Genomic DNA, 51,376 nt, shown 5'->3' with positions numbered 1-51,376 from the left:
CAAAATTCACAAAAACGCAGATCCGCCGAAGAAAATCCCTGCAGCGACACAAAATCAATGACTTAGAAGGCAAGAAGCCCGCCAGGACCTGGCGCAGGATCGCCGATGCCGCCCTCCCCTCCCCGCCCCGCGACCGCGACCGCCACCCAAACGCCCAGTTACCCACAGACTCGCAGGACTTACCCACAGACCGGACCCGGAATCAGCCGACCCCAAGGCCACCTGCCCCGCGACCGACTCGCTCACACGAATAACCGCGCAGAAACGAAAACGGGCGCCCACTGGGGGCGCCCGAAAACTTCGCAGCGCAGCAACCTGCCCCGCTCCAACAGGAGCCCTCACTGTGACAACAGCCAGCCCGCCTCCGCTTCACAAAATTTACGGCTGAGCTGGCGAGGCCCCTCACTGCCCTCGAGGTAGGCCTGATGGACCAGGGTCATGCAATTTCCCTGCCGCGCGCCAAAACGCACCTCCCCATGCGCACCGCTATCAGCATTCTTCCAACTCACCGCCCCAAGGCTGCCCGGTTGCGCCGCCCCCAGGATCCGCTGCTCCGTCTCGCGCATCAGATTTGTATCCTCAGGGGTGAAACCGGATTTGGACAGGATACGGCTGAGCGGGTTGGCCGCGACCGGCGCGCAAGCCAGCGCGGCGACAACGGCAAGAACAACTCCAGAAAGACGCATATCAAATACTCCATGAGGCATGGGACGCTGACCCCATGCTGTTCAACAATACCTTCGAGCAGTAAGACGCAAGCTCACGCCGTTGTCCATGCAGCCAAACCGATGCACGCGGCTCACCGCTCAGGAGAACTTGCGGAACAGCCGCGTCATGTCGAACAGCTCGTCCAGCCTGTCGTATCGCTCCTTGGTCTTGTCCCAACTTTCCTCCTGAGTGGCCGCGATCATCGCCTCGAGCAGCATCATGGTGGAAATGTTGGAGTCCCAAGCCGAGGGGATCTCCACCCAGCAATTGAAGACATGGTCCGCAACAGAGGCGATCGGGCTGGTCCACTGATCGGTGATCAACACCACCTTCACGCCCCGCTCGGCCGCCAGTTCAGCGAGGCGCTGCAGATTTGTCTCGTAGCGACGCACGTCGAACATCAGCAATGTGTCGCCTTCGACCATGTCCAGCACGTAGTGCGGCCAGGTCGCCGAGGAGGATGTCATATGGGTGACCCGCTGGCGGATGGCCTGGAAGTGAGTAAAGGCGTAATCGGCCAGCGCCCGCGTGATCCGGCCGCCAACGACATAAAGACGCCCCTCCGTATTGGCGAGCTGCCGGGCCGCCGCATCGAATTGCGCGGAGTCGATGTTTGAAAATGTCTGCTGGAGGTTTTCGGTGACGGCAGTGGCAAAGCGGTTCAGCAAGTGCCCCTCAGGCGCTTCGGACGCCCAGTTGTCCCGCCGTTTTGTCGGCCCGGAGACCTTGGCCTCCAACTCCTTGAGAAGCGCCTGATGGAACTGCGGATACCCTTTGAACCCCAGCTTCTGCACCATCCGCGCCACCGTCGGCGTGGAGACATCCGCGTTGGCCGCAACGATGGTGATCGAAGCCAAGCCGGCCGCCGGGTAGTTTTCAAGCAGGCGATTGGCAAATTTCCGTTCGGACTGGGTAAGCCCGGCAAAATTCTCGCGGATCAACTCGCGTACGGTAGCTGGCGGCTTGGTCAACGTGGCACTCCCGCTTGTAAACTGGATCCCCCGCCCGGTTCACTCTGAAGAAAATCTTTCAGAGCCGTCCTGTCGGAAAACTTCCATGAAAGTATATTGACACAAAAATCTCTTCATGGAAACATTTTTCCAAGCCTCAGGGGGGACGATAAATGCAAGTGAGTGATTCTCACGCTCAGGACACAGCCGTGGAGGTGGTGAACGCGGACGGTAGCGGCCAGGTCTTGCTGCTGTGTGAACACGCCTCCAATCACATTCCGGACCGTTATCAGGGGCTGGGACTGCAACAGGAACACCGCCTGAGCCATGCTGCCTGGGACCCCGGCGCGCGGGCCGTGGCGCTGCACCTGTCCCGCGCCCTCGATGCGCCGCTGGTGGCGGGTCGCGTCTCGCGGCTGGTATATGATTGCAACCGTCCGCCCGAAGCCCCCTCTGCCATGCCGGAAAAATCCGAGCTGATCGAGGTGCCCGGCAATCGCGACTTGACGGACGCGCAACGACAGGAACGCGTGGCGACGGTGTATGCCCCCTTTTGCGCCGCGACCACCAAGCTGATCGAGGCGCGCAAGGCCGCTAATGTGCCGACGGTACTGGTCACCATGCACAGTTTCACCCGCCACTACTATGGCAAGGAACGGGCCGTAGAGATCGGCATTCTGCACGACAGCGACAGCCGATTGGCGGATGCGATGCTCGCTGCCGCTCCGGCCCTGCCGCACCGCCGGATTGAGCGGAACGAGCCATACGGGCCGCAGGACGGGGTGACCCATTCGCTGCAGATCCACGGGATCGCCCATGGGCTCGACAACGTGATGATCGAGATCCGTAACGACCTGCTGTCGACCCCCGCAGACGAGGAAGCGCTGGCAGAGGAGATGCTCACCCTGCTGCGCCCTGCCCTGGCCGCTCTGACGCCGAAGGGGGACACCAATGCCTAAGGTAATCCGGGCCTACGTCCGCGGCATCGACGCGATGAACCGCTTTATCGGCCGCATTGCGATGTATCTGATCTTTGCCCTGATCGGGGTGCTGTTGTGGTCCTCGGTCTCCAAGACCTTCTTCAACCCGTCCCTGTGGACGCTGGAAACAGCGCAGTTCGTGATGGTCGCCTATTACATTCTGGGCGGCCCCTATTCGATCCAGATGGGCTCCAACGTGCGGATGGATCTGTTCTACGGCAGCTGGTCGGTGCGCACCAAGGCTTTGGTTGATGCCTTCACCGTGCTGTTCCTGATCACCTACCTCGTGATTCTGATGTACGGCGCGCTCAGCTCCACCGCCTATTCGCTGGGGTATTTTGGGATGGAGCCGCTGCAGTTCTTCTGGGAGCTGCTCGTCACGCTGGTGACCGAAGGCTTCAGCGCCGCGGGCGACAAACTGGGCTATCTCGAGCGCAGCTCGACGGCCTGGCGGCCCTTCCTTTGGCCGGTGAAAACCATTCTCTGCTTCGGCGTCTTCCTGATGCTGCTGCAATGCCTTGCTGAACTGTTCCGGGATATCGGACGCCTGCGTGGAGTTGAAATCTGATGTCCTACGAATGGATTGCGATCGTCATGTTTGCCGGCATGATGCTGATGCTGATGACCGGCCAGCGCGTGTTCGGCGCCATCGGCTTTGTCGGCGCGGTTGCGGGCATGCTCCTGTGGGGCACCGGCGGGGTGGAGATTCCCTTCTCGGCCGCGATGAAGCTGATGAAGTGGTATCCGCTGCTGACGCTGCCGATGTTCATCTTCATGGGCTACGTGCTGTCGGAATCGAAGATCGCCGACGACCTCTATCGGATGTTCCACGTCTGGATGGGCCCGGTGAAGGGCGGCCTGGCCATCGGCACCATCGGCCTGATGGTGTTGATCTCGGCAATGAACGGCCTGTCAGTCGCTGGCATGGCCATCGGTGCCACCATTGCGCTGCCGGAACTGCTGCGCCGTGGCTATGACAAGATCCTGGTGACAGGCACCATCCAGGCCGGGTCGTCGCTGGGCATCCTGGTGCCGCCCTCGGTGGTGCTGGTGCTTTACGCGATGATCGCCCGCCAGCCGGTGGGCCAGCTGTGGCTGGCCGGCGTGGTGCCGGGTCTGCTGATGGCCACCATGTTCATCATCTACATCTACCTGCGCGCCCGCATGCAGCCGGATCTTGGCCCTGCCATGGCCTCCGAGGACCTGGCCGAGTACGAGACCATCTCCGACCATCCGCTGCGGCTGAACTACATTGTTCTGGGCGCGCTGGTGCTGGTGCCGCTGTTGATCCAGACCGACCTGCTGGAGGCGAAACCCGCACTCGGCCTGGCCGCGGCACTCGCTGCGCTGTCTTTCGTGACCCGCAAGAACCCGCTGTTCTACAAAGACATCTTCATGAAGGAGAAGTACCGCCTGCTGTTCTCGGGCGTGCTGCCGCTAGCGATCTTTGCCGCCATGATGGTGCCCTTCGTGAACGGCTGGACCTCGCTGGTCGAAAGCTCTGCCATCGGTGCGATGACCGCCTTTATCGCCGCGGTGCTGAAGGGGCGCATGAACAAGGAGGTCTTCGAGATCTCCGTGCGCTCCACCCTGGGGATCTCCTGCATGTTCATGTGGATCATCCTGGCGGCACTGGCCTTTGGCGCCATCTTCGACGGGCTGGGCGCGGTCAAGGCGATCGAGGATCTGTTCACCACCAAACTGGGTCTGTCACCCTGGATGATCCTGATCCTGATGCAGCTCAGCTTCATCGTGATGGGCACCTTCCTCGATGACACCGCAATGCTGGTTATCGTGGCGCCGCTTTACGTGCCGCTGGTGGGCGCGCTCGGGTTCGACCTGATCTGGTACGGTGTGCTTTACACCATCACCACCCAGATCGCCTACATGACCCCCCCCTTCGGCTACAACCTGTTCCTGATGCGCGCCATGGCGCCGCCGGAGATCGGGCTGAAAGACATCTATGTCTCGATCATCCCCTTTGCCGCGGTCATGGTGGTGGCACTGGCGCTGATCATGGTCTTCCCGCAGATCGCCCTGTGGCTGCCGGAATATGTCTACGGAAAATAATCAACGAGAGCCCTGACAAGGGGCCGGATATTTCAACAAGGAGATGAGACGAATGACAACGAGACGCAAGTTTTTGCAAACTGCCGGCGTCGGTGCCATGGCAGCACCCCTCGCCACCCCGGCCCTCGCGCAATCCACCATCAAATGGCGGATGCAGACCTACGCTGGTGCAGCACTGGCCGAACATGTCGTAAAACCAGCCATCGACATGTTCAACAAGGTCGCCGGCGACCGGATGCAGATCGAACTGTATTATGCCGACCAACTGGTCCCGACCGGTGAACTGTTCCGCGCCATGCAGCGCGGCACCATCGACGCGGTGCAATCGGACGACGACTCGATGGCCTCGCCGACCGAAGTCACCGTGTTCGGCGGCTACTTCCCCTTCGCTTCTCGTTACTCGCTGGATGTGCCGGTGCTGTTCAACCAGTACGGCCTGAACGAAATCTGGGACGAGGAATACTCCAAGGTCGGCGTCAAGCACATCTCCGCGGGCGCCTGGGATCCGTGCCACTTTGCCACCAAGGATCCGATCAACTCGCTGGCGGACCTCAAGGGCAAGCGCGTCTTCACCTTCCCGACCGCCGGTCGCTTCCTCAGCCAGTTCGGCGTGGTGCCGGTCACCCTGCCCTGGGAAGACATCGAAGTCGCCATGCAGACCGGCGAACTGGACGGCGTGGCCTGGTCGGGCATCACCGAAGACTACACCGTCGGCTGGGCTGACGTGACCAACTACTTCCTGACCAACAACATCTCCGGCGCCTGGGCCGGGTCGTTCTTTGCCAACCAAGAGCGCTGGAACGAGCTGCCCGAAGACATGCAGACCCTGTTCCGCGTCTGCTGCGACCAGTCGCACTACTACCGTCAATGGTGGTACTGGGGTGGCGAAGCATCCTTGCGCGTGAACGGCGACAAGATGAAGCTGACAACCATTCCCGACAACGAATGGCAGCAGGTCGAAGACGCCGCAGTGAAGTTCTGGGACGAAATCGCCGCCGAAAGCCCGACAAAGGCCAAGGTGGTCGAAATCTTCAAGAAGTACAACTCGGACATGCAAAAGGCAGGCCGCCCCTACCGCTATAGCTAAGGGACCGCTTGAAAAGACGGAGTTTGGCCTGCACCCGCCGGCCAGGCTCCTGGACCAAGTAATTTGCCAAGACTTTCGTGAACAGGTCTTGGCTCCAGCACGCAAAGGGCTGCTCATGCTCTCCTTCGACGATTTGAAAACCCAGGTGTCTTCCGGCCTGGTCGATACGGTTCTGGTCTGCCTGGTGGACATGCAGGGCCGCCTGATGGGCAAACGCTTTCATGCGCAGCACTTCATCAACGGCGCCTGGGAAGAAACCCACTGCTGCAACTACCTCTTGGCCACCGACCTGGAGATGGCGACACCGGACGGCTACGCCTCCACCTCCTGGGAAAGCGGTTACGGCGACTACGTGATGAAGCCGGACCTGGAAACCCTGCGTCCGGTGCCCTGGCTGGACGGCACCGTGATGGTGTTGTGCGATGTCCTCGATCACAACACTCACAAGGAAGTCCCGCATTCCCCGCGCGCGATCCTGAAAAAGCAGGTGAACCGCCTCAAGGCGATGGGCTATGACGCCATGTGCGCCACCGAACTGGAATTCTTCCTGTTCGAGCAGAGCTTTGACGAGATCCGCAAATCGGGCTTCCGCAATCTGGCGCCGATTTCGGGCTACAACGAAGACTACAGCATCCTGCAGACCACCCGCGAAGAGCACGTGATGCGCCCGATCCGCAACCACCTGTGGAACGCGGGCCTGCCGATCGAGAACTCCAAGGGTGAAGCCGAGACCGGCCAGGAAGAGCTGAACATCAAATACGCCGCCGCGATGGACACGGCGGAATACCACACCATCGCCAAGCATGCGGTGAAGGAAATCGCCCAGCAGCAGGGCCATGCAGTGACCTTCCTGCCGAAGTGGAGCCACGAAAAGGTCGGCTCCTCCAGCCATGTGCATCAGTCGCTGTGGCAGGACGGCAAGCCCGCGTTCTATGACGAAAGCGACGACTTGGGCATGTCGGCCCTGATGAAGAGCTACATGGCGGGTCTGCTGAAATACGCGCCCGACTACACCTATTTCATGGCGCCCTATATCAACAGCTACAAACGCTTCATGAAGGGCACCTTTGCCCCCACCCGCATCATCTGGTCCGTGGACAACCGCACCGCGGGCTACCGGCTGTGCGGCGCAGGCACCAAGGCGATCCGGGTGGAATGCCGCATTCCGGGCTCTGACATGAACCCCTACCTGGCGATGGCAGGCATGCTGGCGGCAGGCATCGCGGGCATCGAGGAAGGCCTGGAGCTGCAGGCACCCGCGAAGGGCGACGTCTACCAGGGCGACAGCGGCCTGATCCCCGGCAACCTGCGTGACGCAGGCGCGGCGCTGAAAGCGTCTGAAATGTTGCGCACCGCCCTGGGCGACGACGTGGTGGATCACTATGTCCGCGCCGCCGAGGTGGAAATCGAGGAATTCGAACGCGTGGTCACCGACTACGAGATCGCGCGAGGGTTCGAGCGGGCGTGAACCGCTACCGGGCGGCACCGGCGCAAGGCGCGGGCCACCCGGGTATTTTGACCAGAAAGAAACAGGGGCAACCTGCCCCTTGGAATGGAGTTGTTGGCATGGGCCAGACACTGAAGTGCATATCGCCGATCGACGGATCGGTTTTTGCCGAACGCGAAACCCTGTCGCGCGAAGCGGCGACTGACGCCGTGGCGCGCGCGCGCAGCGCCCAGGCCGCCTGGGCGGCCCGCCCCCTTCAGGAGCGGATCGACCTGGTGATGGCCGGCGTCGCCGCCGTGGGCGCCATGAATGACGAGATCGTGCCCGAACTCGCTCACATGATGGGCCGCCCGGTGCGCTACGGTGGTGAATTTGGCGGCTTCAACGAGCGCGCCAGCCACATGGCGAAAATCGCCGAGGAAGCGCTTGCGGATATCGAGGTCGGAGACGACGCCAGCTTCAAGCGCTACATCAAACGCGTGCCGCATGGGGTTGTGCTTGTCGTTGCCCCCTGGAATTACCCCTACATGACCGCGATCAACACCGTGGCACCTGCGCTGATCGCAGGCAACACGGTGCTGCTGAAACACGCGACGCAAACCCTGCTGGTGGGTGAACGCATGGCGCAGGCCTTTGCCTCAGCCGGTGTGCCCGCGGATGTTTTCCAGAATGTCTTCCTCGATCACGACACCACGTCGGCGCTGATCGCCGAGAAGGCCTTCAACTTCGTCAACTTCACCGGTTCCGTCGGCGGCGGCAAAGCGATGGAACGCGCTGCGGCAGGCACCTTCACCGGCGTCGGCACCGAACTGGGCGGCAAGGATCCGGGCTATGTCATGGATGACGCCGATCTGGACGCCGCGGTCGACACGCTGATTGACGGCGCCATGTTCAACTCCGGCCAGTGCTGCTGCGGCATCGAACGGATCTACGTGCATGAAAGCCTATTCGACGCCTTCCTTGAAAAGGCCATCGCCATCGTCAAAGGCTACAAGCTCGGCAACCCGCTGGACGAGGCGACCACCATCGGCCCGATGGCCAACGTGCGCTTCGCCAAGGAAGTGCGCGAACAGATCGCCGAGGCCGTCGCGGCGGGCGCCACCGCCCATATCGAGACCATGCCCGAAGACGACGGCGGCGCGTACCTCACGCCGCAGATCCTGACCAACGTGACCCACGACATGCGCGTGATGCGCGAGGAAAGCTTTGGCCCGGTTGTTGGCATCATGAAGGTCACCTCCGACGAGGAAGCCATCAAGCTGATGAACGACAGCGACTTTGGCCTGACCGCCTCGCTCTGGACCAGGGATCTGGAGCGGGCACAGCGCGTCGGTGACCAGATCGAAACCGGCACCGTGTTCATGAACCGCGCCGATTACCTGGATCCGGGCCTGTGCTGGACCGGCTGCAAGGACACCGGTCGCGGTGGCGGGCTGTCCGTCATCGGCTATCACAACCTGACCCGTCCGAAGTCCTACCACCTGAAGAAAGTGGCAGGCTGAGGACACCCTGCCCGCTCCGAAGTCTCCTCCCGGAGCGGGCTGTTTGCATCAAAGGAAAACGACATGAGCCTCGTTGGAAACTGGTCCTACCCGACCGCAATCAAATTCGGCGCCGGCCGGATCAAGGAACTGGCCGATGCCTGCGCGGCAGCCGGGATCAAGAAACCGCTGCTGGTCACCGACAAGGGGTTGGCGGATCTGCCGGTCACCCAGTCCACCCTCGACATCATGGAAGCGGCAGGTCTGGGCCGCGGCATGTTCTCGGACGTGGATCCCAACCCGAACGAGAAGAACCTCGAAGCGGGCGTCGAAGCCTACAAGGCCGGCGGCCATGACGGCGTGATCGCCTTCGGAGGCGGCTCCGGCCTGGATCTGGGAAAGATGGTGGCCTTCATGGCCGGTCAGACCCGCCCGGTCTGGGATTTCGAGGACATCGGCGACTGGTGGACCCGCGCGGATGCCAACGCCATCGCCCCGATCATCGCGGTGCCTACCACTGCGGGCACGGGATCCGAGGTCGGCCGCGCCAGCGTCATCACCGACAGCGTCACCCACCAGAAGAAGATCATCTTCCACCCTAAGGTGCTGCCCACCGTGGTGATCTGCGATCCCGAGCTGACCGTGGGCATGCCCAAGTTCATCACCGCGGGCACCGGTCTGGATGCCTTTGCGCATTGTGTCGAGGCGTTCTCCTCGCCGCATTACCATCCGATGTCCCAGGGCATCGCGCTGGAAGGCATGCGTCTGGTCAAGGATTACCTCCCGCGCGCCTATGCTGACGGCACCGACATCGAAGCCCGCGCACAGATGATGTCCGCCGCCGCCATGGGCGCCACCGGCTTCCAGAAGGGGCTCGGCGCGATCCACGCCATGAGCCACCCGATCGGCGCGCATTTCAACACCCACCACGGCACCACCAATGCGGTCTGCATGCCTGCGGTGCTGGAGTTCAACGCGCCGGTAATCGCCGACCGGTTCAATATGGCAGCGGCCTATCTGGGCATCGAGGGCGGCTTTGACGGCTTCCGCGCCTTTGTGCAGGAGTTGAACGACTCCTTGGGCATTCCGCGCAAGCTGTCCGATCTGGGCGTAACCGAGGCCTCGATCCCAGATCTGGTCAAGGGCGCGATCATCGACCCGTCCTGCGGCGGCAACCCCGTCGAGCTGACCGAGGAAAACCTGACCCAACTCTTCAAGGCGGCCCTCTAAGCCAACCACTCACGGAACTCAGAAACGCTCCCCCCCCGCGGGGAGCGTTTTACTTTACGCCAGTCTTCAACGTCTCTTTTCCGCGGGTCAGAGCGTTTCGCCCAGACTGATCGCAGGGTGCAGCCGGTCGAACACCAGCTCTCCTCCCGCGTCACCGCTGCGCGATTGCAGGATGATCTTCGCCGCGCGCTCGCCAATTTCGCGGCGGCAGGCGTCGGTGGTGGCCAGCTGCTTGGGCAGCCCCTGCAACAATTGCAGATTGTTGAACCCGGCCAAGGCGATGTCGTCCGGGACGCTCAACCCGGTCGCGAGACAGTGCATTAGCCCGCCAACGCTCATCACGTCGCTGGAATAATAGATACAGTCCAGGTCCGGACTGCGGGCCAGCATCTGCGCCGTCAGCTGGCGCCCGGTCTGGATCGAGCTTTCGCCGGAGTAATGCTCGCGATCCGCCAGCGTCACCCCTTGCGCCGCCAGCCCGTCGGTAAAACCGTCAAAACGCTTACGGGCCCGGAAGTCCTGCGGCATCTTGGTGCCGATAAAACCAATCCGTCGTTAGCCTCGGGCGAGGATCTGTTCCGCCATGCCGCGCCCCGCTTCCAGGTGTGAAATGCCGACGCAGTGACGCACTGGTTCACCGTCCACATCCATCACCTCGACCACCGGGCAATCCGCCTGCTGCAGCATCCGCCGTGTCGGGTCGGAATGCTCGAGGCCGGCAACGATCAGCCCGGACGGCCGCCAGCTCAGCATTTCGCGGATGACCTCCTCTTCCTCTTCCAGTGCGTAGCCTGAAATGCCCACCACCGGCTTCAGCGGGCTGTCGCGCAGAACCGCGGAAATGCCGGACAGCACCTCGGGAAACACGAAACTGTTGAGCGACGGCACCACCACCGCCACCAGGTTCACCGACTGCGACGACAGGGAGCCCGCGATCCGGTTCGGCACATAGCCATGGATGCGGGCGATTTCCTCGACCTTGGACTTGGTCTTGGCCGAGACATCCGGCGCCCCGCGCAACGCGCGCGAGGCCGTCATCTCGCTGACCCCTGCGAGCCGGGCCACATCTTTCAGCAACAGTTTTTTTGTCATGACCCCATGGTCTTGCAGTTCGCCGCCAGCCGCAAGAGGGGAACGTTGCAACGCAGAGCTTGATTTACGCCCCCGTTATCGCTATCAGTAGCGCAGCCGTTATCGATACCGGATTTCACGCCGGTGCCACAGCCGGAGATCAGGAATGACACTGAAAATCGCAATCAATGGGTTCGGGCGCATTGGCCGCGGCGTGCTGCGCGCGCTGCTGGAAAACAACGTCCAGGATATCGAGGTGGTGGCGATCAACGACCTGTCCCCGCCGGAAACTCTGGTCCATCTTCTGAAATACGACAGCGTCCACGGCCGCCTGAAGACCCCGGTCTTCCTGTCCGGCGACGAAATCCGGGTCGGACATCACACCATCCGCCTGACCGCCATCCGCAACCCCGAGGAACTGCCCTGGCAGGACGTGGACGTGGCCTATGAATGCACCGGCCTGTTCACCACCCGCGATACGGCGGCGCTGCATCTGAAGAACGGCTCCAAGCGGGTGCTGATCTCGGCCCCGGGCAAGGATGCCGACCGCACCGTGGTCTTTGGCGTCAACCACATGGATCTGACCGCCGAGGATGTGATCGTCTCCAATGCCTCCTGCACCACCAACTGCCTGGCACCGCTGGCCAAGGTCATGGACGAGACCTTCGGTATCAAGACCGGCTACATGACCACGATCCACGCCTATACCGGCGACCAGCCGACCCATGACACCAGCCACAAGGATCTCTACCGCGCCCGCGCTGCGGCGCTGTCGATGATCCCCACCTCCACTGGTGCTGCCCGCGCCATCGCCGAGGTGCTGCCGCATCTGAAAGGCCGCCTCGAAGGCTCTGCCATCCGGGTGCCGACCGCCAATGTCTCCGTGGTCGACCTCAGCTTCGTGCCAGAACGCCCCGCCACTGTCGAGGCGGTGAACCGGGCGGTGCAGGCGGCGGCGGAATCCGATCTCGCCGGGATCCTGTCCTATGAGGAAGACCCGCTGGTCTCGGTGGATTTCAACCACGACTCGCATTCCAGCTGCTTTGCCGCGCCGCAAACCGCCGTCACCTCCGAGGGACTGGTGCGGGTGGTCAGCTGGTACGACAACGAATGGGGCTTCTCGAACCGGATGATCGACACCGGCCGCCGGATTGGCGAGGTGATGAAAGCCGTCGGCTAAGGTCGGCAGCCCAGGCGCGCCAGCGGCAGCGGTCCTCTCCCGCCCGTTGTCAGTCACTGGCGTGCCTGCCGCCCGTTGGGCCCGGCGCCGCGCTGACGCGCGGCGCGGGTGCGTTCAGACCGGGCTGTTCGCCATGAAACATGGGTTTAAGTGCCCCTCCGACTGCGGTGCGTGCACGTCCGCCCCCTTCCCCAGCCAGCCAGATTTCGGCCCGGCCCCCGTGCGCCGCGCAGCGGCGCCACGCCCAACTGTGAGGGGCATTTTATTAAATGCGCCGCAACAGGCGGGAGCCGCGCCTGCCGAACAGACCTAGTTCAGGCGTATTTCTCAAGGAACGCCTCTGCCTTCAACGTCCGGAAATCCGGCAGCGCCTCTCGCAGGCGTGCGTGGTCCCAGTCCCACCAGGCCAGCGCCATCATCGCTTCGGCCACAGCCTCAGGATAGCGGCGGCGGATCAACCGGGCGGTGTTGCCGCCCACGATCGTGTAGGGGGCCACATCCTTGGTCACGATCGCGCCGGAAGCCACCACCGCGCCGTGGCCGATGGTTACCTCTGGTTTGATGATCGCGGCATGGCCGATCCAGGTGTCATGCCCGATACAGGCCGTGCGCCCGGCGCGGTGACGGAACCAGTCCGCATCCGCCTCCGCATCCTCCCAATAGTCGCCGGAGCGGTAGAGGAAGTGATGCTGCGAGGCTTTCTCCATCGGGTGATCTGTCGCGCCGATGCGGGTGAAGCTGGCGATATTGGCGAATTTTCCGACCTGCGCATTGGCGATGTCGCAGCTGCGATCGCAGTAGCTGTAGTCGCCAATCCGCGAGTTGGTGACCCGGCTGCCTGCACCGATTTCGACATAGGCGCCAAACGTGCTGTCCGCGATGCTGCAGTCGGGATGTATAAACGGGGTCTCTGCGGTCAAACGGGCCATGGAGCTGCCTTATCTGTGGTGTCTGTGCCGCCGCCCCGATCAGGGCAGCAGCATCGCCTTGCCCGCGCGCGCTTTGCGCTTGGAAGAACCGGTCTCGCCAGTGATCAGCCGCCGCCGCAACCAGCCGGAGATCCAGTCCATCAGCATCACCATCAGGATGATGAGGGTGATGTAGTAGGCCACCTCCTCCCAGTCCTTCTGGGTGATGATCGCCTGGGTCAGCAGCAGACCGATGCCGCCACCGGTGATCGCGCCGATGATGGTGGCAGAGCGGGTGTTGGATTCGAGGAAGTACAGCAGCTGGCTCAGCAGCACCGGCGTGATCTGGGGGATCACCCCGAAACGGTAGCGCTGCGCCGGTTTCGCCCCGGTCGAGGCCACGCCTTCGATCTGCTTTTCATCGACGTTTTCCAGCGCCTCGGAAAAGATCTTGCCGAAGGTACCGGTGTCCGTCACCAGGATCGCCAGCGCGCCGGTCAGCGGTCCGGGGCCAAAGGCACGGGCGAGGACCACCGTCCAGATCAGTGAATCCACGCCGCGGACGAAGTCGAACAGGCGGCGCATGGCAAAGCGAAGCGGCGCAAAAGGCATGAAGTTGCGGGTCGCGGCAAAGGCCAGCGGCAGCGCGATCAGCCCAGCGCCGAAGGTGCCCAGGAAGGCCATCAGCAGCGTTTCCGCAATCGCCCAGGCCACGTCCTGATGACGCCACATCTTGTTGGTCCAGACGTCGTGCAGGATCGCCCCCGCCTCGCCACCGGCGGCGCGCTGCAACAGCTCGCCAACCCCAAGGCCATAATAGGGGCTGTCGAGGGTGAAGAAGAACAGCTCCCAACCGGTGAAATAGCGGAACACCTCGGCCCGGTTGCGGGTCACTGTCAGGCGGCCAGCATCGGTGGTGATCGCCAGCCGGTTCTTGGAGCTGTTGATCCACTCGGGCACTTCGCCTGCGGGCAGTTCCGCCTGCACCCCGGCGCTGCGGCTGGGGGTGGCGCGCACGGTGCCGTAACCCGGTATCGCATATTCAATTGTTTCAGGACCAAAGGTGACGCGGTGGCCGTCTTCGAGGTCGATCACCGTGGTCTCTCCCAGCGACACCCAGTCCGGCGCGGTGCCTTCGGGGTAGGCGCCCTTACGCTCGCCCTCGATGGCGACGGATACCGCACCGCTGCGATTGTCGCGTGTGACATGGGTCTTGTAGCTGTAGCTGTCGCTGACCAGGGTGCGCGCGTTTTCAAGGCTGGCACGCTGCCACAGTCCCGCCACGTCGAAAGCGACAAAGACATATGCCATGTAGGCCAGAACCGCAGCTGGCAGCACAAAGCTCAGCAGGCGCTTCTTCAGGAACAGCTGCGCCGTTTCCTGCTTCAGCTCGGCCGGTGTCAGATTGGTGTCAAAGGTGGTCATGCCTTCGCTCCATGGGTCAGACGGTCACGCAGCAGGCCGGACAGCTGATCCACGGCCACGATGGTGACAAACAACAGAAGGAAGATCGCAGCGGCTTCATCGTAGCGCCCCTGCCCCCAGGACATGGCGTTCTTCAGCTCGTAGCCGATACCACCGGCACCGACGAAGCCCAGGATCGCCGAGGCGCGGATGTTGATCTCGAAACGCAGCAGCGCATAGCTCACATAGTTCGGCCCCACCTGCGGCAGCACCCCCAGCGCCATCCGCTGCGCCCAGCTGGCCCCGACAGAGGTCAGCCCCTCCACCGGCTTCAGCGAGGCATTTTCGTTTACCTCGGAAAACAGTTTGCCCAATGCCCCGGCGGTGTGGATGGCAATGGCGATCATCGCAGGCACCGGCCCGCCGCCCAGCACAAAGATCAGCACCAGCGCGATGACGATCTCGGGGATGGCGCGGCAGATGTCGCTGATGCGCCGGAACAGCGGGATCAGCGCAGGCCAAGGGGCCATGCCGCGGGTGGCCAGCATGGACAGCAAGGTACCGAGAACCGCCCCCACGAGGGTCGACGCCGCGGCAATGTTCAGGGTCTCCACCAGCGCCGGGAAGAAATGCACCACATGGCCCGGAAGCTGCGCGGCCTTCTCAGCAGCTTCTGCAAGCACCTCGGCCGGGTAGTCGAAGATACGGGTGAACCCTTCACCAAAGGAGCCGGCGTTGCGATCATCAGCGGTGCGGAAACCCGCCACCATCATGGCCACGAATACCGCAAGTAGAATGCCGCCATACAGGCGCTTGCGCCGAGTATGGTCCGTGTATTGTTCCCGGATCTCGTCCAGCGTCGGCCGGGCTGCCGTCAGATCTGCCATTTAAGGGTCCTGGTCTTGCTGAGGCGACGCATCAGCGTGCCTTCATGGAAATTGCGGGGTCCGGGACGACCCGAACCCCGCAGACTGTGATCGAGAATTTACTCTCTGAAATTACTTGGATTTCAGCTTGCGCGCTTCGATGATGACCTCATAGGCCTCGTGGGTGATCGGCTCGAATGCGCGGGCTTCGCCGGCGGCAACGCCATAGAAGCAGTCACGGTCCTTTTCAGCCAGGCCCGCCATCAGCGCGGTCATCTTTTCCTTTACGTCCGCAGGCAGTGCCTTGCGCAGCACCACCGGGCCTTCCGGGATCGGCGCCGATTTCCAGATCTCGACCATGTCGTTCATGTCGACCAGGCCGGCATCCACCGCACGGCGCAGAGCGCCGGACTTGTAGCCATCTTCCCATTCGCCCAGACCGTCGGCCCAGGTCACGCCACCGTCAACGTCACCATTGGCAACCGCAACGATGGTCTGCTCGTGACCACCGGTGAATTTCACCTCACCGAAGTAGTCGCCGGATTCCATGCTGGCGTTGATCTTCTGCGGAATCTCGATCGAGGGGATCAGGTAGCCGGAGGTGGAGTTCGGGTCACCGAAACCGAAGGTTTTGCCCTTCAGGTCCTCAAGCGAGGTAATGCCGCTGTCCTTGCGGGCAAAGCCGACCGAGTAGTAACCGTAGCCGCCATCGGTGTTCACCTTGACGAGCACCGGCTCGACCGCCTCCGGGTCGGACAGATAGGTTTTGGCATAGCCCGAAACGCCCAGCCAGGCCATGTCGATGGTACCGCCGAGCAGCCCCTGGATCACACCGTTATAGTCGGCGGGGGCAAACAGCTTGGTTTCGACACCCAGTTCTTCTTCCGCGTATTTGCGCAGGCATTCGTTGTTGTTCAGACGGTCCTGGGCGTTTTCACCGCCCAGCAGGCCAATGCGGAATTCGGTGATTCCTTCGGCCGCGACCGGGGCGGTCAGGGCGGTGGAGGCCAGTACGGCAGCAATAATCTTCTTCATTTTACGTCTCTCCAAATGATCTCCCCGACAGGCAAACTGCCGGTTTGACGAATACGGTCAGGGGGTTATTAGGCGGGAACCACGGCACGCAGCGCGTCCGTCTTTTCCAGCGTTTCGATTTCGGTCGAGGTCGCGGCCTCCGAGAACTCCTCTCCGGCGCCGTAGATCTCGCGGGCAACGCCGGTGGTCAGCTGCTCGGGCAGACCGTCAAAAACGATGCGACCATCGCGCATGCCCACCACCCGGTCGCAATAGCGACGCGCGGTATCCAGCGTGTGCAGGTTGGCAATGACGGTGCGGCCGTCTTCCTCGTGGATGCGGCGCAGTGCCTCCATCACGGTCTGGGCATTCATCGGATCCAGCGAGGCAATCGGTTCATCCGCCAGGATGATCTTGGGGTCCTGCATCAATGCCCGGGCAATCGCCACCCGCTGCTGCTGGCCGCCCGACAGCGCCTCGGCCCGCTTGGCGGCGTGTTCGGCGATGCCCAGACGGTCCAGGATATCGATCGCCTTGTGGATGTCTGCCATCGGGTACAGGTTGAACAGCGTCGCCATCACGTTGCGGCGGTTCAGCGTCCCGTGCAGCACGTTGGACACCACGTCCATCCGCGGTACCAGGTTGAACTGCTGGAAGATCATCGCGCATTCGGACTGCCAGGCACGTTTTTCCTTGCCCTTCAATCGGGTAATGTCACGACCCTCAAACAGGATGCGGCCTTCGCTGGCGTCGCCCAGCCGGTTGATCATCCGCAGCAATGTGGACTTGCCGGCGCCGGAGCGGCCGATGATCCCGATCATGCAGGGTTTGTCGATATCCAGCGTCGCGGCCTCGACCGCAGTCTTGTCGCCGAAACGTTTCGTAAGTCTGTCAATGCGCAGCACGGCGGCGCTCCCTTTTCTTTCCGGGACTGCCTAGCCTCGCTGCTCAAAGCTCATGTGTCACAGCCGTGAAAGTTTTGTAACGCCACCCGCCCGCATCCATTAGGTGAAGGTGCCCTGCGCAGATGGTGTGGATGCAAACTGCCCCTGTCCTCAGCCCGCCAGACCCGCTATACGGCCAGAAACTGCCTCTATCTTTGCTGCTGAAGGAAGCTGCCAGATGTCCTTTGACCGTTCCATCAAGATCGCCCCCTCGATCCTCTCCGCCGATTTCGCCAACTTCGGGCAGGAGATCCAGGCCATCGAAGCCCAAGGCGCCGACTGGGTGCATGTGGATGTGATGGACGGGCACTTCGTCCCGAACCTCACCTTCGGCCCGCAGGCGGTGAAGGCGTTCCGCCCGCATGTGAAGACGGTGATGGATGTGCACCTGATGATTGCGCCGGTGGACCCCTACATCGATGCCTATGCCGATGCAGGCGCCGACGTGCTGACCGCCCATGTCGAGGCTGGTCCGCACATTCACCGCACCCTGCAGGCAATCCGCGCAGCTGGCATGAAGGCTGGCGTCGCCTTGAACCCCGGCACCCCGGCCGAGGCGGTTGAACACCTTCTGGACCTGACTGACCTGGTCTGCGTGATGACGGTGAACCCCGGTTTCGGCGGCCAGAAGTTTCTCGACATGACCGCCAAGGTCCGCCGCCTGCGCAGCATGATCGGCGACCGCCCGGTACATATCGAGATTGATGGCGGCGTTGACCCCACCACTGCTCCGCTGGTGGCCGAGGCTGGCGCAGATGTGCTTGTCGCGGGCTCGGCCGTGTTCAAGGGCGGTTCGGTCGACAACCCTGACGTCTACGGCGAAAACATCCGCAAGATCCGCAGCTCGACCCAAGGCACCTGGGCCTGAGCGCCAGACCGGGGCACTTGCGCCAATCGCTAGGGGCCTGCCCCTCGGCCATCCCGGGATGTGACACGCTTGTCTTGTTTGCCTTGTTAGGCCCAGCGCCGCGCGTTTCGCGCGGCGCTTTTGCATTTAACATCGGCCTCAGCGCGCCTGGCACGGCGTAGCCGGGCCGCGGCCTGATGGCCCTCGACGGGCCGGAAGGGCGCGCCACCGACGAGGGCGGCGCTTCCGGTGTCAGTCGGCCTTGTTCAGATCGTCAAACCGGCGGCCGTCGGCGACCAGCTGCTCCAGCAGCGGCGCAGGCTGCCAGAAGAAGTCATCCTCTGCTGCATAGGCCCGGATGTCCGCGAGGATCCCGTCCAGCCCCTGCAGGTCCGCCCATTTCAGCGGGCCACCCCAGAAGCGCGGGAACCCATAGCCAAACAGCATGACCATATCCACGTCCAGCGGGCGGCGGGCTATGCCTTCTCCCACCACCTTGGCGGCCTCGTTCACCATGGCACACATGTAGCGCCGCAGCACCTCGGCATCGCTGAACTCGCGCGGGGTCACGCCCTGCTGCGCCTGATCCCTGGCAATCAGTTCGGCCACCTCCGGGTTGGGCACGCCACCACGCTGACCTGCCTCGTAGATGTAGAACCCCTTGCCGGTCTTCTGTCCGAAGTCGCCGCCTTCACAGAGCATCTCGTAAAAGCGCGGCACACGTTCGCGTGGATCGCGGGTCGGCGCGCGGCGCTTGCGGGCCGCCCAATTGATATCGAGCCCCGCCAGATCCCCCATCTCGAACGGCCCCATCGGGAAGCCGAAACCGCGCACCACCTCGTCCACCTGGTAGGGCGAGGCACCGTCCAGAACCACATATTCCGCCGCCTTGCGATAAGCGTTCATGATGCGGTTACCGATGAAGCCGTCACAGATGCCCGAGCGCACGGCGACTTTCTTCAACCGCTTGCCAAGGGCAAAGCCGGTGGCCAGCACCTCCGGCGCGGTTTTCTCTGCCACCACGACCTCGAGGAGCTTCATCACATGCGCAGGAGAGAAGAAATGCAGACCGATCACATCCTGCGGGCGGGAAGTCGCCGCCGCGATCTCATCCACATCCAGATAGGACGTGTTGGTCGCCAACACCGCCCCCGGTTTGCAATGGGAGTCCAGTTTGCCAAAGACCTCGCGTTTCACGTCCATGTCCTCGAACACCGCCTCGACCACCAGGTCCACCTGCGCCAGTGCCGTGTAATCGGTGGACACCGTCAGCGCCGCGCCGGTCAGCTCGGAGAACTGCGCCTCGCTGATCTTGCCGCGCTTCAGCGCGCCGCGCAGGTTGCCTTCGATCCGGCCGCGCGCTGCCGCCACCGCGTCCTCTGTCATCTCGATCAACACCACCGGCAAACCGGCCAGCAGGACGGCGGTGGCAATGCCCGCCCCCATGGTGCCGCCGCCGATCACCCCGACCGATGCGACGTCGCGCGGGCTGACGCCCTCTAGTTCCGGCAATTTGCTGACCGCTCGCTCGGCAAAGAAGGCGTGGATCAGGCCCTGGCGCTGATCCGAGTCCATCAGCTCCATGAACAGCGCGCGCTCGCGCTTCAGCCCTTCTTCGAAACTACCCGCCTCGGCCGCAGCCTGAACCGCCCGTACCGCGGTCGCGGGCGACAGCTGGCCGCGGCCCTTCTTCAGCACTGCCGCATAGGCCGCATCAAAGTCCACCGCCTCAGGCGCAGGCATCTCGCCCACCGCCCGGCGCGCGGCCCCTTTTTCCAACAGTTCGCGGGCATAGGACAGGCCGATCTCACGCGGATCGCCGTCCACCACCCGGTCGACGATGCCCTTCTCCAGCGCTTCGGCGGCGCTGACGTGACGCCCCGAGGTGATCATCTCCAGCGCCGCTTCGGTTCCCGCCAGTCGCGGCAGCCGCTGGGTGCCGCCGGCACCGGGCAGGATGCCGAGGTTCACCTCCGGCAAGCCCATCTTGGCGGACGGCACCGCCACCCGGTAATGCGAGGACAACGCCACCTCCAGCCCGCCGCCCAGCGCAGTGCCATGCATGGAAGAGACCACCAGCAGCGGCGAGGCTTCGATCCGGTTGCACAGATCCGGCAGGCTCGGCTCCTGAGGCGGCTTGCCGAACTCGCGGATGTCGGCGCCCGCGAAATAGGTGCGACCCTCGCCGTAGATCAGCACCGCCTTGGCGCCCTCTTGCTCGGCCCGTTCGATGCCCGCGAGCAGCCCCTTACGCACCTCGACGCCCAAGGCGTTCACGGGCGGGTTCTGCGCTTTCAGGACAGCGATGCTGCCCTCACGCTCATATAAAATGGCTTCACTCATGCGGCTGTCTTCTCCCCTTCGGCGCTGCTTGCGGCGCAGCGCAGCTTACGTCTGATTGGGCCACGCAGAACACTCTGCGCCTAGCCCCGATATCCTTTGGCAACCGGAGGGCACCTGGCAACTTGTAACAAGTTTCAGGCAGAAGTGAAACTTTTGAAACGCATTGCCCAAGCGTGCCATTCAGCTTTCCGCGGCAAGAAGAGCCGACGACGGCCGGAAAAGAAACCCCAAAGAACATTTACGCCCCCACCCCGGCGAGCGTCAGTGCGGAAACGAGGAGCCAGCCAGCCTGGCGTCGGAAGATCCCTTCAGGGGCGCCAAGACCCTTGACCCGCGTTCAGCCCTGACGAAACGATTGCGCATTTCCCCCTCGCCCACGGAGCCATAATGAACGCAACCAGGTCCCGCATCCGCCCCGCCACTCTGGACGATTGTTCCTGCCTCGCCGCGCTTTCAATCGAAGTCTGGTTGGGAACCTACCTGCGCCAAGGCGTTGCAGCGGCTTTTGCCGACTTCGTCCTCGACCATTTCACCCGATTGCACTTCGAGGCCGCGCTACAAGATCCCCAGGAACGAATTCTGGTGTCGCAGAACCAGCAGGGAATTGATGGCTACATTCGGCTGAGCCACAACCGCGCGCACCCCACCGGCGGCGTGTCCTGCACCGAGATCTCGACGCTGTATGTTCAGCCACGCCACCAAGGGAGCGGTATCGGTCGACGCTTGCTCCACGCCGGGCTGGAGCAGAGGCGCAGTTTGCACTGGGACGCGCCCTGGCTGGCCACGAACGCTGAAAACCATCCTGCAATCGAATTCTACCTGCGGCACGGGTTCTGTCGCGCTGGCATGACCCATTTTCAGATCGACGGTCAAAAATACCCCAATCAGGTCTTTCAGTTTGTGGACGCTGGCTAGCCGCGATGCGCCTGCCCACTTGTTACAGAATTTTCCACCATCACCTAATTGCGTTACATTTAACTTGCTGCGAATCATCATTCGGCGTATCACCGACCCTACGGTCGGGGAATTCCCGCCAGCACCACAGGAGACGCGAACACCCATGGATGCTTTCATCTGCGACGCCACCCGCACCCCGATCGGCCGCTACGGCGGTGCGCTCAGCCAGATACGCACTGACGACCTGGCCGCCCTGCCGATTGCCGCTCTTGCAGCGCGCAACCCGGATGTGGACTGGGGCAGTCTGGACGACGTGATCCTGGGCGACGCCAATCAGGCCGGCGAAAGCAACCGCAACGTCGCACGCATGGCGGCCCTGCTGGCGGGCCTTCCCACCACGGTGCCGGGCACCACGATCAACCGTCTCTGTGCCTCGGGCATGGATGCGGTCGGCATGGCCTCGCGCGGGATCAAGGCGGGTGACTATGACATGGCCATCGCCGGCGGCGTTGAAAGCATGTCGCGCGCGCCCTTCGTGATGCCCAAGGCCACCGCAGCCTTTACCCGTGCCAATGCGGTCTACGACACGACCATCGGCTGGCGCTTCGTGAACAAGCGCATGCATGACATGTATGGCACCGATTCCATGCCGCAGACCGCCGACAACGTTGCCGAAGACTACGGCGTCTCCCGCGAGGATCAGGACGCCTTTGCCGCCCGCAGCCAGGCCCGATGGGCTGCCGCGCATGAGGCTGGCATTTTCAAGGACGAGATCACCCCGGTCACCATTCCCCAGCGCAAGGGCGAGGACCTGGTGATCGACACCGACGAACACCCCCGCCCCGGCACCACAGCGGAGAAGCTGGCGGGTCTCAAGGGCGTCAACGGCCCGGACAAGAGCGTGACGGCAGGAAACGCCTCCGGCGTCAATGACGGCGCCGCCGCGATCCTGATGGCGAATGAGGCTGCGGCTGCGAAGAACGGCCTGAAGCCGATGGCCCGCATCGTCGGCATGGCCGCCGCAGGGGTCGAGCCGCGCATCATGGGCATTGGCCCGGTGCCCGCCACCCGCAAGGTTCTGGCCCGCACCGGCCTCACCATCGAACAGATGGACGTGATCGAACTGAACGAGGCCTTCGCCAGCCAGGGCCTTGCCACCCTGCGCGAACTTGGCCTTCCGGACGATGCGCCCCATGTTAACCCTAATGGCGGCGCCATCGCACTTGGCCACCCGCTCGGCATGTCCGGCGCGCGGCTGGTGCTGACCGCCGCCTATCAGCTGCAGCGCAGCGGCGGGCGCTATGCGCTCTGCACCATGTGCGTCGGCGTCGGTCAGGGAACAGCCCTGATCCTCGAACGCGTGTAATCTACCCCGCAGGAGGTCCCAGACATGTATGCTCAGATGATCAAATCCGAAGCGACCCAGGACGATCCGGAGAAGCTGGCCGCCTTTCAGGCCCGCATCGACGCGGGTGAGAAGATCGAGCCCAAGGACTGGATGCCCGAGGGCTACCGCAAGACGCTGATCCGCCAGATCGGCCAGCACGCGCACTCCGAGATCGTCGGCCAGCTGCCCGAAGGCAACTGGATCACCCGCGCGCCGACGCTGGAGCGCAAGGCGATCCTGCTGGCCAAGGTGCAGGATGAGGCAGGCCACGGGCTCTACCTCTACTGTGCCGCGGAAACGCTGGGCATCAGCCGCGACGAGATGACGGAAATGCTGCTCGACGGGCGCATGAAGTATTCCTCGATCTTCAACTACCCGACGCTGAACTGGGCCGACATCGGCGCGGTCGGCTGGCTGGTGGACGGTGCGGCGATCATGAACCAGGTGCCGTTGCAGCGGACCTCCTACGGCCCGTACTCCCGCGCTATGATCCGCGTCTGCAAGGAAGAAAGCTTTCACCAGCGCCAGGGCTACGATGTCATTCGCAGAATGGCCGAGGGCACGCCGGAGCAAAAGAAGATGGCGCAGGATGCGCTGAACCGGCTGTGGTACCCGTCACTGATGATGTTCGGTCCCTCCGACAAGGACTCGGTGCATTCCGCGCAGTCGATGAAATGGAAGATCAAGATGAACACCAACGACGAGCTGCGTCAGAAGTTCGTCGACCAGACCGTGCCGCAAGCGGAATACCTGGGGCTGACCATTCCGGACCCGGACCTGAAATGGAACGAGGAGCGCGGACACTATGATTTCACCGACCCGGACTGGAACGAGTTCTTTGACGTGATCAAGGGCAATGGCCCGTGCAATGCCGACCGTCTCGCCGCCCGCAACAAGGCCTGGAAGGATGGCCAGTGGGTGCGCGACGGCATGCTCGCACATGCCCGCAAAAAGGCCGCGCGCAAGCACGCGGCCGAGTAACTTTCGAACCTTCCAGCGCCCGCGGCGCCCCCTCAGCCAAGAGGATTAGAGATATGAAAAACGAATGGCCCCTGTGGGAAGTCTTCATCCGCGGCCAGCACGGCATGAGCCACCGCCACGTCGGCTCCCTGCACGCGCCCGACGCCGAGATGGCAATCAAGAACGCCCGCGACGTCTACACCCGCCGTAACGAAGGTGTGTCGATCTGGGTTGTCGAAGCCGCGGCGATCACCGCCTCCTCACCCAGCGACAAGGGTCCTCTTTACGAGCCGTCGGAAAGCAAGGTTTACCGTCACCCGACTTTCTTTGACATTCCTGACGAAGTGGGGGCGATGTAATGACTGCCGCCGCCGCCAAAGCTCAGCCCGCCCTCACCCAGCAAGAAGCCTTTGTGCAGTTCCTGCTGCGCATGGGAGACAACACGCTGATCCTCGGTCACCGGGTCAGCGAATGGTGCGGGCACGCGCCGGTGCTGGAGGAAGACATCGCACTGGCCAACATCGCTCTCGACCTGATCGGCCAGACCCAGATGTGGTTGGAGGTAGCAGCAGATGTGCAGGGCGAGGGGAAATCCGCAGACGATCTCGCGTTTCTGCGCGATGCCTGGGACTTCCGCAACCTGCTGCTGGTCGAGATGCCCAACGGTGACTTCGGCCAGACGCTGATGCGCCAGTTCCTGTTCGACGCCTGGCATGGACTGATGCTGGAGCAGCTGAAAAGCTCCTCGGACGAGCGGGTGGCCGCGATTGCGGAGAAGGCTTCGAAAGAAGTTGCCTACCACTTTGAGCGGTCCGCCGAGACGGTGATTTCCCTTGGGGACGGCACCGAGGAAAGCCACAACCGCATGCAGGCGGCGCTGGATTACCTCTGGCCCTACGTCGGCGAAATGTTCCTCTCCGACGAGATCGACGCCGCGATGGAGCAGGCAGGAATCGCGCCGGATCCGGCGACCTTGCGCGACGCATACGATAGCCGCGTCTGCGACGTTCTGGCAGAGGCTACGCTTACCATCCCGGAGAGCCGCTTTGCCCAGAAAGGCGGCCGCACCGGCCAGATGCACACCGAGCACCTAGGCCATCTCCTGACCCAGATGCAATGGCTGCAACGCGCCTACCCCGGCGCCAAGTGGTAACGTCACGGTACAAGAACTAAGGGCAGCCCCCGGCCTCGGGTGGGGGGTAAAGCCCCCCTCCCGTGGGGGAGGTCGGGAGCTGCCCGGCCTAGCGTCCGGGCGAAACAGCCAATGAGGATTTCCGCATGAGCCAACTTGCCGAAAAGCCAGCCGAGAAGCCCAGCCTGGACCAGGTCTGGGAGTGGCTGGACGCGGTGCCGGACCCGGAGATCCCGGTGATTTCCCTTGTCGACCTTGGCGTCATCCGCGGCGTCGAGTGGCAGGACGACACGCTGGTCGTCACCGTTACACCCACCTATTCCGGCTGCCCGGCCACCGCGGTGATCCAGATGGATATCGAAACCGCCCTCAAGGCCCGCGGCATCGGGGATTTGAAGCTGAACACCCAGATCTCGCCCGCCTGGACCACCGATTGGCTGTCGGACAAAGGCCGCGCCAAGCTCGAGGCCTACGGCATCGCCCCGCCCCAGCCCGCGGGCGGCCCGGAAAAATGCCCGCATTGCGGCAGCCGACATATCACCAAGGTCAGCCAGTTCGGCTCGACCCCCTGCAAGGCCCACTGGCGCTGCCAGGACTGCCTCGAACCTTTTGATTATTTCAAGTGCATCTGAGGAGACCCTGATGGCGCGCTTTCACGACCTTGAAGTCACCGATGTCCGCAAGACCATTCGCGATGCGGTGGTGGTCACCCTGAAACCCTCGCCGGAGGCGGCCACTGCGTTCGATTTCACCCAAGGCCAATATCTGACCTTCCGGCGGGACTTCGACGGCGAGGAGCTGCGCCGCAGCTATTCCATCTGTGCCGGCAAGGACGAGGGCATCCTGCAGGTCGGCATCAAGCGCGTCGACGGCGGCGCCTTTTCAACCTGGGCCAACACCGAGCTGAAAGTCGGCGATACCCTGCAGGCGATGTCGCCGATGGGCACCTTTCACACGCCGCTCGATCCGAAGGCTGAAAAACACTATCTCGGCTTCGCGGGCGGCTCCGGCATCACGCCCGTCCTCTCGCTCCTCAAGACGACGCTGGCAACAGAGCCCAAGTCCTCCTTCACGCTGGTCTACGCCAACAAGGGCGTGAACACGATCATGTTCCGCGAGGAACTGGAGGATCTGAAGAACATCCACATGGGGCGACTGAACGTCATCCACGTGCTGGAATCCGACGCTCAGGACATTGACCTATTCACCGGTCTCGTGACCGAGGAGAAATGCGCCCAGCTCTTTGAGCATTGGATCGACATCACGTCCGTCGACACCGCCTTCATCTGTGGCCCAGAACCGATGATGCTCGGCATCGCCGCAGCCCTGCGCACGGCCGGGCTGGAGGACAGCCAGATAAAGTTTGAACTTTTCGCCTCTGCCCAGCCGGGCCGCGCCAAGCGCAAGGCGGGCGCCGCAGAAGCCGGCACAAGCGCCAATCAGACCAAGGCGGCCATCACGCTCGACGGGGCCACCCAGACCATACTGATGGGCAAGGACGTGACGCTGCTGGACGCCGCTCTGGAAAACGCCATGGACGCGCCCTACGCTTGCAAGGCGGGCGTCTGCTCCACCTGCCGCTGCAAGGTTTTGGAGGGCGAGGTGGAGATGGTCGCCAATCACGCGCTTGAGGATTACGAGGTCGAAAAAGGGTATGTGCTGAGCTGCCAGGCCTACCCGGTGACGGATACAGTGGTGGTGGACTACGACCAGTAGCAACCGTTTTGGGGAGGATCAGCCGTGGCTGAAGATATGAGCATCGAAACCTACCTGGCCCGCGGGGGCGTGTTGACCACCCCGGCCAACGTCCCGCCCCGCTACCGGGCAGAGCTGCTGAAGCTGATGGCAACCTTCGTCGACAGCGAGCTGGCCGGTGCCGCAGGTTTTGCTGATATCATCAACCAGGGTCCCGGCATCCAGGCCCGCATCGCCGCGGCCCGTATCGTGCTGGAAAAAACCGCGCATGCGGACCGGGTGTTGCGCCTGATGGGGGAATTCGGTGCGGACACGGCGCGCTATGCCGATCACCATCCCTGGACCGCCCGGCTGGCACGTGATGCCGACATCGGACAGAGCCGAAGCCAACACGACATGCGGCTGGCGGTCTTCAACTACCCGCTGCAAGGCTGGGCCGATGCGGTCGTGATGAACATGTTGATGGGCCGCGCCGTGACCCTCCAGCTGGAGGAGCTGAGCCATGTCTCCTATCAGCCCTTGGCCGAGGCCTTCCGCACGATCCTGCCAGCGGAGACCCGCCACGCGGAACTGGCCGAAGAAGGGCTGATGAAACTCGTGGAATCAACCGGAACCGAGCCCCTGCAAGACTTGGTTGACTATTGGTGGCCACGGGTCGCGGCCAGCTTCGGGCAGGAAGCCTCGGACAAGTTCGAAGGGCTGAAAGCGATGGGGCTGCGCCGCACGCCAAACGCCGAGTTGAAGACCCGCTGGCAGCAACAGGCGACTTCCATCCTGACAAAAGCCGGGCTGGCGCCAGCAGGCTGAGCCCGGCTGCGTCTTCGAGACAAGCAGAACGCGCAGCCGGCACTCCCGCCCGTCCTTGCACGCATTACCATGCGCTGGTCCGCTTGGGCGCGGCGCGCCTGTCGGCGCGCGCTCACGATCCCTGTGACAGTGTGCAACCGCACAGGGGAATGGTGCGCCCCTGTGGACTGGCACCGGCCCTGACTGTCGCCATAATCAAAGGGACAGACCGCGCGGCGGCAAAGCACCTCAAGGAGACGAACATGAGCACTGGTTCCACATCCCTCCCCCAAGGCACCTGCATCGGCCATGTTCACCTGAAGGTCTCCGACCTTGAGCGTGCAATCGGCTTCTACAGCGGCGTTCTGGGGTTCGATGTCACCCAGCGGATCGGCGAGTCCGCGGCTTTCCTCTCGGCAGGCGGCTATCATCACCACATTGGCCTGAACACCTGGCACTCGCGCGGCGGGGCGCAACCGGCTCCGGGCACCACGGGGCTATACCATACCGCAATCCTGCTACCGGACCGCCCCAGCCTCGGTGCGGTGCTGCGTCGGGTCCTGGCGGCCAACATCCCGCTGGAGGGCGCCGCCGACCATGGCGTTTCAGAAGCGCTCTACATCCGCGACCCGGACGGCAACGGTGTCGAACTCTACCGGGACCGCCCGGCAACGGAGTGGCCGCGGACCGCCGATGGCGAACTGGCGATGGTCAACGGGCCGCTTGATCTCGAGGCGCTGCTGGAGGCGGAAAAGGGTATGGACCTCTGACCCATTCCTGCCTAGCGTTCCGCCACCAAGCGAAAGGACAGATCGATGGCCGCAGGCAGAAAAATCCGGACCTATTTCAATGGCACCTGGTACGACGGCGATGTCGCCGTGATGCGGGCCGCGGACCATGGGATGTGGCTGGGCTCCTCGGTGTTTGACGGCGCCCGCTTCTTTGATGGCGTCACACCGGACCTGGACCTGCATTGCGCCCGCACCAATGCCTCGGCCCTTGCGTTGATGATGGAACCGACCGTGCAGGCGGCTGAAATGGCCGAACTGATCCGCGACGGGCTCAAAGGGTTTGCCGCGGACGCAGCCGTCTACGTGCGGCCGATGTACTGGGCCACCGATGGTGATGCGACGCTGATTGCTCCGGACGCGGACAGCACGCAATTCGCCGTCAGCCTGGAAGAGATCCCGATGCCCGCCGCCGACGCCTCTGCCACGCTGACCCGCACCCGTTTCCGTCGGCCGGTGCTGGAAGACGCGGTGGTGAATGCCAAGGCCGGATGCCTCTATCCCAACAACGCCCGCATGCTGCGCGAGGCCCGCAGCAAGGGCTTTACGAATGCCTTGGCACTGGATGCCATGGGCAATGTTGCCGAAACCGCCACCAGCAACGTCTTCTTGGTCCGCGATGGCGTCGTGTTCACGCCGATACCCAACGGCACCTTCCTGGCCGGCATCACCCGCGCCCGCCATATCGCCAACATGCGCGCCGATGGAATGACCGTGACCGAATGCGTGCTGACCTACGAAGACTTCGAAACCGCGGATGAGGTCTTTCTGTCCGGCAACATGGCCAAAGTGACCCCGGTCACCGCGTTCGACGATTGCACCTATGAGATCGGCCCGGTGACCAAACGCGTCCGCGCGCTCTACTGGGATTGGGCAGCAGGGCAGAAATGACAGCGCGGCAGCAGCTCTATTGCCTGATCGGCCTGCTTGCGCCATGATCCCGACGCAACAACACGTGAGGCGAGATGCGCAAATTCCTGGTGGTACTGGACGACAGCCGCGAATGTCTGAACGCGATGCGCTTTGCCGCGATGCGGGCTGCGCACACCGGCGGCGGTGTGACCATCCTGTCGGTGATCCCGCCGGATGAATTCAACCACTGGATCGGTGTCGGCGAGGTCATGCGTGAAGAGGCCCGCGAACGCATTCACGCGCACTTCGAGGTTTTCGCCAAGTGGATGCGTGACCGCCAGAATGTCGACCCCGAGCTGGTGATCCGCGAAGGCGAGCCAGTGCCTGAAATCCTCGACTATATCGAGGGCGATCCAGAAATCGGCGTGCTGGTGCTGGGCGCGGGCATCGGGCGCAAGGGACCGGGACCGCTGGTCACCCAGCTGACCAAGAACTCGGGCACGCTGCCGGTGCCGATCACCATCGTTCCGGGCGATCTGTCCAAGGAACGGCTGGAAGCCATCACCTGACACCCGACGCGACCGAACACCACCGCGCTGCGCCCCGCTCCCATTGCCATTGCTCTGCCGAGCCCCGGCAATTTAGAATGGTTCCAAATCTTGACTTGCCGGGGCGCAAGGCGCATATCGGGAACACGCTTAACGGAGACCCGCCATGTTCATTCAGACCGAATCCACGCCCAACCCGGCGACGCTGAAATTCCTGCCGGGTCAGACAGTTCTCGAGGTCGGCACCGCAGACTTTGCCAGTGCCGAGGCCGCCGAGAAATCCCCCCTGGCTGCCCGCATTTTCGCCGTGGACGGCGTGACCGGCGTATTCTTTGGCAATGACTTCGTCACCGTGACCAAGGAAGACAGCGTCGATTGGGACCACATCAAGCCCGCCATCCTCGGCGCGGTGATGGAGCACTTCCAATCCGGTCAGCCGGTGATGGCCGATGGCTCGTCCGATCCGGCCTCGGGCCACGCGGAACACTCGGGCGAAGATGCCGAGATCGTCAACCAGATCAAGGAACTGCTGGACAGCCGCGTCCGCCCCGCAGTTGCCCAGGACGGCGGCGACATCACCTTCCACGGCTTTGATCGCGGCGTTGTCTACCTGCACATGCAGGGTGCCTGCGCAGGTTGCCCCTCCTCGACCCTGACGCTGAAGATGGGCATCGAGAACCTGCTGCGCCATTACATCCCGGAAGTCACCGAGGTGCGCCCGGTTGCCGTGTGACGGCTGCGAAAGGACATTGCATGACCTCTGAACCACTGGTTCTGGGATTTGACACATCGGCCGCGCATTGCGCGGCCGCTTTGCTGCGCGGCGACGAGGTGCTGACCACCCGCCTGGAAGAGATGACCCGCGGCCAGGCCGAACGACTGATGCCGCTGCTGCAAGAGGTGCTGTCCGAGGCCGATGCCAGCTGGGAAGACCTCGACGCGCTGGGAGTCGGCATCGGGCCGGGCAATTTCACCGGGATCCGCATAGCCGTATCCGCAGCCCGTGGGCTGGCCCTCGGGCTGGACATCCCGGCGGTGGGCGTCAACGGCTTTGAGGCCCGCAAGGCGGACGGCAGCCTGCCCGCGGTGCCTGCCCCCCGTGACCAGGTCTATGCCGCCCTGCCCGGCGAGGCGCCGCGTCTGATGCCGCGCCAGGAGGCCGAGGACGCCGCCCGCGGTGCCGGTCTGGCGTTTGCGCCCGAGGCGAGCCCCCCCGGGATCGCGGAAGCCATTGCGCGCATCGCCTCCGTACGCTTTGCCACCGCCACCGAGCCCCCCGCGCCACTTTACCTGCGGGCCGCGGACGCCGCGCCCTCGAGTGACGTAGCGCCGACCCTGCTCGATGACTGACGCACCAAACCCGTCACAGATGGCCGCGACCCATGCGGCCGCCTTCACCCAATCGCGTCCCTGGACACCCGGTGAATTCGCGGAGCTGTTGAGCAGCCCCCTGTCCCTTGTGGCCGGCGACGAGCGCTGCTTTGCCCTGTTTCGCGTGATCGCGGACGAGGCGGAACTGCTGACCATTGCCACCCACCCGGACCACCAGCGCCAGGGACTGGCGCGGGCCTGCCTGTCCCGCGCGGAGGTCGAGCTGCGGTTGTGTGACGTGACGGAGGTGTTCCTTGAGGTCGCCGCCGACAATGCTCCGGCACAGTCGCTATATCTCAGCGCGGGATTCGCGGAGTGCGGCCTGAGGCGGGAATATTACCCGCGTCCGGGCGCGCAAGCTGTCGACGCGCTGCTGATGCGCAAGGCTTTACGTTAGGCCACTTTGCGGTTCAGCCCGCTATTTCGCACCATTTGGTCAAAAAGCTGTTGACCCTCTCCCTGCCCTGCAGGCTAAATTGCCGCACCCTTTTGGCCTGAACGAGGCCGGGCAGCGGCAAACCCCGCTGCATATGAAAAAAAATGATAGTGGGAGTTTCCTGATGACCCTGATGAAATCGCTGATGGGCGCAGCCGCGTCGCTGGCGCTGACCGCAGGCGCCGCACTGGCAGAACCGGCGCTGATCTTCGACCTGGGCGGCAAATTCGACAAGAGCTTCAACGAAGCCGCCCATAACGGTGCCAGCCGCTGGGCCGAAGAGACTGGCGGCAGCTACCGCGAGATCGAGCTGCAGTCCGAAGCCCAGCGCGAGCAGGCCCTGCGCCGCTTTGCCGAAGCCGGCGCTAACCCCGTCATCACCATGGGCTTTGCCATGGCCGACCCGCTCAGCACTGTTGCCGCCGATTACCCGGACACCAAGTTCGTGGCTGTCGACGTCACCTGGCTGGAAGCGCCCAACATTCGCCAGATCGGCTTTGCCGAGCATGAAGGCTCCTATCTGGTCGGCATGATGGCGGCGATGGCGTCGAAGTCCGACACCGTCGGCTTCATCGGCGGCATGGACATCCCGCTGATCCGCCACTTTGCCTGTGGCTATGCCCAGGGCGTGAAGGCCGTGAACCCCGACGCCAAGGTTGTCGCCAACATGACCGGCACCACCCCGGCGGCCTGGAACGACCCGGTGAAGGGCTCGGAGTTGACCAAGTCGCAGATCAGCCAGGGCGCTGACGTGATCTATGCAGCGGCCGGCGGCACCGGTGTGGGCGTGCTGCAGACCGCCGCCGACGAAGGCATCCTGTCGATTGGTGTGGACAGCAACCAGAACCACCTGCACCCGGGCAAGGTTCTGACCTCCATGCTCAAGCGGGTGGACGTGGCCGTCTATGAAGCCATGAAGGCCGGCGAAGACCTGGAGACCGGCGTCTTCACCATGGGTCTGGCCGAAGACGGTGTGGGCTATGCCCTGGACGAGCACAACGCCCCGCTGGTCACCGACGAGATGAAGGCCGCGGTTGAAGAAGCCCGCGAAAAGATCATCGCAGGCGAGATCAGCGTCGCAAGCTACTATGAAAACGACAGCTGCCCTGCGCTGAGCTTCTGATCCGATTGTCCCAGGCCATGACGGATTGTCTGCATATTCTGCGTGCCGCCTGGGGCCAGCTATCACCCGCTTCCCGATCCGCCTCGGCGGACATGGGGGGCGGGTTCCTCTTTTTCCACTCCGATCCCGGCAGCGCCGGTTGGTCAGGCATCTATCCCGCCTGCCCGTCCCGCATCGCGCCAGCCGCCCTCACTTTGGGAGCAAGGATCGGAACTTCAGGCATGGGAGAGCCCGCTTGACCGCCCCCGCCATCGAACTCAAAGGCATTTCCAAAGCCTTTGGCCCGGTCCAGGCAAACAAGGACATTTCCATCCGCGTCGCCCCCGGCACCATTCACGGCATCATCGGTGAAAACGGCGCCGGTAAATCGACACTGATGTCGATCCTCTATGGGTTTTACAAGGCTGACAAGGGCGAGGTCTGGATCAACGGCACGCGCACCGAGATCCCCGACAGCCAGGCCGCCATCGCTGCCGGCATCGGCATGGTGTTCCAGCATTTCAAACTGGTGGAGAATTTCACCGTGCTGGAAAACATCGTGCTGGGCGCCGAGGACAGCGGCCTGCTGATGCCCTCGCTGCGCCGCGCCCGCAAGGAGCTGAAGGCGCTTGAGGAAGAATACGAGCTGTTCGTCGACCCCGATGCCCGCATCGACGAAATCGGCGTCGGCGCGCAGCAGCGGGTCGAAATCCTCAAGGCGCTGTACCGCAAGGCGGAAATCCTGATCCTGGACGAACCCACCGGGGTGCTCACCCCGTCCGAGGCCGACCAGTTGTTCCGCATCCTCGACCGGCTGCGCGCCGAAGGAAAGACCATCATCCTGATCACGCACAAACTGCGCGAGATCATGGAGTACACCGACACGGTGTCGGTGATGCGCCGCGGTCAGATGACCGCCACCGTCAAGACGGCTGAGACCAGCCCCGAGCACCTGGCCGAACTGATGGTCGGCCGCAAGGTGCTGCTGCGCGTCGACAAGGTGCCCGCAACACCAGGGGCCCCGGTGCTGGAGGTCGAGGGCCTGCGGGTGGTCGACAGCGCCGGCGTCGAGCGCCTGAAGGGCATTGATCTGACCGTGCGCGCGGGCGAGATCGTCGGCATCGCCGGGGTTGCGGGCAATGGCCAGTCCGAGCTTCTGGAGGTGCTGGGCGGCATGCGCGAAGGCACCGGCACCCTCAAGCTGCACGGCCAGCCGCTGCCACTGTCAGGTCATGGTGCCGACGGCAGGGCGCGCCGCGCCGCCCATGTCGGCCACGTGCCGGAAGACCGCCAGCGCGAAGGGCTGATCATGGATTTCCACGCCTGGGAAAATGTCGCCTTCGGCTATCATCGCGATCCGGCCTACCAGAACGGCCTGATGATGAACAATGCCGCCCTGCGCGCCGATACCGAGGCCAAGATGGAGAAGTTCGACGTGCGCCCGCCGGATCCCTGGCTGGCCGCCAAGAACTTCTCTGGCGGCAACCAGCAGAAGATCGTGGTCGCCCGCGAGATCGAGCGCAACCCCGACCTGCTGCTGGTGGGCCAGCCGACCCGCGGCGTCGACATCGGCGCCATCGAATTCATTCACAAGCAGATCGTGGCCCTGCGCGATCAGGGCAAGGCCATCCTGCTCGTCTCGGTCGAGCTGGAGGAAATCCTGTCCCTGTCGGACCGTGTGGCGGTGATGTTTGACGGCATGATAATGGGCGAACGCCCGGCTGATCAGACCAACGAGAAAGAGCTCGGCCTGATGATGGCCGGTGTCGCGGGGGAGGCCGCGTAATGGAAAAGATGCCAAAATGGGCCGACGTGGTCCTGATCCCGCTGATCAGCCTGCTGCTGGCCGCCGCGCTCTCGGCGCTGGTGATCCTTGCCATCGGCGAAGACCCGGTGGCCGCGGTCAAGCTGATGGTCGACGGAGCGCTGGGGTCCACCTATGGCTGGGGCTACACGCTCTATTACGCCACCAACTTCATGTTCACGGGCCTCGCGGTGGCGGTGGCCGCCCATGCAGGGCTGTTCAACATCGGCGGTGAAGGCCAGGCAATGCTGGGGGGCCTCGGCGTTGCCCTGGTGTGCCTGTTCATCCCCTGGCCGCATTGGTCGCTGGCGCTGATCTTTGCCGCCCTTGGCGCCGGCCTGTTTGGCGCCGCCTGGGCCGCGATCCCCGCCTATCTGCAGGCCAAGCGCGGCAGCCATATCGTGATCACCACCATCATGTTCAACTTTATCGCCGCGGCGGTGCTGAACTACATGCTGGTCAATGTGCTGCGCCCCAAGGGCTCGCAGGATCCGGCCTCGGCCCGCTTCCCGGAAACGGTCCACCTGCCCTCGCTGCATGAAATGCTGGCGCCGCTGGGGATCGAGTTCTCCAAATCCGGCCCCGCCAATGTCAGCCTTCTGGTGGCGCTGGCCGCCTGCGTGGTGATCTGGCTGCTGATCTGGCGCACCCCGCTGGGCTACGAGATCCGCTCCCTGGGCAAATCCGAACCGGCAGCGCGCTATGCGGGCATTTCCTCGGTGCGCATCGTGATGATCGCCATGCTGATCTCCGGCGCGCTGGCCGGGATGATGGCCATCAACAACGTCATGGGCGAGGCCGAGCGCCTCGTGCTGAACTCCACCGAAGGCGCCGGTTTCATCGGCATCGCGGTGGCGCTGATGGGGCGCAACCACCCCTTCGGCGTGTTCCTGGCCGCAATCCTGTTCGGCTTTCTCTACCAGGGCGGCGCAGAACTGGCGCTCTGGACCTCGATCCCGCGCGAGCTGATCGTGGTGATCCAGGCCTTGGTGATCCTGTTCACCGGCGCGCTGGACAACATGGTGCGGATGCCGCTTGAGAAGATCTTCATCGCGGTACGGAAGGGGCAAAACTGATGGAATTCCTGACGATCATCCAGATTCTGGACTCCACCATCCGCCTGGCAACACCGCTGCTGTTGGCCTGCCTCGCGGGTCTGTTTTCCGAACGCGCGGGCATCTTCGACATCGGGCTTGAGGGCAAGATGCTGATGGCGGCCTTCTTCTCGGCGGCGGTGGCCGCCGTCACCGGCAATGTCTGGCTGGGATTGCTGGCAGGCATTGCCGCCTCTCTGGTACTGTCGGTACTGCACGGGGTCGCGTCGATCACCTTCCGGGGTAACCAGCTGATCTCCGGCGTTGCGATCAACTTCCTCGCCTCTGGCCTGACGGTTCTGATCGCGCAGGACTGGTTCAAGCAGGGCGGCCGCACGCCTTCGCTGTTCAGCGGCGGCCGGTTCGAGGGCTGGGAATGGCCCTTTGCCATCGGCCCTGAGGATGCTGCGGCGACAGGTCAGCCGGTGTCGCGCCTGATGGCCGAAGCCAACCCCGTGCATCAGGTCTATTCCGAGCTGCTGTCGGGCCACTCCATCCTGGTCTACTTCGCCTTCCTCGCAGTGCCCGCAACCTGGTGGATCCTGTTCCGCACCCGGTTTGGTCTGCGGCTGCGGGCGGTGGGCGAAAACCCAGCCGCAGTTGATACCGCCGGCGTCTCGGTCGTGGGGCTGCGTTACGCAGCCGTTCTGATCTGCGGCTTGCTGTGCGGCATTGCCGGTGCTTACCTCGCCACCGCGCTTCAGGCCGGCTTCGTCAAGGAGATGACCGCAGGGCGCGGCTTCATCGCGCTTGCGGCGCTGATCTTTGCCAAGTGGCGGCCTTGGCACGCCATGGGGGCCTGCCTGCTTTTCGGCCTGTTGCAAGCAATCGCGCTGCGGTTTCAGAACATCGAACTGGGCGGTCTGACCATCCCGGTGCAGGCAATGGACGCGCTTCCCTATGTACTCACAGTGGTGATTCTGGCCGGCTTCGTGGGCAAGGCGATCCCGCCCCGTGCCGGCGGCCAACCCTATGTAAAAGAGCGCTAAGAGCGCTAAGAGCGCGTATCGCCCTGCCGCTACGCGCTGTCACTCAAACGCCCGGTCCCGCACCGGGCGTTTTCTGTTTTCCCGTCTGCGCCCGAAATTGCCGAGGCTAGATAGGTCCAGTTTCTCGCGTCAACTCAGTCCTGCACGCTGCATAGCAGCATCGGTCATTGATTTTTGAACGAACTCAGGTCTAACAAAGAACATGCAGATCTACCTTCCCATAGCCGAGGTCTCGGTGAACGCGTTCCTGTTGCTGGGCCTTGGCGGCCTGGTCGGGATTCTGTCGGGCATGTTTGGGGTTGGCGGCGGCTTCTTGATGACGCCGCTCTTGTTTTTCATCGGCATTCCACCCGCGGTGGCGGTGGCGACCGAGGCCAACCAGATTGTCGCCTCTTCCTTTTCCGGTGTGCTGGCCCATTTCCGAAGGCGCACCGTCGATATCAAGATGGGGCTGGTTCTGCAGGCAGGCGGCCTCATCGGCGCCGCGCTCGGGGTGGTGGTTTTCAACTACCTCAAGGCACTGGGTCAGGTCGATCTGCTGGTGAAGCTGTGCTATGTCGTGTTCCTCGGCGTCGTCGGCGGGCTGATGTTCATCGAGAGCCTCAACGCCATCCGCAAGACCCGTAAGGCAGGCGGCTCCGCGCCACCCAGCCGGCGCCAGCGCGGCTGGGTACATGCCCTGCCCTTCAAGATGCGCTTTCGCACCTCCGGGCTCTATATCTCGGTGATCCCGCCGGTGCTGGTCGGGGTCTGCGTTGGCATCCTGGCGGCCATCATGGGGGTCGGCGGCGGCTTCATCATGGTGCCTGCGATGATCTACATTCTTGGTATGCCCACCAAGGTGGTGGTCGGCACCTCGTTGTTCCAGATCATCCTGGTCACGGGCTTCACAACCATGCTGCACGCCACCACCAACTACACCGTCGATATCGTCCTGGCGGTGCTGCTGCTGGTCGGCGGCGTCATCGGCGCGCAGATCGGCACCCGCATCGGCGTCTACCTCAAGGCAGAGCAGCTGCGCATTCTGCTGGCGCTGATGGTCATTGCTGTCTGCGTCAAGCTGGGCCTCGATTTGCTGCTGCAACCGGCTGAGCTGTTCTCGCTCGGCGCGATGGGAGGGCACTGACAATGCGCAAGCTGCTGCTGCCCGCCCTTGCCGCTGCCGCGCTGCTGCTGCCGCAGACCGCCGCCCAGGCCGCCAAGGAGGAGGTCGTTCTGGGCCTCAGCCAGGACCGCGTCGCGATCACCGCCACGTTCGATGGCTCCGAGATCCTCGTGTTCGGCGCAGTGAAACGCGAAACACCGATACCGGTGGATGACCCGCTGGAGGTTGTCGTGACGGTCTCCGGCCCGGCACCCGCGGTGATGGTGCGTCGCAAGGAAAAGAAGCTCGGCATCTGGGTCAACGCCGACAGCGTATTGGTTGATTCCGCACCGGCCTTTTACGCGGTGGCCACCAGCGCGCCGTTTGACGAGGTGCTAACTGATACCGAGGACCTGCGCCACCGCATCTCGATCGAGCGGGCGATCCGCTCGGTCGGCGCCGCGATGCACATTCGCGGCGCCCAGGATTTCGCCGATGCGGTGGTGCGTATCCGCGAGAAAAACGGCCTCTATTCGTTGCGGGAGAACACCGTGGCGGTGGATGAGCAGACCCTGTTCCGCACCGCCATCCGGATGCCCGCGAACCTGACCGAAGGCACCTATGCGACCCGTATCTTCCTGACCCGTGGCGGCGAGGTGGTCTCCAGCTACGAAACCGCCATCGACGTGCGCAAAGTCGGGCTGGAAAAGTTCCTCTACGCCCTGTCGCGCGAACAGCCCTTTCTCTATGGGCTGATGTCGCTGGCAATTGCCATCGCCGCCGGCTGGGGCGCCTCCGCCGCCTTCAGCCTGATCAGGAACCGCTGACAGGGGCTCTGCCCCTCTTGGCCTTGCGGCCAATTCTCCCCGGAGTATTTGCGGAAAGATGAAGCCCGGTGTTTCGCCTTTCCAAAAATACTCCGGCCGGAGGCCCGCTGCGCATCAGCGCAGCGCCACGCCCAATGGGAGCGGCGCATCCCAGATGCGCCAGCGACGGGCGGGAGCGCCTAGCCGCGGCCGATATAGGGCATCTTGGTGGCCATCACCGTCATGAACTGCACGTTGGCCTCCAACGGCAGATTGGCCATATGCAGCACCGAACGCGCCGCATCTTCGACTGCAAAGCTCTGCATCGGCGCCGCCTCGGGATCGGCGGCGGCCTGACGCTGGCTCAACTCTTCCACCATTGGCGTGCGGGCATTGCCGATGTCGATCTGGCCGCAGGCGATGTCAAACGCGCGGCCGTCCAGAGACAGGCTTTTGGTGAGGCCCGTGATCGCCGCCTTGGTCGCGGCATAAGGCGCGCTCTGCGGTCTGGGGACATGCGCGGCGATGGAGCCGTTGTTGATGATCCGCCCACCCTGCGGCGCCTGCTGCCGCATCTGCCGGAACGCTGCGCGGGCGGCAAGGAACATGCCGTTGAGATTGACGTTCACCGAGGCGAACCAGTCGTCCAGCGGGATTTCGTCAATGGTGCCGGGCGGCGTGAAAATGCCTGCATTGTTGAACAGCACATCCAGCCGCCCCGCGGTCATGGCAAAGCTGTTCACGGCGTGATCCACCGCTGCCGGGTCGGTCACATCGGCCGCCAGCACATGCGCGTTGGCATGGCCCTGCGCCACCTCCTGCAGCTTGTGGGCTCGACGCGCCAGCAGACCAACCTGCCAGCCTTCGGCCAGGAACAGTTCAGCCACCGCGCGGCCGATACCGGAGCTCGCGCCGGTAATCAGGATCGATTGCGTCATGCCGGGGTGTCCTCCTGTACGTCCAAAGTCAGTGCCGCCGCCGGGACCGCTTTCAGGTCATCCACACGCAACGGGCCGCTGGGTTTGGCCAGACGATTGCGCACCACCCAGATCAGCCGCTCCTGCGCCCGGGTGATGGCGACATAGGCCAGACGTTTCCACAAGGGCTGCCCTGCTTCGACCCGGCCCATTCGGGCGGCGGCATAGATGTCGGGTGCGAAGACCTGCGTGGTGTCCCACTGCGAGCCCTGCGCCTTGTGGATGGTAACCGCCGCGCCGTGCAGAAAAGTGGCCCCCATGCGCGCGGCATAGGGGATGAAGGGCTCTTCCTCATCCGGTTTCTCGATCTTGACGATCGACGCCGCCGACACCTGCGGATCCTCTGCCCCCATCACGTGCAGCCGCGAAAAACCGGGTTTGCGCCCTGCCCCGAGAAAAATCACCTGCGCGCCCTTGATCAGGCCGCGCGCCTCAAGATCGAGGCGTTTCTTGCGATGCTTGATCGGCAACTCGATACCGTCGCAGATCAGCGGCTCGCCCTCGATCAGGGCATCTTCCGGCGCGCCATGCACGGCGCGGAAGGCATTGATCAGCCGGATGCGGGTGTTGTTGCGCCACACCAGAACCGGTGAGCGCGCCATCAGGTCGACCTCGACCCGCTGGCCCCAGACTACCCGCTCATCGCGGCGGGCGGTGTCCTCGATCATCCGCTCGAAATCCTCGAACCCCAGCTGCGGATCGGCCAACGCATGCGCCAGATCCAGGATCGGGTTGCCCGCCTCCTGACGGTGGATGCGGTTCAGGATCAGGCGGCGCGGCTCCGGCAGCGCGTCGAACACCATCGAGCCGGACTGGTTGACCGGCGCCAGCTGCGCCGGATCTCCGAACAGGATGAGGTTGGGGAAGATCTCCTTCAGATCCTCGAACTGGCGGTCGTCCAGCATCGAAGCCTCATCGACAAAACCGATATCCAGCGGCTCTTCGCGCCGCTTCCAGCCGGTGATGAAGTCCGAGCCACGCAAACCCGCGGCAGCCAGCGCACCGGGGATCGACTTGTTCTTTTCGTAGAACGCCGCCGCGCGCGCCAAGGCCTCTTCGGTCAAGCCCTCGATCTCGGGCTGATCGCCCTGCCCGGCCAGCCATTCGGCGATCTTCTCGAACTCCGGGTCATAAACCGGGGTATAGAGGATGCGATGGATGGTGGTGGCCGGCACCCCGCGCAGTCGCAGAACGCTGGCCGCCTTGTTGGTGGGTGCCAGAATCGCCAACGTGCGACGGTCGTCACTTTTCTTGCGGCTCTCGTAATCGCCCGAGACAACCTCGACCCCGGCCTGTTCCAGCGCCTTGTACAGTTCCGCCAGCAGCAGCGTCTTGCCCGAGCCCGCCTTGCCAATCACCGCCATCACCCCGGCATCGCCGCGCGGCGGGTGCAAAAGCCCGTCATCAAGGTCAATTCCCGCCTGGCGCAGGAGCTCGGTCACGCTGTCATAAGCGGTGGCCTGATCATCGGAAAACTGTACGGGCAAGGTGGTCATGGCGCGACACTACAGCCGCGGAGCCGGGTCCGCCAGAGGCTCCCGGCTCCGCCGTGTGCTTTGCAGACTGCGCCCGGTGCCGGGTCAGGCCGTGAGCGGCAGCGCCGGTGACGCGGCGACGCCGCCGAACGCTCGGTCGAACCACAGTTGCGACAGCTCGGGCGCGATCCCGGCCTTTGCCGCCACCCTCAGGTAGACCTCCGGGCTGTACTCCCACAACCCCAGACAGATCCGTTCACGGCCTTCGCCGCTGCTGCCGATCACCTCGGGACAGAAACCAAGGCCGCGATAGACCCGCACCATGCGTCGGTCAAAGACACCGGCGAAGTGGCGCAGATGGAAGTTGCGCATGATTTCCACGCCGCCCAGGGTCAGCGCCCCGGCAACAGATCCCCCCGCCTTGCGCGACAGGCAGAACCGAGTGCATTCCCAGATCAGCGGGCTGCACACTGGCACCCCACCCGCCAATTCCAGAAACACGTCGTTGACCATCACCGGCCCTGTGGTGGGCAAAAACCGCATCGAGCCGCAGTGACGGCCATCGGGCATCTCCCAGATCACATAGAGCGGATCCAGCGCATCATACTCATCGCGCTCCTCTCCCTGCGCGTCGACCTGCACCTCCCAGCCCAGCCGGGTTCGGAACTGGTCCGCCCGGTCGCGGAACATGGACCGGGCCAGCAAGGCGTGGTTGTTCAGGTCATGGCCATAGATGTAACGAAGCATGATATAGTCCCCTTCTGGTGAACAGTGGGGACAGCTTACGCGATTTCTTACAATTTCAGGCTGTGTCGAACGCGGTGCGCACACCCAGAGATCACACGACGATCAACCCCAGGGACAAGGCACGCGCAATCGCGTGAGTGGTGTTGATCGCGCCCAGTTTGAAACGCGCGCTTTCGATGTAGACGCGCAGGGTATGTTCTGAGATTGCCAGCGTTTGCGCCACTTGCGCGCGACTGTAGCCAATGGCCAGAAGGGTCAGCGCGTCCACCTCGCGCGGGGACAGCGGCTGGGTCTGTTCTGGCGTGCGGTTGGGTTCGAACTCCAGCGCCTTTCGGTTGAAGTAATGCCCCATCAGGATCAGCTCCCGACCGAATTTCTCGGTCAGTTTTTCCCAGGTTGCATCGTCGCAATTGTGGCTGACCGTGAAAACCGCGAACTGGCCGTTGGGACCGCGGATCGGGATCGAATAGCCCTGATTGCCAACCCCATGTTCCAACGCGTCTTTTAGGAATTCCCGCGCTGGTTTCGGCGACCAGTCAAGCCGCTTCCAGTCCACCGGGTGAAAGCGCTGGTAGCATCCCACCACGACAGGGTCGACCCGCACATAGGCCCGCTCCTGGTAGCGTTGCACCCAGTCCTGCGGGTAGGTTCCGAAATAATAGTGGTCGCCGGCACTGTCGACCCAATGATACATGGCGTGGTCGACACCAAACACCTCGCAGACCTGCTCGATGATCTGCTGCAGACCGTCCAGCATGTCGGTCGCGTCAAGTGCTTCCAGAATGCGATCCAGGTCTGCCTTGCTAGCCATGTCGTGCCGCTGTCGCCCTCGCGAGTCTGCCCAGTTGGTTTTTGCAACCCGTGGCAGCATCCGGGCTGCGACGTGGTTCGACCACCTTGTGCCGCGCCCGACACGGAACAGTCAACGGCAAGCGCCGAGTTTAGCGCAAATCCGGACAGACCTGACGCAAATCCGAACAAGACGGTCGAAATCCGTTCAAGATGCGCGAGGCCCAAACTCCCCCGGAATAGCGAAAGCACTCAGTTCAAGCCATTGAAATTGTTATCTCAGTCAGAAAAAGAACCTGCGAATCACCTCAGTGACTCGCAGGTCGCCGACGACCCGGGGAGATCGCCAACCAGGCGCGGCCGACCCTTGGCTCGGCCGACAGGGAGATACGATCAGCTGTTGCTCTCCAGCACGTCCTGAAGCGTCCGCATGCCGGTTTTCGGCGCTTGCACCAGCACCGACATGTTGCCCGGCAGATGCTCGTTGCGCATCATCTTCATGTGGGCTTCGGGCAGATCGGCCCAGGCAAAGACCTCGGACATGCAGGGGTCCAGACGGCGCTCGACCATCAGCTTGTTGGCAGCGGCGGCCTGCTTCAGATGCGCAAAGTGCGAGCCCTGCAGGCGCTTCTGATGCATCCACATGTAGCGGACGTCGAAGGTCAGGTTATAGCCGGTGGTACCCGCGCAGATCACAACCATACCGCCCTTCTTCACCACGAAGGTGGAGACCGGGAAGGTCGCCTCGCCGGGATGCTCGAACACCATGTCGACGTTCACGCCCTTGCCGGTGATGTCCCAGATCGCCTTGCCGAACTTGCGGGCTTCCTTGAACCACTCGGCATATTCCGGCGTGTTCACCGTGGGCAGCTGGCCCCAGCAGTTGAAGTCCTTGCGGTTCAGCACGCCCTTGGCACCGAGGCCCATCACGAAGTCGCGCTTGCTCTCGTCCGAGATCACGCCGATGGCATTGGCGCCGGCGGTGTTGATCAGCTGGATCGCGTAGGAGCCAAGACCGCCCGAGGCGCCCCAGACCAGCACGTTCTGGCCCGGCTTCAGGTCGTGCGGCTCATGGCCGAACAGCATCCGGTAGGCGGTTGCCAGCGTCAGCGTGTAGCAGGCGCTTTCTTCCCAGGTCAGGTGCTTGGGTCGCGGCATCAGCTGCTGCGCCTGCACATTGGTGAACTGGGCAAAGGACCCGTCCGGCGTCTCGTAACCCCAGATCCGCTGGCTGGGGGAGTACATCGGGTCGCCGCCGTTGCATTCCTCGTCGTCGCCGTCGTCCTGGTTGCAGTGGATCACCACTTCGTCACCGACCTTCCAGCGGGTAACCTTGGAACCAACCGCCCAGACGATGCCCGAGGCGTCAGACCCGGCGATATGATAGGGGGCCTTGTGGCCATCAAACGGCGAGATCGGCGTGCCGAGGGAGGCCCAGACGCCATTGTAGTTGACGCCCGCTGCCATCACCAGAACCAGCACCTCGTTGCTGTCCAGCTCCGGCACGTCGACCACTTCCTGCACCATCGCGGTGTCCGGCTCGCCGTGGCGTTCCTTGCGGATGGCCCAGGCATACATCTTCTTGGGGACGTAACCCATCGGGGGGATTTCCCCCACTTCATAGAGATCCTTTTCGGGCGCCTCGTAAGACATGACGTCAGTCTGGGTATCCAATGCCATGACGGCCTCCTTTGCATCCAGGTTTTGCCGCAGTGCAGAATCGCGGCGATTACCTAGTGGATAAAATTCACCAAGCAACATTGCAACAACTTTTGCTCAGTTTGTGAAATTTTATAACCCAGCAGATGCAGCATTGCCTTTAGCAGGTGCAGCATCACCCGCCCCGCAGCCGTCGTCTGCGGGCAACAGATGGCGGATTGAATTGGCATAGAACTCCAGCAGTCCCAGCCGCGCCGGGTCCGGCACCAACCGGTCATCCTCACAGGTCACCAGCTTCCGGCGGCGCAGGTGCTCCACCCCCTCGCCCGCGGCTTTACAGGCCTCCTGCGGTGGCAGGTGCAACCTCGCCACTGGAAGAGCCGTGATCCACTTCTGCACCTGCGCCTCGATCTCGGCGCGGGTCTGGGGCCCATGACGACACAGCGCTGCCGCAACCAGTGGCACCGGCAGCACCGGCACAATGGTGCTGATCCGCGCCATCAACTCCTGTGCCAGCGGCTCGGTCGGGTCACCCGCCTGCGTGGCAGCAAACCCGCTGAGGCTCAGCGGTGCGCCAACCGTTACGGCAGCGCGGCCAGCCCGCCGATAGCGCCCTGTGAGCCAACGCCACAGCTGCCGCAGCAACCGCAGGGCCACCACGCCGATGCGGGCCTTGAACCGGCGCTCCCCGGCGCGCGCGGCGTCTTGCAGGATCTGGTCCTCCAGCACCCGATCGTAATTCAGGGCCACCGGGACAAAGACCACGTCGCGCCCCTTCGGGTCGCGCGCCTCGACAATGTATTTCAGCAATCCCAGCCTCGGTGCAGCCAGCGCGCCATCCAGGCTCAGCCCGCCCTCCGGGAACATCGCCTGCGTCGAGCCACCGCGCGTAGCCATCCCCACATAGGCCGCCAGCACCTTGCGATACAAATCATTGCGCGAGCGGCGGCGGATGAAATAGGCACCCATCGCCCGGATCAGCCGCGACAGCGGCCAGACCCGCGCCCATTCGCCCACCGCATAGGACAATGCCGACCGCCGTGCGGCCAGGTAGGTCACCAGCACGTAGTCCATGTTGGAACGGTGGTTCATTACGAACACGACCGTCGCCTCGGGATCGATGTCACTCAGCGCACCGGGCTGCTGCTGCGCCAGGCGGACGTCGTAAATGCTGTTCGACAGCAATCGCGCCGCCCGCGCCGCAAAGCTGAAATAGGCAAAGGCGGAGAACCCCGGCACGATTTCGCGCGCGTAGCGGCGCACCTGCTCAAAGGCGACGTTCTCGGGAATCCCCTCGGCGCGGGCATGATCCGCCGCCGCCTGGGTCACCTGCGGATCGTGGATCAGCCGCTGGATCATGTCGTAGCGCCGGATCAGCTTGAACGGCTCGATCGGGCGCTCCAGCCGCTGGTTCAACCGCGCCACCGCGCGCTCCAGCCGCCGCCGCACGAACCAGCGCACGGAGGGAAACAGAAAATGCGAGGCAAAGGTCACCGCGGCGAAGCCGAGGATCAGCACGAAAAGCCACAGCGGAAGTTCCACGGTCTGCGTCATACACCGACAGTTGCCGATGGCTGCCGCCATTACAACCGCCAAGCCTCCAGCCCCTCAGATCTGCGGCTTCGCTCGACATTGCCGCAACGCAGCGAATTGACATGGGTCTAAAATTGCAGTTTAGATCCCATTGGCGAAATAAAATTACCCACTAACTGACTCGCGAGGTCCCCGATGCCGCAGATGCAAAAAGACCGCCCCTGGCTGATCCGCACCTATGCCGGACATTCCACCGCCAAGGCCTCGAACGCACTTTACCGCTCAAACCTCGCGAAGGGGCAGACCGGGTTGTCGGTCGCCTTCGACCTGCCCACGCAGACCGGGTATGACAGCGATCACGTGCTGGCGCGCGGCGAGGTCGGCAAGGTCGGCGTGCCGATCTGCCATCTCGGCGACATGCGCACGCTGTTCGACCAGATGCCGCTCGAGGAGATGAACACCTCGATGACGATCAACGCCACCGCGCCGTGGCTGCTGGCCCTGTATATCGCGGTGGCCGAGGAACAGGGCGCGGATGTGTCCAAGCTGCAAGGCACGGTGCAGAACGACCTGATCAAGGAATATCTGAGCCGCGGCACCTATGTCTGCCCGCCCAAGCCCAGCCTGCGGATGATCGCGGATGTGGCCGAATACTGCTACACCAACGTGCCGAAATGGAACCCGATGAACGTCTGCTCCTACCACCTGCAGGAAGCCGGCGCGACGCCGGAGCAGGAGCTGGCCTTTGCATTGGCCACCGCGCAGGCGGTGCTGGACGAGCTGCGACCGCGCATCGCGCCAGAGGATTTCCCGGCCATGGTCGGGCGCATCTCTTTCTTCGTGAATGCGGGCATCCGGTTCATCACCGAGATGTGCAAGATGCGCGCCTTCGTCGACCTGTGGGATGAAATCAGCCGCGACCGTTACGGCGTGGAGGACCCGAAGTTCCGCCGCTTCCGCTACGGCGTGCAGGTGAACTCGCTCGGGCTGACCGAACAGCAGCCGGAGAACAACGTCTACCGGATCCTGATCGAGATGCTGGCGGTGACGCTGTCGAAAAAGGCGCGCGCCCGCGCGGTGCAGCTGCCCGCCTGGAACGAGGCGCTTGGCCTGCCCCGCCCCTGGGACCAGCAGTGGTCGATGCGGATGCAGCAGATCCTCGCGTATGAGACCGACCTTCTGGAATACGGCGACCTTTTTGACGGCAACCCGGTGGTCGATGCCAAGGTCGAGGAATTGAAGGCGGGGGCCCGCGCCGAACTCGCCAATCTGGAATCCATGGGCGGCGCCGTCGCCTCGATCGAGTATATGAAAGGCCGCCTCGTCGACTCCAATGCCGAGCGTCTGAACCGTATCGAACGCAATGAAACCGTCGTGGTCGGCGTCAACAAGTGGACCGAAGGCGAACCCTCGCCGCTGCAAACCGAGGATGGCGGCATCATGGTCGTGGATCCCGCTGTGGAACAAGAGCAGGTCGACCGCCTGAACATCTGGCGGCGAGAGCGAAACGAGGACGCGGTGCAATCGGCCCTCGCCAGCCTGCGGGCGGCGGCGCAAAACGGTGACAATATCATGGAGCCGTCAATTGCGGCGGCCAAGGCCGGGGTGACCACTGGCGAATGGGCCGAGGAGATGCGGCGCGTCCACGGCACCTACCGCGGCCCCACCGGCGTGTCGGCCTCGGTATCGAACAAGACCGAAGGGCTGGATGAATTGCGCGCGGCAGTCGACAGCGTCAGCGACGCACTCGGCCGCCGGATCAAGTTCGTGGTCGGCAAACCGGGCCTGGACGGCCATTCCAACGGCGCCGAGCAGATCGCCTTCCGCGCCCGCGACTGCGGCATGGACATCACCTATGACGGCATCCGCATGACCCCCGCCGAACTGGTCGAAGCCGCCCAGAAAGACGATGCCCATGTGGTGGGCTTGTCGATCCTGTCCGGTAGCCACCTGCCACTGGTCGAGGATCTGATGCAGCGCATGCGCGACGCCGGCCTTGGCCACGTCCCGGTGATCGTGGGTGGAATCATTCCCGACGAAGATGCGAAAAAGCTCAAATCGTTCGGCGTTGCCCGGGTCTATACACCCAAGGATTTCGAGCTCAATGCAATTATGAGTGACATTGTCGAACTTGCAAAGCCACCGGAAATTGCAGCCTACTGATCTTTCCTGCGCAATTTTCCGCGAGCGACAAAGAAAAAGCTAAACCGAATTCGAAATTCGGTCCATAAAGAATGGCACACCGGCTTTTCCGGAGTGCCATTTATCATGGAGTAAGAAATGACGCTCGATCTTTCGAAAATGACAAGAAAAGAACTGCTCCAGCTGCAAGGTGATGTAGAGGAAGCCCTGCGCACCGCCGAATTGCGGGAACGTCAGGAAGCCCTGAAAGCGGCCGAAGAAGCGGCCGCGAAATACGGTTTCTCACTGGACGAAATTGCCAATGGTCCCCGCCCGGGTGGCAAGAAAACAAAAGCAGCCCCCAAGTATCGCAACCCGAACAATCCCGAAGAAACCTGGACCGGCCGCGGTCGCAAACCGCATTGGGTCCACGCCGCATTGACCGCCGGAATGGACATTTCCGATCTGGAAATCTGAACCAAGGGAAACGCAAATGACAGTTCATATCGGCGCTGCGAAGGGTGAAATCGCGGAAACCGTGCTGATGCCGGGGGATCCCTATCGCGCCAAATGGGCGGCGGAGACCTTTCTCAGCGACGCGGTTCTCGTCAATGAAGTGCGCGGCATGCTGGGCTACACCGGCACCTGGAACGGCCACCGCGTGACCATCCAGGGTAGCGGCATGGGCATGCCCTCATTGTCGATCTACGCCAACGAGCTTATCCGCGACTACGGCGCAAAGACCCTGATCCGCATCGGCTCCTGTGGCGGCATGCAGGAAAAGGTCAAGGTCCGCGACGTGATCCTCGCCATGACGGCAACCACCGTTCACAGCCCCTCCAGCAGTATTTTCCGCGAGGTGAATTTTGCCCCCTGTGCCGATTGGGGCTTGCTTCAGGCTGCTGCAAAAGCCGCCGCAACCCGTGACGTGGCCACCCATGTGGGCGGCATCTATTCCTCGGATGTCTTTTACGACGAGCGTCCGGATCTGAATGAACAGATGGTGCGGCATGGCATTCTCGGCGTCGAAATGGAGGCCGCGGAACTTTATACCCTGGCCGCGCGTTACGATTGCCGCGCCTTGGCGGTCTTGACCGTTTCCGACCATTTGCAAACAGGCGAGGCGCTGCCGTCCGGTCAGCGCGAGCGCAGCTTTGGCGACATGGTTGAAATTGCACTCGAGGCCGCGTTTCGCTGAATGCCCCTGTCACGCGCCGCGTAAGGGTCCGACCCTGGCATTGTTGATTATGGGCAGAGGCGCGACCTCTGCCCTTTTCATTTGCCCTGTGGGATCGCGTCAATTGCAACAGGCGAGCTGTCCGGTTTGCGAAATGCCATCACCTGCCGGGCCGCGGGTGTTCCCTCTGCCCTGTCTCACCCTCGCCCGTGGCTGCGGTCATAGCCATTAACCGCGGGCGGCCGCCAGTTCGCCAGCTCATCGGAAGATGGCGCAAAAACCTCTACCAACATCGGGAAGCAGGCGGCGGTGTCGCTGGAATGCTCCGCCGAACAATCACCACCCGGACAGGCACTGAGCGCGCCCAGCAAGTCGATCTCCGCGAAAAACTCAAGGTAGTCACCGGGGCGAACCGGACTTGCCTTCATGAAATACTGGCCGGTGTCGCGGGTAAAGCCTGTGCACATAAAGACGTTGAGAACGTCGTGCACATGCGGCTCGGCCTCCGCCAGCGGCAGCCGCAGGTGATCCGCCAGCGCCCGGGTCAGGTTGGAGTGGCAGCAGTGGTGATACTGGCTGCCCGACAGCAGGTTGCCGGTATAGGGGTCACAGCGTGTCCCGATCACGTCGTGAACCGAGCCGCCGAATTCATCAATGCCATACCACCCCAGGGTGTCCTCGACGATGGTGGCCATCGGGCGCAGGTAGGGAAAGCTGCTCCACAGGCGCTCGCCGGTGCTCACATGGGTGCCGTGCAATGCGCGGGTCTTGCCGGAATAGAAGCGCTCTGACAGGTTGTTGCGGTTCCACAGGTTGAGATCCCCCACCTGTGGCCCCTCGATCGAGGTGATGCGGAAGAAATGCCCGGCTGGCACCTCGAAACAGGCCGCCTCGCGGGGGTCGACGCGCTGCTCCGCCGTTTTCACCGCCCCCTGTCGCGCCCGTCGGTATAGCGGCAGATCCGGCTCCGGCAGGCTGTCATTGGGATAGCAGATGACCGGGCGGACGGCGCGGCGGGCCTGCGCATCATCGGGCGCGGAGGGAGTGTCTGTCATGGGGCAAACCTTTCTCAATGCTTGCCCCATCAAGACTGCTTCGTGGCCGGGCTGCAAGCCCCGCCGCCAGTCTCAGATCACCACGACATCCAGCGGCGGGAAGCCATTGAAGCCAACCGAGGCATAGGTCGAGGTATAGGCCCCGCAGCTGTGGATCACCACGCGGTCCCCGGCTTTCAGGCCCAACGGCAGCTGGTAGGGGATGCGCTCATACAGCACATCGGCACTGTCGCAGGACGGGCCGGCCAGGATGCAGGGACCTGTCGGCTCATGGTCGCGCTCGGTGGTGATGCGATAGCGAATTGCCTCGCCCATGGTCTCGGCAAGACCCGAGAACATGCCGATGTCCAGATAGGCCCAGCGATGCAGGTCGTCAGCGTCCTTCCGCGACACCAGCAGGACCTCTGCCGCGATGGCACCGGCCTCGGCGACCAGACCGCGCCCCGGCTCGGCCATGATCTGCGGCACTTCGCCAAAGCGCTCCGTCACCAGCGCCATGACCGCGCGGGCATAATCCTCTGCGGGCAGCATTTCGGCACCGTAAGAGGCCGGGAAGCCGCCACCGATGTTCAGCAGCTGCAGGTCATGGCCGGCCGCACGCGCCTGGTGCCAGACGGCGGCCACCTGATCCAGCGTCCCCGCCCACATCTGCGGCGCCCGCGTCTGGGAGCCGACGTGGAACGACAGCCCGGCCACGACCAGACCGGCGTCACGCGCCTGGTCCATCAGCTTCAGGACCATCTCGGCCGAGCTGCCGAACTTGCGGCTCAGCGGCCAATCGGCCTCGGTGTTGTCGACCAGCATGCGCAGGTAGACGCTGGCCCCGGGCGCATGCTCGGCCAGCTTGTCCAGTTCCTCTGCCGCATCGGCAGCAAAATGGGTGATCCCGAGGCGGTGGGCATAGGCGATATCCGTCGGCCGTTTGATGGTGTTGCCAAAGCTGATCTGCTCCGGCTGCGCCCCGGCGGCCAGGCACATGTCGATCTCGGCACGGCTTGCGGCGTCAAAGTTTGCCCCCTCGGCCACCAGCCGCTGCAGGATGCCCGGAGCCGGGTTGGCCTTGACCGCATAGTGGATGCGCGCACGCCCCAGGCCACGCGCCAATGCGTGGTATTTCGCCGCAACGGCCTCGGCGTCAACCACCAGCGTCGGCCGGTCGAACCGGTTGGAGGCGATGTAGCTCAGGGTGCGGGATACGAATTCACAGTTGCGGGCGGTCAGCCCGGCTACGTTTGCGTTCATGGTCATCTCCAATAGACCCGGCCGAATACGGCCGCTCAGTGCTGTCAGAGACGTTACCGTCGCTACGTAACCTTAGGGGCGTGACCCCTTTCGCCAGAGGCGCGTGCGTTGGCGTCTTGGCGGCCCATATCTGGCAAACCGACGAGTCGTTCAAGTGTTTTTTGCATCGCCCCGCCGGTTTTGCAGATCAGTGATGCGCTCCCGCCTGCGCCCCGGTCCTTGGACAAGGACCGTCCGCAGTTGGGCCCGGGGGGAGAAACAAGGGGGGGGGGGGGGGAAAAAGAAAAAAAAAAAGGAAGGCACCAAACCCACCGACCCGCTCCTCCTCCCCCCCCCCCCC

At 63.5% G+C, this 51,376-nt stretch carries 48 protein-coding genes and 1 pseudogene; 32 read left to right on the top strand and 17 right to left on the bottom strand.

All coding sequences use genetic code 11. From position 1 onward, the window contains the following. Positions 1-338: 338 nt before the first annotated feature. Together AB9K35_RS03975 and AB9K35_RS03970 are read right to left on the bottom strand one after the other, a co-directional pair. Positions 339-686, bottom strand: coding sequence for a hypothetical protein (locus AB9K35_RS03975; RefSeq protein ID WP_369924603.1), 348 nt, complete (start codon positions 684-686; stop codon positions 339-341). Positions 687-806: 120 nt separating this feature from the next. Continuing rightward, positions 807-1,679, bottom strand: a complete 873-nt coding sequence (locus AB9K35_RS03970) for a MurR/RpiR family transcriptional regulator (RefSeq protein ID WP_222456232.1) — start codon at positions 1,677-1,679, stop codon at positions 807-809. 152 nt (positions 1,680-1,831) lie between these two features. Between AB9K35_RS03970 and AB9K35_RS03965 the strand changes: the two genes are divergently transcribed. The 7 genes from AB9K35_RS03965 to AB9K35_RS03935 all read left to right on the top strand — a co-directional run bounded on the left by AB9K35_RS03965 (position 1,832) and on the right by AB9K35_RS03935 (position 9,953). Continuing rightward, on the top strand, positions 1,832-2,617 hold the full coding sequence (locus AB9K35_RS03965; protein WP_369924602.1) for an N-formylglutamate amidohydrolase: 786 nt from the start codon (positions 1,832-1,834) through the stop codon (positions 2,615-2,617). After that, on the top strand, positions 2,610-3,206 hold the full coding sequence (locus AB9K35_RS03960; RefSeq protein ID WP_369924601.1) for a TRAP transporter small permease subunit: 597 nt from the start codon (positions 2,610-2,612) through the stop codon (positions 3,204-3,206). The genes AB9K35_RS03965 and AB9K35_RS03960 overlap by 8 nt, the downstream gene beginning before the upstream one ends. Then, positions 3,206-4,708 (top strand): TRAP transporter large permease subunit, encoded by a 1,503-nt coding sequence (locus tag AB9K35_RS03955; protein ID WP_369924600.1) that lies wholly within the window; start codon positions 3,206-3,208, stop codon positions 4,706-4,708. The genes AB9K35_RS03960 and AB9K35_RS03955 overlap by 1 nt, the downstream gene beginning before the upstream one ends. Before the next feature lie 52 nt (positions 4,709-4,760). Then, positions 4,761-5,795: a TRAP transporter substrate-binding protein gene (locus AB9K35_RS03950; RefSeq protein WP_222456236.1), complete on the top strand. Its 1,035-nt coding sequence runs from the start codon at positions 4,761-4,763 to the stop codon at positions 5,793-5,795. Between the two features lie 115 nt (positions 5,796-5,910). Beyond that, positions 5,911-7,263, top strand: coding sequence for a glutamine synthetase family protein (locus AB9K35_RS03945; RefSeq protein ID WP_369924599.1), 1,353 nt, complete (start codon positions 5,911-5,913; stop codon positions 7,261-7,263). 98 nt (positions 7,264-7,361) lie between these two features. Next, positions 7,362-8,744 (top strand): aldehyde dehydrogenase family protein, encoded by a 1,383-nt coding sequence (locus AB9K35_RS03940; RefSeq protein ID WP_369924598.1) that lies wholly within the window; start codon positions 7,362-7,364, stop codon positions 8,742-8,744. A 63-nt stretch (positions 8,745-8,807) separates the two neighbouring features. Continuing rightward, on the top strand, positions 8,808-9,953 hold the full coding sequence (locus tag AB9K35_RS03935) for an iron-containing alcohol dehydrogenase (RefSeq protein WP_369924597.1): 1,146 nt from the start codon (positions 8,808-8,810) through the stop codon (positions 9,951-9,953). A gap of 87 nt (positions 9,954-10,040) precedes the next feature. On the opposite strand, the pseudogene AB9K35_RS03930 reads toward AB9K35_RS03935, so the two are convergent. After that, positions 10,041-11,045: pseudogene (locus tag AB9K35_RS03930) on the bottom strand (LacI family DNA-binding transcriptional regulator). 145 nt (positions 11,046-11,190) lie between these two features. Here AB9K35_RS03930 and gap point away from each other — a divergent pair. Continuing rightward, positions 11,191-12,204, top strand: coding sequence for a type I glyceraldehyde-3-phosphate dehydrogenase (gap, locus tag AB9K35_RS03925; RefSeq protein ID WP_222456241.1), 1,014 nt, complete (start codon positions 11,191-11,193; stop codon positions 12,202-12,204). A 314-nt stretch (positions 12,205-12,518) separates the two neighbouring features. Here the strand turns inward: gap and AB9K35_RS03920 are convergent, their stop codons facing one another. The 5 genes from AB9K35_RS03920 to phnC all read right to left on the bottom strand — a co-directional run bounded on the left by AB9K35_RS03920 (position 12,519) and on the right by phnC (position 17,301). Beyond that, positions 12,519-13,133: a chloramphenicol acetyltransferase gene (locus tag AB9K35_RS03920; RefSeq protein WP_369924596.1), complete on the bottom strand. Its 615-nt coding sequence runs from the start codon at positions 13,131-13,133 to the stop codon at positions 12,519-12,521. A gap of 39 nt (positions 13,134-13,172) precedes the next feature. After that, positions 13,173-14,537: a phosphonate ABC transporter, permease protein PhnE gene (gene phnE, locus AB9K35_RS03915; RefSeq protein ID WP_369924595.1), complete on the bottom strand. Its 1,365-nt coding sequence runs from the start codon at positions 14,535-14,537 to the stop codon at positions 13,173-13,175. Next, a complete protein-coding gene (phnE, locus tag AB9K35_RS03910; RefSeq protein ID WP_369924594.1) occupies positions 14,534-15,403 on the bottom strand; it encodes a phosphonate ABC transporter, permease protein PhnE in 870 nt (289 codons plus the stop codon). The genes phnE (AB9K35_RS03915) and phnE (AB9K35_RS03910) overlap by 4 nt, the downstream gene beginning before the upstream one ends. Before the next feature lie 111 nt (positions 15,404-15,514). After that, positions 15,515-16,417, bottom strand: a complete 903-nt coding sequence (gene phnD / locus AB9K35_RS03905) for a phosphonate ABC transporter substrate-binding protein (protein WP_369924593.1) — start codon at positions 16,415-16,417, stop codon at positions 15,515-15,517. Positions 16,418-16,485: 68 nt separating this feature from the next. Further along, positions 16,486-17,301: a phosphonate ABC transporter ATP-binding protein gene (phnC, locus tag AB9K35_RS03900; protein ID WP_369924592.1), complete on the bottom strand. Its 816-nt coding sequence runs from the start codon at positions 17,299-17,301 to the stop codon at positions 16,486-16,488. A gap of 217 nt (positions 17,302-17,518) precedes the next feature. On the opposite strand from phnC, the gene rpe reads away from it, so the two are divergent. Then, complete coding sequence (gene rpe / locus AB9K35_RS03895) at positions 17,519-18,208, top strand: ribulose-phosphate 3-epimerase (protein ID WP_222456247.1); 690 nt, start codon at positions 17,519-17,521, stop codon at positions 18,206-18,208. Between the two features lie 231 nt (positions 18,209-18,439). Here the strand turns inward: rpe and AB9K35_RS03890 are convergent, their stop codons facing one another. Further along, positions 18,440-20,530 (bottom strand): 3-hydroxyacyl-CoA dehydrogenase NAD-binding domain-containing protein, encoded by a 2,091-nt coding sequence (locus AB9K35_RS03890; protein ID WP_369924591.1) that lies wholly within the window; start codon positions 20,528-20,530, stop codon positions 18,440-18,442. A gap of 387 nt (positions 20,531-20,917) precedes the next feature. Between AB9K35_RS03890 and AB9K35_RS03885 the strand changes: the two genes are divergently transcribed. The 20 genes from AB9K35_RS03885 (at position 20,918) to AB9K35_RS03790 (ending at position 38,282) form a co-directional block, all read left to right on the top strand. After that, positions 20,918-21,445, top strand: a complete 528-nt coding sequence (locus AB9K35_RS03885; RefSeq protein WP_369924590.1) for an N-acetyltransferase family protein — start codon at positions 20,918-20,920, stop codon at positions 21,443-21,445. Between the two features lie 145 nt (positions 21,446-21,590). After that, on the top strand, positions 21,591-22,793 hold the full coding sequence (gene pcaF, locus AB9K35_RS03880) for a 3-oxoadipyl-CoA thiolase (protein ID WP_369924589.1): 1,203 nt from the start codon (positions 21,591-21,593) through the stop codon (positions 22,791-22,793). Positions 22,794-22,817: 24 nt separating this feature from the next. Beyond that, the gene (paaA, locus tag AB9K35_RS03875) at positions 22,818-23,795 is read left to right on the top strand and encodes a 1,2-phenylacetyl-CoA epoxidase subunit PaaA (protein ID WP_369924588.1); all 978 of its coding nucleotides are present in this window, start codon (positions 22,818-22,820) and stop codon (positions 23,793-23,795) included. 53 nt (positions 23,796-23,848) lie between these two features. Continuing rightward, a complete protein-coding gene (paaB, locus tag AB9K35_RS03870) occupies positions 23,849-24,133 on the top strand; it encodes a 1,2-phenylacetyl-CoA epoxidase subunit PaaB (protein ID WP_222456250.1) in 285 nt (94 codons plus the stop codon). Next, positions 24,133-24,927: a 1,2-phenylacetyl-CoA epoxidase subunit PaaC gene (gene paaC, locus AB9K35_RS03865; protein ID WP_369924587.1), complete on the top strand. Its 795-nt coding sequence runs from the start codon at positions 24,133-24,135 to the stop codon at positions 24,925-24,927. Before paaB ends, paaC begins: the two co-directional genes overlap by 1 nt. Positions 24,928-25,052: 125 nt before the next feature. Next, complete coding sequence (paaD, locus tag AB9K35_RS03860) at positions 25,053-25,538, top strand: 1,2-phenylacetyl-CoA epoxidase subunit PaaD (RefSeq protein WP_369924586.1); 486 nt, start codon at positions 25,053-25,055, stop codon at positions 25,536-25,538. A gap of 10 nt (positions 25,539-25,548) precedes the next feature. Then, entirely contained in the window at positions 25,549-26,622 is a 1,074-nt protein-coding gene (gene paaE, locus AB9K35_RS03855) for a 1,2-phenylacetyl-CoA epoxidase subunit PaaE (RefSeq protein ID WP_369924585.1), read from the top strand. 24 nt (positions 26,623-26,646) lie between these two features. Next, positions 26,647-27,408 carry a Phenylacetic acid catabolic protein gene (locus AB9K35_RS03850; protein WP_369924584.1) on the top strand — a complete coding sequence of 254 codons (762 nt, stop codon included), beginning with the start codon at positions 26,647-26,649 and terminating at the stop codon, positions 27,406-27,408. 242 nt (positions 27,409-27,650) lie between these two features. Further along, positions 27,651-28,157, top strand: a complete 507-nt coding sequence (locus tag AB9K35_RS03845; RefSeq protein WP_369924583.1) for a VOC family protein — start codon at positions 27,651-27,653, stop codon at positions 28,155-28,157. 45 nt (positions 28,158-28,202) lie between these two features. Next, on the top strand, positions 28,203-29,066 hold the full coding sequence (locus AB9K35_RS03840) for a branched-chain amino acid aminotransferase (RefSeq protein WP_369924582.1): 864 nt from the start codon (positions 28,203-28,205) through the stop codon (positions 29,064-29,066). A gap of 74 nt (positions 29,067-29,140) precedes the next feature. Next, a complete protein-coding gene (locus AB9K35_RS03835) occupies positions 29,141-29,596 on the top strand; it encodes a universal stress protein (protein ID WP_222456257.1) in 456 nt (151 codons plus the stop codon). A 145-nt stretch (positions 29,597-29,741) separates the two neighbouring features. Beyond that, positions 29,742-30,308, top strand: coding sequence for a NifU family protein (locus AB9K35_RS03830; RefSeq protein WP_369924581.1), 567 nt, complete (start codon positions 29,742-29,744; stop codon positions 30,306-30,308). Positions 30,309-30,328: 20 nt separating this feature from the next. Beyond that, positions 30,329-30,925: a tRNA (adenosine(37)-N6)-threonylcarbamoyltransferase complex dimerization subunit type 1 TsaB gene (gene tsaB / locus AB9K35_RS03825; protein ID WP_222456259.1), complete on the top strand. Its 597-nt coding sequence runs from the start codon at positions 30,329-30,331 to the stop codon at positions 30,923-30,925. After that, complete coding sequence (locus AB9K35_RS03820; RefSeq protein WP_369924580.1) at positions 30,918-31,343, top strand: GNAT family N-acetyltransferase; 426 nt, start codon at positions 30,918-30,920, stop codon at positions 31,341-31,343. Before tsaB ends, AB9K35_RS03820 begins: the two co-directional genes overlap by 8 nt. Positions 31,344-31,506: 163 nt before the next feature. Then, positions 31,507-32,505: a BMP family ABC transporter substrate-binding protein gene (locus AB9K35_RS03815; protein ID WP_222456261.1), complete on the top strand. Its 999-nt coding sequence runs from the start codon at positions 31,507-31,509 to the stop codon at positions 32,503-32,505. A gap of 235 nt (positions 32,506-32,740) precedes the next feature. Next, positions 32,741-34,270: an ABC transporter ATP-binding protein gene (locus AB9K35_RS03810; protein WP_222456262.1), complete on the top strand. Its 1,530-nt coding sequence runs from the start codon at positions 32,741-32,743 to the stop codon at positions 34,268-34,270. After that, complete coding sequence (locus AB9K35_RS03805) at positions 34,270-35,364, top strand: ABC transporter permease (protein ID WP_369924579.1); 1,095 nt, start codon at positions 34,270-34,272, stop codon at positions 35,362-35,364. Before AB9K35_RS03810 ends, AB9K35_RS03805 begins: the two co-directional genes overlap by 1 nt. After that, positions 35,364-36,371: an ABC transporter permease gene (locus tag AB9K35_RS03800; RefSeq protein WP_369924578.1), complete on the top strand. Its 1,008-nt coding sequence runs from the start codon at positions 35,364-35,366 to the stop codon at positions 36,369-36,371. The genes AB9K35_RS03805 and AB9K35_RS03800 overlap by 1 nt, the downstream gene beginning before the upstream one ends. Before the next feature lie 202 nt (positions 36,372-36,573). Beyond that, positions 36,574-37,497 carry a sulfite exporter TauE/SafE family protein gene (locus tag AB9K35_RS03795; RefSeq protein ID WP_369924577.1) on the top strand — a complete coding sequence of 308 codons (924 nt, stop codon included), beginning with the start codon at positions 36,574-36,576 and terminating at the stop codon, positions 37,495-37,497. A gap of 2 nt (positions 37,498-37,499) precedes the next feature. Continuing rightward, complete coding sequence (locus tag AB9K35_RS03790) at positions 37,500-38,282, top strand: TIGR02186 family protein (RefSeq protein ID WP_369924576.1); 783 nt, start codon at positions 37,500-37,502, stop codon at positions 38,280-38,282. A gap of 179 nt (positions 38,283-38,461) precedes the next feature. Here AB9K35_RS03790 and AB9K35_RS03785 read toward each other — a convergent pair whose 3' ends face one another. From AB9K35_RS03785 to AB9K35_RS03760, 6 genes are all read right to left on the bottom strand, one after another. After that, complete coding sequence (locus tag AB9K35_RS03785) at positions 38,462-39,199, bottom strand: SDR family oxidoreductase (protein WP_369924575.1); 738 nt, start codon at positions 39,197-39,199, stop codon at positions 38,462-38,464. Beyond that, entirely contained in the window at positions 39,196-40,734 is a 1,539-nt protein-coding gene (locus AB9K35_RS03780) for an ATP-dependent RecD-like DNA helicase (protein ID WP_369924574.1), read from the bottom strand. Before AB9K35_RS03780 ends, AB9K35_RS03785 begins: the two co-directional genes overlap by 4 nt. 84 nt (positions 40,735-40,818) lie before the next feature. Next, positions 40,819-41,460, bottom strand: coding sequence for an acyl-homoserine-lactone synthase (locus tag AB9K35_RS03775; protein ID WP_369924573.1), 642 nt, complete (start codon positions 41,458-41,460; stop codon positions 40,819-40,821). A gap of 91 nt (positions 41,461-41,551) precedes the next feature. Then, the gene (locus AB9K35_RS03770) at positions 41,552-42,271 is read right to left on the bottom strand and encodes an autoinducer binding domain-containing protein (RefSeq protein ID WP_369924572.1); all 720 of its coding nucleotides are present in this window, start codon (positions 42,269-42,271) and stop codon (positions 41,552-41,554) included. 371 nt (positions 42,272-42,642) lie between these two features. Further along, on the bottom strand, positions 42,643-43,929 hold the full coding sequence (gene ccrA / locus AB9K35_RS03765; protein ID WP_222456271.1) for a crotonyl-CoA carboxylase/reductase: 1,287 nt from the start codon (positions 43,927-43,929) through the stop codon (positions 42,643-42,645). A 111-nt stretch (positions 43,930-44,040) separates the two neighbouring features. After that, the gene (locus AB9K35_RS03760) at positions 44,041-45,462 is read right to left on the bottom strand and encodes a 1-acyl-sn-glycerol-3-phosphate acyltransferase (RefSeq protein ID WP_369924571.1); all 1,422 of its coding nucleotides are present in this window, start codon (positions 45,460-45,462) and stop codon (positions 44,041-44,043) included. 174 nt (positions 45,463-45,636) lie between these two features. On the opposite strand from AB9K35_RS03760, the gene AB9K35_RS03755 reads away from it, so the two are divergent. The 3 genes from AB9K35_RS03755 to deoD all read left to right on the top strand — a co-directional run bounded on the left by AB9K35_RS03755 (position 45,637) and on the right by deoD (position 48,760). After that, positions 45,637-47,604: a methylmalonyl-CoA mutase family protein gene (locus AB9K35_RS03755; protein WP_369924570.1), complete on the top strand. Its 1,968-nt coding sequence runs from the start codon at positions 45,637-45,639 to the stop codon at positions 47,602-47,604. Positions 47,605-47,721: 117 nt separating this feature from the next. Beyond that, the gene (locus tag AB9K35_RS03750) at positions 47,722-48,039 is read left to right on the top strand and encodes an H-NS histone family protein (protein WP_222456274.1); all 318 of its coding nucleotides are present in this window, start codon (positions 47,722-47,724) and stop codon (positions 48,037-48,039) included. Positions 48,040-48,055: 16 nt separating this feature from the next. Next, positions 48,056-48,760: a purine-nucleoside phosphorylase gene (deoD, locus tag AB9K35_RS03745; protein WP_369924569.1), complete on the top strand. Its 705-nt coding sequence runs from the start codon at positions 48,056-48,058 to the stop codon at positions 48,758-48,760. 176 nt (positions 48,761-48,936) lie between these two features. Here deoD and AB9K35_RS03740 read toward each other — a convergent pair whose 3' ends face one another. Both AB9K35_RS03740 and AB9K35_RS03735 read right to left on the bottom strand, forming a co-directional pair. After that, positions 48,937-49,794 carry an urea carboxylase-associated family protein gene (locus AB9K35_RS03740; RefSeq protein WP_369924568.1) on the bottom strand — a complete coding sequence of 286 codons (858 nt, stop codon included), beginning with the start codon at positions 49,792-49,794 and terminating at the stop codon, positions 48,937-48,939. Between the two features lie 72 nt (positions 49,795-49,866). Further along, entirely contained in the window at positions 49,867-51,042 is a 1,176-nt protein-coding gene (locus AB9K35_RS03735; protein ID WP_369924567.1) for a type III PLP-dependent enzyme, read from the bottom strand. Between the last annotated feature and the right edge of the window lie 334 nt (positions 51,043-51,376).

Origin of the sequence: Leisingera sp. XS_AS12, from assembly GCF_041224635.1 — a bacterium.
Lineage (GTDB): Bacteria > Pseudomonadota > Alphaproteobacteria > Rhodobacterales > Rhodobacteraceae > Leisingera.
Note: the sequence above shows the minus strand (reverse complement) of the source record. Positions and strands in the feature narration are given on the sequence as shown.

What these genes read in the sequence shown, in the direction of transcription:
- AB9K35_RS03785 (WP_369924575.1), bottom strand. Translation starts at nt 39,199, where the DNA reads ATGACGCAATCGATCCTGATTACCGGCGCGAGCTCCGGTATCGGCCGC.
- AB9K35_RS03750 (WP_222456274.1), top strand. Translation starts at nt 47,722, where the DNA reads ATGACGCTCGATCTTTCGAAAATGACAAGAAAAGAACTGCTCCAGCTG.
- AB9K35_RS03945 (WP_369924599.1), top strand. Translation starts at nt 5,911, where the DNA reads ATGCTCTCCTTCGACGATTTGAAAACCCAGGTGTCTTCCGGCCTGGTC.
- AB9K35_RS03770 (WP_369924572.1), bottom strand. Translation starts at nt 42,271, where the DNA reads ATGGCTAGCAAGGCAGACCTGGATCGCATTCTGGAAGCACTTGACGCG.
- AB9K35_RS03885 (WP_369924590.1), top strand. Translation starts at nt 20,918, where the DNA reads ATGAACGCAACCAGGTCCCGCATCCGCCCCGCCACTCTGGACGATTGT.
- AB9K35_RS03960 (WP_369924601.1), top strand. Translation starts at nt 2,610, where the DNA reads ATGCCTAAGGTAATCCGGGCCTACGTCCGCGGCATCGACGCGATGAAC.
- AB9K35_RS03835 (WP_222456257.1), top strand. Translation starts at nt 29,141, where the DNA reads ATGCGCAAATTCCTGGTGGTACTGGACGACAGCCGCGAATGTCTGAAC.
- AB9K35_RS03760 (WP_369924571.1), bottom strand. Translation starts at nt 45,462, where the DNA reads ATGACGCAGACCGTGGAACTTCCGCTGTGGCTTTTCGTGCTGATCCTC.
- AB9K35_RS03780 (WP_369924574.1), bottom strand. Translation starts at nt 40,734, where the DNA reads ATGACCACCTTGCCCGTACAGTTTTCCGATGATCAGGCCACCGCTTAT.
- AB9K35_RS03735 (WP_369924567.1), bottom strand. Translation starts at nt 51,042, where the DNA reads ATGACCATGAACGCAAACGTAGCCGGGCTGACCGCCCGCAACTGTGAA.
- paaB (WP_222456250.1), top strand. Translation starts at nt 23,849, where the DNA reads ATGAAAAACGAATGGCCCCTGTGGGAAGTCTTCATCCGCGGCCAGCAC.
- AB9K35_RS03840 (WP_369924582.1), top strand. Translation starts at nt 28,203, where the DNA reads ATGGCCGCAGGCAGAAAAATCCGGACCTATTTCAATGGCACCTGGTAC.
- AB9K35_RS03795 (WP_369924577.1), top strand. Translation starts at nt 36,574, where the DNA reads ATGCAGATCTACCTTCCCATAGCCGAGGTCTCGGTGAACGCGTTCCTG.
- paaD (WP_369924586.1), top strand. Translation starts at nt 25,053, where the DNA reads ATGAGCCAACTTGCCGAAAAGCCAGCCGAGAAGCCCAGCCTGGACCAG.
- gap (WP_222456241.1), top strand. Translation starts at nt 11,191, where the DNA reads ATGACACTGAAAATCGCAATCAATGGGTTCGGGCGCATTGGCCGCGGC.
- AB9K35_RS03740 (WP_369924568.1), bottom strand. Translation starts at nt 49,794, where the DNA reads ATGACAGACACTCCCTCCGCGCCCGATGATGCGCAGGCCCGCCGCGCC.
- AB9K35_RS03800 (WP_369924578.1), top strand. Translation starts at nt 35,364, where the DNA reads ATGGAATTCCTGACGATCATCCAGATTCTGGACTCCACCATCCGCCTG.
- AB9K35_RS03975 (WP_369924603.1), bottom strand. Translation starts at nt 686, where the DNA reads ATGCGTCTTTCTGGAGTTGTTCTTGCCGTTGTCGCCGCGCTGGCTTGC.
- AB9K35_RS03830 (WP_369924581.1), top strand. Translation starts at nt 29,742, where the DNA reads ATGTTCATTCAGACCGAATCCACGCCCAACCCGGCGACGCTGAAATTC.
- paaA (WP_369924588.1), top strand. Translation starts at nt 22,818, where the DNA reads ATGTATGCTCAGATGATCAAATCCGAAGCGACCCAGGACGATCCGGAG.
- phnE (WP_369924595.1), bottom strand. Translation starts at nt 14,537, where the DNA reads ATGACCACCTTTGACACCAATCTGACACCGGCCGAGCTGAAGCAGGAA.
- AB9K35_RS03950 (WP_222456236.1), top strand. Translation starts at nt 4,761, where the DNA reads ATGACAACGAGACGCAAGTTTTTGCAAACTGCCGGCGTCGGTGCCATG.
- rpe (WP_222456247.1), top strand. Translation starts at nt 17,519, where the DNA reads ATGTCCTTTGACCGTTCCATCAAGATCGCCCCCTCGATCCTCTCCGCC.
- AB9K35_RS03955 (WP_369924600.1), top strand. Translation starts at nt 3,206, where the DNA reads ATGTCCTACGAATGGATTGCGATCGTCATGTTTGCCGGCATGATGCTG.
- AB9K35_RS03775 (WP_369924573.1), bottom strand. Translation starts at nt 41,460, where the DNA reads ATGCTTCGTTACATCTATGGCCATGACCTGAACAACCACGCCTTGCTG.
- tsaB (WP_222456259.1), top strand. Translation starts at nt 30,329, where the DNA reads ATGACCTCTGAACCACTGGTTCTGGGATTTGACACATCGGCCGCGCAT.
- AB9K35_RS03790 (WP_369924576.1), top strand. Translation starts at nt 37,500, where the DNA reads ATGCGCAAGCTGCTGCTGCCCGCCCTTGCCGCTGCCGCGCTGCTGCTG.
- AB9K35_RS03815 (WP_222456261.1), top strand. Translation starts at nt 31,507, where the DNA reads ATGACCCTGATGAAATCGCTGATGGGCGCAGCCGCGTCGCTGGCGCTG.
- AB9K35_RS03755 (WP_369924570.1), top strand. Translation starts at nt 45,637, where the DNA reads ATGCCGCAGATGCAAAAAGACCGCCCCTGGCTGATCCGCACCTATGCC.
- AB9K35_RS03890 (WP_369924591.1), bottom strand. Translation starts at nt 20,530, where the DNA reads ATGAGTGAAGCCATTTTATATGAGCGTGAGGGCAGCATCGCTGTCCTG.
- AB9K35_RS03820 (WP_369924580.1), top strand. Translation starts at nt 30,918, where the DNA reads ATGACTGACGCACCAAACCCGTCACAGATGGCCGCGACCCATGCGGCC.
- AB9K35_RS03805 (WP_369924579.1), top strand. Translation starts at nt 34,270, where the DNA reads ATGGAAAAGATGCCAAAATGGGCCGACGTGGTCCTGATCCCGCTGATC.
- deoD (WP_369924569.1), top strand. Translation starts at nt 48,056, where the DNA reads ATGACAGTTCATATCGGCGCTGCGAAGGGTGAAATCGCGGAAACCGTG.
- ccrA (WP_222456271.1), bottom strand. Translation starts at nt 43,929, where the DNA reads ATGGCATTGGATACCCAGACTGACGTCATGTCTTACGAGGCGCCCGAA.
- pcaF (WP_369924589.1), top strand. Translation starts at nt 21,591, where the DNA reads ATGGATGCTTTCATCTGCGACGCCACCCGCACCCCGATCGGCCGCTAC.
- AB9K35_RS03935 (WP_369924597.1), top strand. Translation starts at nt 8,808, where the DNA reads ATGAGCCTCGTTGGAAACTGGTCCTACCCGACCGCAATCAAATTCGGC.
- AB9K35_RS03940 (WP_369924598.1), top strand. Translation starts at nt 7,362, where the DNA reads ATGGGCCAGACACTGAAGTGCATATCGCCGATCGACGGATCGGTTTTT.
- phnE (WP_369924594.1), bottom strand. Translation starts at nt 15,403, where the DNA reads ATGGCAGATCTGACGGCAGCCCGGCCGACGCTGGACGAGATCCGGGAA.
- paaC (WP_369924587.1), top strand. Translation starts at nt 24,133, where the DNA reads ATGACTGCCGCCGCCGCCAAAGCTCAGCCCGCCCTCACCCAGCAAGAA.
- phnD (WP_369924593.1), bottom strand. Translation starts at nt 16,417, where the DNA reads ATGAAGAAGATTATTGCTGCCGTACTGGCCTCCACCGCCCTGACCGCC.
- AB9K35_RS03845 (WP_369924583.1), top strand. Translation starts at nt 27,651, where the DNA reads ATGAGCACTGGTTCCACATCCCTCCCCCAAGGCACCTGCATCGGCCAT.
- AB9K35_RS03920 (WP_369924596.1), bottom strand. Translation starts at nt 13,133, where the DNA reads ATGGCCCGTTTGACCGCAGAGACCCCGTTTATACATCCCGACTGCAGC.
- AB9K35_RS03965 (WP_369924602.1), top strand. Translation starts at nt 1,832, where the DNA reads ATGCAAGTGAGTGATTCTCACGCTCAGGACACAGCCGTGGAGGTGGTG.
- paaE (WP_369924585.1), top strand. Translation starts at nt 25,549, where the DNA reads ATGGCGCGCTTTCACGACCTTGAAGTCACCGATGTCCGCAAGACCATT.